At 66.1% G+C, this 41,037-nt stretch carries 44 protein-coding genes and 1 pseudogene (1 of these 45 only partly in view); 26 read left to right on the plus strand and 19 right to left on the minus strand.

All coding sequences use genetic code 11. The features are described 5' to 3' along the window. The 4 genes from metA to GBO37_RS00265 form a co-directional block, all read left to right on the plus strand. Window positions 1-367: the end of a homoserine O-succinyltransferase gene (gene metA / locus GBO37_RS00250; RefSeq protein WP_252926417.1), read on the plus strand. The gene continues 560 nt to the left of window position 1, outside the view; the window shows 367 of its 927 coding nt (coding positions 561-927); its start codon lies beyond the left edge, outside the window; its stop codon occupies window positions 365-367. Window positions 368-371: 4 nt separating this feature from the next. After that, a complete protein-coding gene (gene ppk2, locus GBO37_RS00255; RefSeq protein ID WP_252926419.1) occupies window positions 372-1,256 on the plus strand; it encodes a polyphosphate kinase 2 in 885 nt (294 codons plus the stop codon). A 58-nt stretch (window positions 1,257-1,314) separates the two neighbouring features. Continuing rightward, a complete protein-coding gene (locus tag GBO37_RS00260; protein WP_252926421.1) occupies window positions 1,315-2,058 on the plus strand; it encodes an SDR family oxidoreductase in 744 nt (247 codons plus the stop codon). A gap of 95 nt (window positions 2,059-2,153) precedes the next feature. Next, complete coding sequence (locus GBO37_RS00265) at window positions 2,154-3,191, plus strand: ABC transporter substrate-binding protein (protein WP_252926423.1); 1,038 nt, start codon at window positions 2,154-2,156, stop codon at window positions 3,189-3,191. A gap of 29 nt (window positions 3,192-3,220) precedes the next feature. On the opposite strand, the gene GBO37_RS00270 is transcribed toward GBO37_RS00265, so the two are convergent. Beyond that, window positions 3,221-3,574, minus strand: coding sequence for a Rieske 2Fe-2S domain-containing protein (locus tag GBO37_RS00270; RefSeq protein WP_252926425.1), 354 nt, complete (start codon window positions 3,572-3,574; stop codon window positions 3,221-3,223). A gap of 43 nt (window positions 3,575-3,617) precedes the next feature. Then, the gene (gene hppD, locus GBO37_RS00275) at window positions 3,618-4,730 is read right to left on the minus strand and encodes a 4-hydroxyphenylpyruvate dioxygenase (RefSeq protein WP_252926427.1); all 1,113 of its coding nucleotides are present in this window, start codon (window positions 4,728-4,730) and stop codon (window positions 3,618-3,620) included. On the opposite strand from hppD, the gene GBO37_RS00280 reads away from it, so the two are divergent. From GBO37_RS00280 to metH, 4 genes are all read left to right on the plus strand, one after another. Beyond that, window positions 4,729-4,875 (plus strand): hypothetical protein, encoded by a 147-nt coding sequence (locus GBO37_RS00280; protein WP_252926429.1) that lies wholly within the window; start codon window positions 4,729-4,731, stop codon window positions 4,873-4,875. The genes hppD and GBO37_RS00280 overlap by 2 nt on opposite strands. Next, window positions 4,859-5,311: an Lrp/AsnC family transcriptional regulator gene (locus GBO37_RS00285; RefSeq protein ID WP_252926431.1), complete on the plus strand. Its 453-nt coding sequence runs from the start codon at window positions 4,859-4,861 to the stop codon at window positions 5,309-5,311. The genes GBO37_RS00280 and GBO37_RS00285 overlap by 17 nt, the downstream gene beginning before the upstream one ends. 96 nt (window positions 5,312-5,407) lie before the next feature. After that, a complete protein-coding gene (locus tag GBO37_RS00290; protein ID WP_218062284.1) occupies window positions 5,408-6,445 on the plus strand; it encodes a homocysteine S-methyltransferase family protein in 1,038 nt (345 codons plus the stop codon). Next, on the plus strand, window positions 6,438-9,155 hold the full coding sequence (metH, locus tag GBO37_RS00295; protein WP_252926433.1) for a methionine synthase: 2,718 nt from the start codon (window positions 6,438-6,440) through the stop codon (window positions 9,153-9,155). Before GBO37_RS00290 ends, metH begins: the two co-directional genes overlap by 8 nt. Window positions 9,156-9,188: 33 nt before the next feature. On the opposite strand, the gene betA is transcribed toward metH, so the two are convergent. Genes betA through betI form a run of 3 tightly spaced genes read right to left on the minus strand, consistent with a single transcriptional unit; the run spans window position 9,189 to window position 12,812 of the window. Further along, window positions 9,189-10,817, minus strand: a complete 1,629-nt coding sequence (gene betA / locus GBO37_RS00300; protein WP_252926435.1) for a choline dehydrogenase — start codon at window positions 10,815-10,817, stop codon at window positions 9,189-9,191. Further along, on the minus strand, window positions 10,804-12,249 hold the full coding sequence (gene betB, locus GBO37_RS00305; protein ID WP_252926436.1) for a betaine-aldehyde dehydrogenase: 1,446 nt from the start codon (window positions 12,247-12,249) through the stop codon (window positions 10,804-10,806). The genes betA and betB overlap by 14 nt, the downstream gene beginning before the upstream one ends. After that, complete coding sequence (betI, locus tag GBO37_RS00310) at window positions 12,246-12,812, minus strand: transcriptional regulator BetI (protein ID WP_045981248.1); 567 nt, start codon at window positions 12,810-12,812, stop codon at window positions 12,246-12,248. Before betI ends, betB begins: the two co-directional genes overlap by 4 nt. Window positions 12,813-12,899: 87 nt before the next feature. Between betI and choX the strand changes: the two genes are divergently transcribed. From choX to choV, 3 genes are read left to right on the plus strand one after another with little or no spacing between them, the layout of a single operon-like run. Then, complete coding sequence (choX, locus tag GBO37_RS00315) at window positions 12,900-13,841, plus strand: choline ABC transporter substrate-binding protein (RefSeq protein ID WP_252926438.1); 942 nt, start codon at window positions 12,900-12,902, stop codon at window positions 13,839-13,841. 55 nt (window positions 13,842-13,896) lie between these two features. Further along, entirely contained in the window at window positions 13,897-14,745 is an 849-nt protein-coding gene (gene choW / locus GBO37_RS00320; protein ID WP_045999052.1) for a choline ABC transporter permease subunit, read from the plus strand. Continuing rightward, on the plus strand, window positions 14,742-15,746 hold the full coding sequence (choV, locus tag GBO37_RS00325; protein WP_252926440.1) for a choline ABC transporter ATP-binding protein: 1,005 nt from the start codon (window positions 14,742-14,744) through the stop codon (window positions 15,744-15,746). Before choW ends, choV begins: the two co-directional genes overlap by 4 nt. Here the strand turns inward: choV and GBO37_RS00330 are convergent. After that, window positions 15,743-16,612 (minus strand): ABC transporter permease, encoded by an 870-nt coding sequence (locus GBO37_RS00330; RefSeq protein WP_252926444.1) that lies wholly within the window; start codon window positions 16,610-16,612, stop codon window positions 15,743-15,745. The two genes, choV and GBO37_RS00330, sit on opposite strands and share 4 nt — an antisense overlap. 522 nt (window positions 16,613-17,134) lie before the next feature. Between GBO37_RS00330 and GBO37_RS00335 the strand changes: the two genes are divergently transcribed. The 3 genes from GBO37_RS00335 to GBO37_RS00345 all read left to right on the plus strand — a co-directional run bounded on the left by GBO37_RS00335 (window position 17,135) and on the right by GBO37_RS00345 (window position 20,111). Next, window positions 17,135-18,157 carry a sugar transporter gene (locus GBO37_RS00335; RefSeq protein WP_252926446.1) on the plus strand — a complete coding sequence of 341 codons (1,023 nt, stop codon included), beginning with the start codon at window positions 17,135-17,137 and terminating at the stop codon, window positions 18,155-18,157. Then, window positions 18,154-18,822 (plus strand): ABC transporter ATP-binding protein, encoded by a 669-nt coding sequence (locus GBO37_RS00340; protein ID WP_045981253.1) that lies wholly within the window; start codon window positions 18,154-18,156, stop codon window positions 18,820-18,822. The genes GBO37_RS00335 and GBO37_RS00340 overlap by 4 nt, the downstream gene beginning before the upstream one ends. Before the next feature lie 113 nt (window positions 18,823-18,935). Further along, window positions 18,936-20,111 (plus strand): NAD-dependent epimerase/dehydratase family protein, encoded by a 1,176-nt coding sequence (locus tag GBO37_RS00345; protein WP_252926448.1) that lies wholly within the window; start codon window positions 18,936-18,938, stop codon window positions 20,109-20,111. A gap of 36 nt (window positions 20,112-20,147) precedes the next feature. Here the strand turns inward: GBO37_RS00345 and GBO37_RS00350 are convergent, their stop codons facing one another. Then, window positions 20,148-20,963 (minus strand): alpha/beta fold hydrolase, encoded by an 816-nt coding sequence (locus tag GBO37_RS00350; RefSeq protein WP_252926450.1) that lies wholly within the window; start codon window positions 20,961-20,963, stop codon window positions 20,148-20,150. An 86-nt stretch (window positions 20,964-21,049) separates the two neighbouring features. Beyond that, window positions 21,050-21,433, minus strand: coding sequence for a DUF2147 domain-containing protein (locus tag GBO37_RS00355; RefSeq protein ID WP_045999046.1), 384 nt, complete (start codon window positions 21,431-21,433; stop codon window positions 21,050-21,052). Window positions 21,434-21,568: 135 nt separating this feature from the next. Here GBO37_RS00355 and hisA point away from each other — a divergent pair, with 135 nt between their 5' ends. The 6 genes from hisA to aat all read left to right on the plus strand — a co-directional run bounded on the left by hisA (window position 21,569) and on the right by aat (window position 26,047). Beyond that, a complete protein-coding gene (hisA, locus tag GBO37_RS00360) occupies window positions 21,569-22,285 on the plus strand; it encodes a 1-(5-phosphoribosyl)-5-[(5-phosphoribosylamino)methylideneamino]imidazole-4-carboxamide isomerase (protein ID WP_045981257.1) in 717 nt (238 codons plus the stop codon). An 84-nt stretch (window positions 22,286-22,369) separates the two neighbouring features. Continuing rightward, a complete protein-coding gene (gene hisF / locus GBO37_RS00365; protein WP_252926452.1) occupies window positions 22,370-23,131 on the plus strand; it encodes an imidazole glycerol phosphate synthase subunit HisF in 762 nt (253 codons plus the stop codon). Further along, window positions 23,128-23,445: a phosphoribosyl-ATP diphosphatase gene (locus tag GBO37_RS00370; protein WP_045981259.1), complete on the plus strand. Its 318-nt coding sequence runs from the start codon at window positions 23,128-23,130 to the stop codon at window positions 23,443-23,445. Before hisF ends, GBO37_RS00370 begins: the two co-directional genes overlap by 4 nt. Before the next feature lie 107 nt (window positions 23,446-23,552). Then, window positions 23,553-24,071, plus strand: a complete 519-nt coding sequence (accB, locus tag GBO37_RS00375; protein ID WP_045981260.1) for an acetyl-CoA carboxylase biotin carboxyl carrier protein — start codon at window positions 23,553-23,555, stop codon at window positions 24,069-24,071. 4 nt (window positions 24,072-24,075) lie between these two features. Further along, the gene (gene accC, locus GBO37_RS00380) at window positions 24,076-25,422 is read left to right on the plus strand and encodes an acetyl-CoA carboxylase biotin carboxylase subunit (protein WP_045981261.1); all 1,347 of its coding nucleotides are present in this window, start codon (window positions 24,076-24,078) and stop codon (window positions 25,420-25,422) included. Window positions 25,423-25,429: 7 nt separating this feature from the next. Next, window positions 25,430-26,047 carry a leucyl/phenylalanyl-tRNA--protein transferase gene (aat, locus tag GBO37_RS00385; protein WP_127898660.1) on the plus strand — a complete coding sequence of 206 codons (618 nt, stop codon included), beginning with the start codon at window positions 25,430-25,432 and terminating at the stop codon, window positions 26,045-26,047. Here the strand turns inward: aat and GBO37_RS00390 are convergent. The 5 genes from GBO37_RS00390 to GBO37_RS00410 all read right to left on the minus strand — a co-directional run bounded on the left by GBO37_RS00390 (window position 26,038) and on the right by GBO37_RS00410 (window position 29,380). Further along, window positions 26,038-26,388 carry a DUF2155 domain-containing protein gene (locus GBO37_RS00390; protein ID WP_045981263.1) on the minus strand — a complete coding sequence of 117 codons (351 nt, stop codon included), beginning with the start codon at window positions 26,386-26,388 and terminating at the stop codon, window positions 26,038-26,040. The two genes, aat and GBO37_RS00390, sit on opposite strands and share 10 nt — an antisense overlap. Then, a complete protein-coding gene (locus tag GBO37_RS00395; protein WP_252926454.1) occupies window positions 26,385-26,861 on the minus strand; it encodes an outer membrane lipid asymmetry maintenance protein MlaD in 477 nt (158 codons plus the stop codon). The genes GBO37_RS00390 and GBO37_RS00395 overlap by 4 nt, the downstream gene beginning before the upstream one ends. 1 nt (window position 26,862) lies before the next feature. After that, entirely contained in the window at window positions 26,863-27,237 is a 375-nt protein-coding gene (locus GBO37_RS00400; RefSeq protein ID WP_045981265.1) for an NADH:ubiquinone oxidoreductase subunit NDUFA12, read from the minus strand. An 83-nt stretch (window positions 27,238-27,320) separates the two neighbouring features. Next, window positions 27,321-28,586, minus strand: coding sequence for an ATP-dependent Clp protease ATP-binding subunit ClpX (gene clpX, locus GBO37_RS00405; protein WP_045981266.1), 1,266 nt, complete (start codon window positions 28,584-28,586; stop codon window positions 27,321-27,323). Between the two features lie 161 nt (window positions 28,587-28,747). Further along, a complete protein-coding gene (locus GBO37_RS00410; RefSeq protein WP_252926456.1) occupies window positions 28,748-29,380 on the minus strand; it encodes an ATP-dependent Clp protease proteolytic subunit in 633 nt (210 codons plus the stop codon). A 155-nt stretch (window positions 29,381-29,535) separates the two neighbouring features. Between GBO37_RS00410 and pth the strand changes: the two genes are divergently transcribed. The 4 genes from pth to GBO37_RS00430 are packed head-to-tail and all read left to right on the plus strand — an operon-like array spanning window position 29,536 to window position 32,238. Beyond that, window positions 29,536-30,231, plus strand: coding sequence for an aminoacyl-tRNA hydrolase (pth, locus tag GBO37_RS00415; protein WP_252926472.1), 696 nt, complete (start codon window positions 29,536-29,538; stop codon window positions 30,229-30,231). Next, complete coding sequence (locus GBO37_RS00420) at window positions 30,228-31,226, plus strand: DUF2332 family protein (protein ID WP_252926458.1); 999 nt, start codon at window positions 30,228-30,230, stop codon at window positions 31,224-31,226. The genes pth and GBO37_RS00420 overlap by 4 nt, the downstream gene beginning before the upstream one ends. 48 nt (window positions 31,227-31,274) lie before the next feature. Further along, window positions 31,275-31,649 carry a DUF2237 family protein gene (locus GBO37_RS00425; protein ID WP_045999036.1) on the plus strand — a complete coding sequence of 125 codons (375 nt, stop codon included), beginning with the start codon at window positions 31,275-31,277 and terminating at the stop codon, window positions 31,647-31,649. Beyond that, complete coding sequence (locus GBO37_RS00430) at window positions 31,639-32,238, plus strand: DUF4893 domain-containing protein (protein ID WP_252926460.1); 600 nt, start codon at window positions 31,639-31,641, stop codon at window positions 32,236-32,238. Before GBO37_RS00425 ends, GBO37_RS00430 begins: the two co-directional genes overlap by 11 nt. Here GBO37_RS00430 and trpB read toward each other — a convergent pair whose 3' ends face one another. Further along, the gene (gene trpB, locus GBO37_RS00435; protein ID WP_252926462.1) at window positions 32,239-33,465 is read right to left on the minus strand and encodes a tryptophan synthase subunit beta; all 1,227 of its coding nucleotides are present in this window, start codon (window positions 33,463-33,465) and stop codon (window positions 32,239-32,241) included. It lies immediately after the preceding gene. A 212-nt stretch (window positions 33,466-33,677) separates the two neighbouring features. On the opposite strand from trpB, the gene GBO37_RS00440 reads away from it, so the two are divergent. Then, the gene (locus GBO37_RS00440; protein WP_252926464.1) at window positions 33,678-34,385 is read left to right on the plus strand and encodes a gamma-glutamylcyclotransferase; all 708 of its coding nucleotides are present in this window, start codon (window positions 33,678-33,680) and stop codon (window positions 34,383-34,385) included. A gap of 42 nt (window positions 34,386-34,427) precedes the next feature. On the opposite strand, the gene GBO37_RS00445 is transcribed toward GBO37_RS00440, so the two are convergent. The 5 genes from GBO37_RS00445 to GBO37_RS00465 form a co-directional block, all read right to left on the minus strand. Beyond that, window positions 34,428-35,189 (minus strand): SDR family NAD(P)-dependent oxidoreductase, encoded by a 762-nt coding sequence (locus GBO37_RS00445; protein WP_252926465.1) that lies wholly within the window; start codon window positions 35,187-35,189, stop codon window positions 34,428-34,430. After that, the gene (locus tag GBO37_RS00450) at window positions 35,186-35,467 is read right to left on the minus strand and encodes a hypothetical protein (protein ID WP_252926466.1); all 282 of its coding nucleotides are present in this window, start codon (window positions 35,465-35,467) and stop codon (window positions 35,186-35,188) included. Before GBO37_RS00450 ends, GBO37_RS00445 begins: the two co-directional genes overlap by 4 nt. After that, the gene (locus GBO37_RS00455) at window positions 35,464-36,471 is read right to left on the minus strand and encodes a phosphotransferase family protein (RefSeq protein WP_252926467.1); all 1,008 of its coding nucleotides are present in this window, start codon (window positions 36,469-36,471) and stop codon (window positions 35,464-35,466) included. The genes GBO37_RS00450 and GBO37_RS00455 overlap by 4 nt, the downstream gene beginning before the upstream one ends. Continuing rightward, window positions 36,468-37,679, minus strand: a complete 1,212-nt coding sequence (locus GBO37_RS00460) for an acyl-CoA dehydrogenase family protein (RefSeq protein ID WP_252926468.1) — start codon at window positions 37,677-37,679, stop codon at window positions 36,468-36,470. The genes GBO37_RS00455 and GBO37_RS00460 overlap by 4 nt, the downstream gene beginning before the upstream one ends. 98 nt (window positions 37,680-37,777) lie before the next feature. Beyond that, on the minus strand, window positions 37,778-39,721 hold the full coding sequence (locus GBO37_RS00465; protein ID WP_252926469.1) for a potassium transporter Kup: 1,944 nt from the start codon (window positions 39,719-39,721) through the stop codon (window positions 37,778-37,780). A 1,135-nt stretch (window positions 39,722-40,856) separates the two neighbouring features. Between GBO37_RS00465 and GBO37_RS00470 the strand changes: the two are divergent. Beyond that, window positions 40,857-41,037, plus strand: a pseudogene (locus GBO37_RS00470) (transposase); the annotation flags it as partial.

Genomic DNA, 41,037 nt, shown 5'->3' on the forward strand with positions numbered 1-41,037 from the left:
CGAGGTGCTGGTCCCGGTCAGCCGCTGGACCGAGGTGCGTCAGGACGACGTGGACGCCCGCCCGGCGCTGACCACCCTGCTGGCCAGCGCCGATGTCGGGCCCTGCCTGCTGGCCGATCCGGGGCACCGCGCCCTCTATGTCTTCAACCATTTCGAATATGACAGCACCACGCTCAAGGAGGAATACGACCGGGACGTGGCGGCGGGGAAACCGGTGAACGTGCCCGCCAACTATTATCCCGGCGACGACCCGACGCGGGCGCCCGCGAACCGCTGGCGCAGCCATGCACACCTGCTCTACGGTAACTGGATCAACGAGATCTATCAGACGACATGGTACGACATGTCGCGCATCGGAGAGGGCTGAGCACATGGGCGCCGAACTGCCGGACCTGCCGCTGGTGGGCAAGATCACCGCCTATCTGCAGGACGAGGCCCCGGCGCCGATCCGCAAGGCGGTTCAGAAGGCCTCGTCCAAGGACATCCTGGACCCGGACTTCCCCTACAGCGCAGAGATGCCCAAGGCCGAATACGAACCGCAGATGGCTGCATTGCAGATGCAGCTGGTTCGCATGATGCATGATGTGATCGACAGCGGAAAGCGGCTGGTGGTCCTGTTCGAGGGGCGCGACGCCGCCGGCAAGGGCGGCACGATCGAGCGCGTGCGCGAAAACCTGAACCCCCGGTCGGCCAGCATCGTGGCCCTGCCCAAGCCGAACGAGCGCGAGGCGGGCCAGTGGTATTTCCAGCGCTATGTCGACTGGCTGCCCGGCGCCGGAGAGATCGCCCTGTTCGACCGCAGCTGGTACAACCGCGGCGTGGTCGAACGGGTCTTCGGGTTTTCGACCGACACGCAGCGCGCGGCGTTCTTTCGCCAGCTGCCGGGGTTCGAACAGATGCTGGTCGACGACGGGATCATCTTGGTCAAGCTGTGGCTGAACGTGGGCCGCGCCGAACAGCTGCGTCGCTTTCTGGACCGCGAAAAGGACCCGCTGAAGCAGTGGAAGCTGAGCGGCATCGACGTGGACGGTCTGGCCCGGTGGGACGACTATACCGTGGCGATCCGCGACACGCTGGCGGCGTCCCATTCGCCGATCGCGCCCTGGACCGTGATCCGGTCGGACGACAAGCGCCGCGCCCGGATCGCCGCGATCCAGACCATTCTGGGCGCGGTCGATTACGCGGGCAAGGATCAGGCCGCCATCGGAACGCGCGACCCCCTGATCGCCGGCGGGCCGGAACTGCTGCGCGACTGATCTTGGCGCGCGCGCGCCCACGTGCCAGAACCCGACCGGAACATCCTGGGAGGGGATCATGGATCTGTTGAACTGCCGCGCCGTCGTGACCGGGGGCGCATCGGGCCTGGGCGCCGCCACCGCGGCGCATTTCCGCGACATGGGGGCGCAGGTCACCGTGCTGGACCGCGACCCGGCGGGCGCCGAAGCCGCATCCGCCATCGGCGCGCATTATGCCGTGACCGACGTCACCGACGAGGCCAGCGTGACGGCGGCGCTGGATCATGCCGTGGCGCGGATGGGGGGCATCGATGTGTGCGTGAACTGCGCGGGCGTGGTGGTGGGCGAAAAGACCCTGGGCCGCGACGGTCCACACCGTCTGGACAGCTTTCGCCGCACGATCGAGGTCAACCTAATCGGCAGCTTCAACGTGCTGCGCCTGGCCGCCGAACGCATGGCCGCGAACGGGCGTACTCAGAACGGCGTGATCGTGAACACGGCGTCCATCGCCGCCTTTGACGGGCAGAAGGGCCAGGCCGCCTATGCCGCCTCCAAGGCCGGGATCGCGGGCATGACGCTGCCGCTGGCGCGCGATCTGGCGGGACAGGGCATCCGCGTCTGCGCCATCGCACCCGGCATCTTTGGCACGCCCATGCTCAAGGGCCTGCCCGCGGACGTGCAGGACAGCCTGGCGGCCGAGGTGACCTATCCCAAGCGGCTTGGCGATCCGACCGAGTTCGCGCGGACCTGCGTCTTCATCGTCCAGAACGACTATCTGAACGGAGAGACGATCCGCGTCGACGGCGCGTTGCGGATGCGCTAGGCACACAGGCCCATCACGGGCGCCCGAAACCCTTGCGCGCGCCCGCAGCCCGCCTTAGCGTTGTCGCAAATCCGACAACAGAGAGGCCAGTTTTCATGCGCTTGCTGACCACCACCATCCTGGCCGCGGCGGCCCTGCCCGCCTATGCCGCCGACCGCGAACTGACGGTTTTCGATTGGGCCGGGTTCGAGGAGCCCTCGATCTTCCAGGCCTATGTGGACAAGCACGGCGACAGCCCGACCTATGCCTTCTACGGCGATGACGACGAAGCGTTCCAGAAGGTCGCGTCGGGTTTCAAGGCGGACGTGATCCATCCCTGCAGCCAGATGGTCGGCAAGTACCGCGATGCCGGTTTGATCGAGCCTTGGGACACGTCGCGCATCCCGAACTTCGAGCAGATCGAGGAGCGGTTCCTGGACAGCGAGGTCTTCCGCGACGACCAGGGCGTGTGGTTCATCCCGACCGACTGGGGCGCGACCGCCATCGCCTACAACACCGAGACCGTCCCGGCCGAGGACGTGGCCAGCCTGAGCGTGTTCACCAACCCGAAATATCAGGGTCGCACCTCGCTGCCCGACAGTTCGGATGATGTCTGGGCGCTGGCCTATCTGGCGACCGGCGTGACCGACTGGTCCGAGGTGACCGACGAACAGTTCCAGGCCGCCGCCGCCTGGCTGCGCGAGGCGCATGTCAATGTCGCAGCCTACTGGGCCGACCCGTCCGAACAGGCGCAGCTGATGGCGTCGGGTGCGGTGGACGTGGCCTGGTCGTGGAACGACGGTGTCGTCTATCTGCAGGCCGACAACTATCCGGTGGGCTTTCAGCGTGAGCCGGCCGAAGGGTCGTCGACCTTCTTCTGCGGCTACGTGAACGTCAAGGACGGTCCGGGCAGCGAAGACAAGGCCTATGACTTCATCAACGCCTGGCTGGAGCCGTCGGCCGCCAAGGCGCTGCTGGACACGATCGGTTATGGCCATACCTCGGCCGCGGCCATGGCGACCATCGCCGACGAACCCGCCGTCGCCGAAGGTCTGGCCGAGATCGACGCACCCGTCCTGGCCCAGACCCCGAATGACCCCGAACTGCGTCAGCGCCAGTTGGCAGAGTTCGAGAAGATCAAGGCCGGCTTCTGATCCCGGTCAGGGACTGCGCATGAAACCTGTCAGGGGGCGATCATGATGTGGTCGCCCTGCTGCATGATAGGGACCGCATCCAGCCCGCATTCCGCACCGGCCACGACGCTGCCGGTCGACTTGTCGAAGCTTGCGCCATGTGCGGTGCACAGCAGCCGCAATCCATCCGCCGAAAGCAGCGTATCGCCGCGGTAATCCAGCGGCAGGTACTGATGGGGACAGGCGTTCACATAGGCACGCAGCACGTCGCCGTCGCGCAGCACGATCATCGGGAACGACCCGCGGTCGGTCGTGACGGTCAGCGGATGGACGTCGGTGATCCGGGTCGCCGCGCAGACGCGCGTTCCGGGCGCCGGGGCGCTGCTGTAATCGGTCCAGGCCATGATGATCGGCGCGGCGGCCTCCCCGCCGCCGCGCCGCTCCTCCCTACTGGGCCGGGGTGGCGTCGAGAACGCCGCGCCGGATCTGGTCTTCCTCGATGGACTCGAACAGGGCGCGGAAATTGCCCTCTCCGAACCCGTCGTCGCCTTTGCGCTGGATGAACTCGAAGAAGATCGGCCCGATCACCGTCTTCGAGAAGATCTGCAGCAGGATGCGTGTCTCTCCGCCACCCACGACGCCTTCGCCGTCGATCAGGATGCCGCGCGCCTTCATGCGGTCCAGCGGTTCGTCATGATCCTTCACGCGACGGTGCGACATCTCGTAATAGGTGTCGGGGGGGCCGGGCATGAACTCCATCCCGGCCTCGGCAATGCGGTCGGTCCCCGCATAGATGTCGTTCGAGGCGATGGCGATGTGCTGGATGCCCTCGCCCTTGTATTCGCGCAGGTACTCCTCGATCTGGCTGTGATCGTCGGTGCTCTCGTTGATCGGGATGCGGACCTTGCCGCAGGGCGATGTCAGGGCGCGGCTGACCAGCCCGGTCTGCTTGCCTTTGATGTCGAAGAAGCGGATCTCGCGGAAGTTGAACGTGTCGTGATAGAACTTGTACCACGTGTCCATGTTGCCGCGGATCACGTTGTGGGTCAGGTGATCCAAATAGAAGAAGCCGAACCCTTCGGGGCGCGGGTCGGCCTCGCCGATCCAGTCGTAATCCGTGTCATAGGCACTGCCCGCGTCCCCATAGCGATCGATGAAATACAAAAGCGACCCGCCGATCCCTAGGACAGCCGGTGCCTCGATCGACTTGCCAGGGCCGGTATATTCGGTGGCGCCAAGCTCCAGCGCGCGCTTCAGGGCGACCTGCGCGTCCACTACCCGCCACGCCATGGCCGGAGCGCAGGGGCCGTGTTCCGCGACAAAGCCGGCTGCATGGCTGTCCGCCTCGGCATTCAGCAGATAGTTGATGTCGCCCTGACGATAGAGCGTGATCGCCTTGGTCTTGTGGGTCGCCACGGGGGTGAACCCCATCTGCCGGAAGATGCGGTCCAGCACGGCCGGGTCCGGATGGGCGTATTCGACAAACTCGAACCCATCCGTTCCCGCGGGATTGGCAACACTGATCGTCGCCTTGGGGGCATCGTGGGGAAAGGGTCCCATGGCATTCCTCCTGCTTGTTGCCACCATGATGCGCGCGGGCCGCTGCAATGTGCTTGCAAAGAGGCTCGCCCTGCGGCCAGAATTGCACGAAACGCGCATCGATCGCGAAAATGACGCATGGGTGATGCATGGACCGGTTCGATAGTGCAATCCTGGCTGCCCTGCAGCGCGACGGGGCCTTCAGCAACGCCGCATTGGCACAGGTCGTGGGGCTGTCCGCCAGCCAGATCTCGCGCAGGCGCGCGGCCCTCGAGGAGGCCGGCGTGATCGAAGGCTATGCCACGCGGCTGTCGGCGGCCAAGCTGGGGCACGGGTTCAGGGCGGTGATCCGCGTCAACCTGCGCGGCCATGGCCAAGGGCGCGAGGACGAATTCGCCCGCTTCGTGGCGGCACAGCCGATGATCCGGCAGGCGTTCTCGGTATCCGGCGATGCCGATTACGTTCTGGACGTGCGCGCCCGCGACCTGGAGGCCTTTGCCGATTTCGTCCATCGCCACCTGCTGCCGCACCCGCAAGTGGCGCAGGTCCGCTCCGAGATCGTTCTGAAGACGCTCAAGGACGAGGGCGGCGTTCCGGTCTGACCATGCGCCGCGCTCATGATCTTGTCGAATACTATGAATTTGCCGATGGGACGCGGAACGCCTATATCACGGGCTGAAACCGAAAGGCCTGATCCCATGTCCCTGCCCCCATCCCCCGCCTTCGCGGCCCTGAACAAGGCCGCATCCGAACGCATCCTGATCCTGGATGGCGCGATGGGCACGCAGATCCAGGCCCTTGGCCTGGGAGAGGACGACTATACCGGCCACGGGTCCGGTCATGTCTGCCGTCATCACACCGACCACCCCCAGCAGGGCAACAACGACCTGCTGATCCTGACCCAGCCCGAGGCGGTCGAGGAGATCCATTACCGCTATGCGATGGCCGGCGCCGACATCGTCGAGACCAATACCTTTTCCGCGACCACCATCGCGCAGGCCGATTATGGTCTGGGCGAGGCGGTCCACGACCTGAACGTCGAGGGTGCCCGCGTCGTCCGCCGTGCACTGGACCGCGCGACGGCCCAGGACGGGCGTGCCCGTTTCGTCGCAGGCGCCATCGGGCCGACGAACCGCACAGCCTCGATGAGCCCGGACGTCAACGACCCCGGATACCGCGCCGTGACGTTCGAGGACCTGCGCGCCGCCTATCTGCAGCAGGCCAAGGGTCTGATCGCCGGCGGTGCCGACATCCTGCTGATCGAGACGATCTTCGACACGCTGAACGCCAAGGCCGCGATCTTTGCCTGCATCCAGGCGATGGAGGAACACGGCCAGCGTCTTCCGATGATGATCTCGGGCACGATCACCGACGCGTCGGGGCGCACCCTGTCGGGCCAGACGCCGACCGCCTTCTGGCATTCGGTCCGCCATGCGAACCCCTGGACCATCGGGCTGAACTGCGCGCTTGGTGCCTCGGCCATGCGGCCGCATCTGGTCGAGCTGTCGGGCGTGGCCGACACGCTGATCTGTGCCTATCCAAATGCCGGCCTGCCCAACGCCTTCGGCCAGTATGACGAAGGCCCCCATGACACCGCCCCGCAGGTCGCCGAATTTGCGCGCGCGGGGCTGGTCAATGTGGTGGGCGGCTGCTGTGGCACCACGCCCGACCATATCCGTGCCATTGCCGATGCCGTGGCCCCCTTCGCCCCCAGAAAGGTGCCTGCCTATGCCTGATCGTTACCTGCGCCTGTCGGGGCTGGAGCCCTTTGTCCTGACGCCCGACATCCCCTTCGTGAACGTGGGCGAACGCACCAACGTCACCGGCTCCGCCCGTTTCCGAAAGCTGATCAAGGAGCGCGACTACGCCACCGCCCTGGAGGTCGCTCGCGATCAGGTCGAGAACGGCGCCCAGATCATCGACATCAACATGGACGAGGGCCTGATCGATTCAAAGGCCGCGATGGTCGAATACCTGAACCTGCTGGCGGCCGAACCCGACATCGCGCGCGTGCCGATCATGGTCGACAGCTCCAAATGGGAGGTGATCGAGGCCGGCCTGCAATGCGTGCAGGGCAAGCCGGTCGTCAACTCGATCAGCATGAAGGAGGGCGAGGAGCAGTTCCGCCATCAGGCGCGACTGTGCCTGGCCTATGGCGCGGCGGTCGTGGTCATGGCCTTCGACGAGCAGGGCCAGGCCGACACCGCCGCCCGCAAGATCGAGATCTGCCAGCGCGCCTACGACATCCTGGTGAACGAGGTCGGCTTTCCACCCGAGGACATCATCTTTGACCCCAACATCTTCGCCGTGGCCACGGGGATCGAGGAGCACAACAATTACGGCGTCGACTTCATCGAGGCGACGCGATGGATCCGCCAGAACCTGCCCCATGCGCATGTGTCGGGCGGCGTATCGAACCTGTCCTTCAGCTTCCGCGGCAACGAACCGGTGCGCGAGGCGATGCATGCCGTGTTCCTGTACCATGCCATCAAGGCGGGGATGGACATGGGCATCGTCAATGCGGGCCAGCTGGCCGTCTATGACCAGATCGACCCCGATCTGCGCGAGGCCTGCGAGGATGTCGTCCTGAACCGCCGCCCCGACGGCACCGAACGCCTGCTGGAGATCGCCGAGCGGTTCCGCGGCGACGGTCAGGGGGCCAAGCGCGAAAAGGATCTGTCTTGGCGCGAATGGCCGCTGGACAAGCGGCTGGAACATGCCCTGGTCAACGGCATCACCGAATATATCGAGGCCGATACCGAAGAGGCCCGGCAGGCCGCCGAACGTCCGCTGCACGTGATTGAAGGCCCGCTGATGGCGGGGATGAACGTGGTGGGCGACCTGTTCGGCGCGGGCAAGATGTTCCTGCCGCAGGTGGTGAAATCCGCCCGCGTGATGAAGCAGGCCGTGGCCGTCCTTCTGCCCTACATGGAGGAGGAAAAGCGCCTGTCCGGCGGGACAGAGCGCGAGACCGCGGGCAAAATCCTGATGGCCACCGTCAAGGGCGACGTTCATGACATCGGCAAGAACATCGTCGGCGTCGTGCTGGCCTGCAACAACTTCGAGGTCATCGACCTGGGCGTGATGGTCCCGGCACAGAAGATCCTGCAGGTCGCCCGCGACGAGAACGTGGACATCATCGGCCTGTCCGGCCTGATCACCCCGTCCCTGGACGAGATGGTGCACCTGGCCTCCGAGATGGAGCGCGAGGGAATGGACATTCCCCTGCTGATCGGTGGCGCCACGACATCCAAGATCCACACGGCGGTCAAGATCTCGCCCCGCTACACGCGCGGTCAGGCGGTCTATGTGACCGATGCCAGCCGGGCCGTGGGCGTCGCCTCCAACCTGCTGTCTACCGACCGCAAAGCCGCCTATGTCGACGAGATCCGGGCCGACTATGCCGCCGTCGCCGAGCGGCACGAGCGGTCCGAGGCATCGAAATCACGCCTTCCGCTGGCCAAGGCGCGCGACAATGCGCTGAAGATCGACTGGAGCGGCTATGTGCCCACCGCACCGACCTTCACCGGCGCGCGGGTGATCGAGGATTGGGACCTTGCCCAGATCGCGCGCTATATCGACTGGACGCCGTTCTTCCAGACCTGGGAGCTGAAGGGCGTCTATCCGCGCATCCTTGACGACGAAAAGCAGGGCGAGGCCGCCCGCCAGCTGTTCGCCGAGGCGCAGGAGATGCTGGCCCGGATCATCGACGGCCAATGGTTCAAGCCGCGCGCCGTGGTCGGTTTCTGGCCCGCGAACGCGGTCGGCGACGACATCCGCCTGTTCACCGGCGACGATCGGTCGGAGACGCAGGCCATGCTTCACACGCTGCGCCAGCAGGTCACCAAGCGTGGCGACCGGCCCAACGTGGCCCTGTCAGATTTCGTGGCACCCGAAGGCATCCCCGACCATGTCGGCGGTTTCGTCGTCACGGCAGGCCCCGAGGAGGCAGAGATCGCCGCACGCTATGAACGCGCCAACGACGACTACGGCGCGATCATGGTCAAGGCGCTGGCCGACCGCATCGCCGAGGCGATGGCCGAGATGCTGCACGAACGCGTGCGGCGCGACTATTGGGGCTATGCCAAGGAAGAGGGCTTTGCGCCGGAGGACCTGGCGGCCGAACCCTATACCGGCATCCGTCCCGCGCCAGGCTATCCGGCCCAACCCGACCACACCGAAAAGCTGACGCTTTTCAAGTTGCTGGACGCGGAAGCTGCGACCGGCGTGACACTGACGGAAAGCATGGCGATGTGGCCGGGATCGTCGGTTTCGGGCCTATATATCAGCCATCCCGACAGCTATTACTTTGGCGTCGCCAAGATCGAGGAGGATCAGGCCCGCGATTACGCCGCGCGCAAGGGCTGGACGCTGGACGAGGCCGAACGTTGGCTGGCCCCGGTCCTCAACTACACCAAGCGTCAGGCAGAGGCCGACGCGGCATAGGGAAAGGCCCGCATCGCTGCGGGCCTTTCTTTGTCAGGCGCGCAGCATCTGGCGGCCCAGGATGTGATCGGCGGCTTTTTCGCCGGTCATGATCGACGGGCCGTTCAGGTTGCCGTTGGTGATGCGCGGAAAGATCGAGCTGTCCGCGACGCGCAAGCCCTCGAGCCCGATCACGCGCAGGTCGGGGTCCACGACCGCGTCGGGATCGCTGGCCGCACCCATGCGGGCGGTGCCGCAGGGATGATAGGCCGATTCCGCATGTTCGCGGATGAACGCGTCGATCTGTTCATCGGTCTGCACGGCATCGCCGGGCTGGATCTCGTCGCCGCGGTATTCCTTGAACGCGGGGGCGTCAAAGATGCGGCGCGTATGGCGGACGCATGCCCGGAACTCCTCCCAATCCTCGGGTTGGGACATGTAGTTGAAGCGGATCTCCGGGGCCACGGACGGGTCACCCGATGCCAGCCGGATCGTGCCGCGCGATTTCGACCGCATCGGCCCCACATGGGCCTGGAACCCGTGACCCTTGGCCGCCGATTTCCCGTCATAACGGACCGCCAGCGGCAGGAAGTGATACTGGATGTCGGGATAGTCCTTGGCATCCGACGACCGGATGAAACCGCAGCTTTCGAACTGGTTCGATGCGCCAAGGCCGGTCTTCTGCAGCAGCCATTCGACACCCACGCGGCCTTTGCCCAGCAGGTTGTAATAGGTATACAGCGTCACCGGCTTCAGCGACTTGTACTGCATGTAGATCTCAAGATGGTCCTGCAGGTTGCCCCCGACGCCGGGACGATCCGCAAGCGGCGTGATGCCATGCTGGCGCAGGTGATCCGCAGGCCCGATGCCCGACAGCATCAGCAGTTTGGGCGTGTTGATGGTGCTGGCCGAGATGATGACCTCGCGGTTCGCCAGAACGGCCTCGACCTTGCCGTTGCGTTCGATTTCAACGCCATAGGCGCGTTTACCTTGAAACAGGATGCGGTTCGCCAGACCGCGCACGACGGTCAGCAGGCCGGTCTTTTTCGCGGGACGCAGATAGGCATTGGCGGCGGACCAGCGGCGGCCCTTCCAGATGGTGGCCTCCATCGGGCCGAAACCCTCCTGCTGGGTGCCGTTGTAATCGTCCGTGCGTGGCCATCCTGCCTGGTGACCCGCCTCGATAAAGGTGTTGAACAACGGGTTCTTGCGCTTGCCGCGAGTGATGTGCAGCGGGCCGCTGGTGCCACGCACCGGCGACGTGCCGCCGTGCCAGGTCTCCATTCGCTTGAAATACGGCAGGACGCCCGCATAGTCCCAGCCCGCGGCGCCGCTGTCGGCCCAATGCTGGAAATCCTTGGGGTTGCCGCGCACGAAGACCATGCCGTTGATCGACGACGATCCGCCGATGACCTTGCCGCGCGGGGTCGCCAGCTTGCGCCCGCCCAGATGCGGTTCCGGTTGGCTGGCAAAGCCCCAGTCATAGCGGCTCATGTTCATCGGATAGGACAGCGCGCCCGGCATCTGGATGAAGGGGCCGACATCGCTGCCGCCGAACTCGATCAGCGTGACGGTGCGTCCCGCCTCGGTCAGGCGATAGGCCAGGGCACAGCCGGCGCTGCCCGCGCCGATGATGACGTAATCCGCGTCCTTGGCGGCTTTTGGAAGATCAGTAGGGTGCATCGACGCCTCCCATGCCCACATAGACAGATTTCAGCTGACTATAATGCTCGATCGCGGCGGCGGAGTTCTCGCGGCCCAGACCGGACAGCTTGACGCCGCCAAAGGGCATCTCGACCGGCGTCAGGTTGTAGGTGTTGATCCAGCAGGTGCCGGCCTCCAGCGCGGCGACCACGCGATGGGCGCGGGACAGGTCCTGGGTAAAGACCCCCGCGGCCAGGCCAAAGCCGGTGCCGTTGGCACGGGCGATCACCTCGTCCTCGTCGGCAAAGCTGAGAGCAGTCAGGACGGGCCCGAAGATCTCGTCCGTCGCGATGGTCATGTCGTCGGTGGCATCGGCAAAGACCGTGGGCGGGATGAACGGCCCCTCGCCCTCTCCGCCACAGACCAGCCGGGCCCCGGCGTCGCGCCCGGCGCGGATGGCGGCGCGGATCTTGTCGGCCTGGGCCGCATTGATGATCGGACCGTGATTGGTGTCCGGGTCCAGCGGATCGCCCATGCGGACGGCCTTCACACGTTCCGCCAAACGGGCCAGGAAGTCCTCCTTGATACCCTCCTGCAGGAAGACGCGCGTCCCGTTGGAGCAGATCTGCCCCGAGCTGTAGAAGTTCGCCAGGATCGCGGCACTGACCGCGTCCTCAAGGTTCGCGTCGTCAAAGACGATCAGGGGCGACTTGCCGCCAAGCTCCATCGTGACATGGCGCATTCCTTCGGCGGCGGCCGCATAGACGCGGCGGCCGGTGGGCACCGAACCGGTCAGGGACACCTTGGCCACGTTGGGGTCGGTGACCAGCGCGGCACCGACATCGCCCCGGCCCTGCACCACGTTGAACACGCCCGGAGGCATCCCTGCCTCGATGAAAATCTCCGCCAATTTCAAGGCCCCTAGCGGCGTTTCTTCGGACGGTTTGAAGACCATAGTGTTGCCCATGACCAAGGCCGGCGCGGCCTTCCAGCAGGCGATCTGGCTGGGATAGTTCCAGGCCCCGATGCCTGCACAGACACCCAGGGCCTCGCGGCGGGTATAGGCCCAGTCCGCCCCCAGGGGGATCATCTGGCCCGTCAGCGTCGCCGCCAGACCCGCGAAATATTCCAGTGCCGCGGCACCCGACGGCCAGTCCGCCACCAACGTCTCCTGGATCGGCTTGCCGGTATCCAGGGTCTCAAGGCGCGCCAGTTCGTCGTTGCGCTCAAGGATGATCGCGGCCGCGCGGCCGAGAATGCGGCCCCGCTCGACGGGCGCCATCGCGGCCCATGCGGGCTGGGCGGCCTTGGCGGCGGCGCAGGCCTGGGCCACCTGGTCGGTCGATGCCTCCTTCAGCGTCGCGATGGTCTCGCCGGTCAACGCATAGCGGACGGGCAGGTCGGCACCCTGCCCTTCGACCGGCTTGCCGCCGATGAACAGGGATGCGGTGGGTTGTGCGGAAAGGCTCATGCAAGGGCCTCCTTCAGATAGGTCATGATGGTGTTCAGCGCCACATCGGCATCGGTCGGACCGGGGGTCAGGACCGCGCGCAGATAGACGCCGTCGATCAGCGCACCCAACGTCTCGGCGGTGCGCTCGGGGTGGTCGGTCAGGCCGCGCAGCGCCACGATCAGGTTCGAATGCAGCCGGCGGTGATAGACCCGCAACAGGCGCGCAGCCTCGGGAGAGTTCAGCGCAAGTGCATAAAAATTGAGCCACGCACTGACCGTCTCGCGCTGAAAGTTCTGGGGCGCAAAGCTGGCGTGGATGATCGCATCCAACCGCCCCCGCGCACCCCGCCCCGGCAGGCGGTCATGGACCGATTGCCCATAACTGCGCAGGATATACCGCATCGCCGCTAGGAAGATCTGGTCCTTGGATCCGAAGTAATGGTGGGCCAGCGCCGGCGACATGCCGGCACGCTTGGCGATCTGCGCGACGGTGACGTCCAGCGACCCCGCGCGCCCCACCTCGAAGATCGCGGCATTGATCAGCGCTGCTTTTCGGATAGGCTCGGCCCCGAGTTTCGGCATGATTGCACCTGCGGCGGAAGATTTCTGTTGCGTTGCCGTTTCCATGTAACGTTAATTGACTGAACAATCAAGAACAGGGAGCCCATCATGACCCTTTCCCGCATCCTCGCGGTCCTTGCGATGACGCCCGCGCTGGCGCTGCCCGCCGCCGCACAGGAACCCGACAGCTGCCGAGAGGTGGTGTTTTCCGACGTGGGCTGGTCCGACATCACCGCGACCACGGCCATCGCGTCGACGGTCCTGCAGGCCCTGGGATACGAGACCGAGACACGCATCCTCTCGGTCCCGGTGACCTATACGGCGCTGTCCACGGACGACGTGGACGTGTTCCTGGGCAACTGGATGCCCACGATGGAGGCCGACATCGCCCCCTATCGCGATGCGGGCACGGTCGACACGGTGCGCACCAATCTGACCGGTGCGAAATACACGCTGGCCACAAACAAGGCCGGTGCCGACCTGGGGATCGCCGATTTCCCAGACATCGCCGCGCAGAGCGAGGCGCTGGACGGCAAGATCTATGGCATCGAGCCGGGCAACGACGGCAACCGCCTGCTGCTTGAGATGGTGGCGATGGACAAGTTCGACCTGGGCACTTTCGAGGTCGTCGAATCCAGCGAACAGGGCATGCTGGCCCAGGTCCAGCGCGCGACCAACAGCGATCAGCCCGTGATCTTCCTGGGATGGGAGCCCCACCCCATGAACGCCCAGTTCGAGATGACCTATCTGACCGGCGGCGATGAGATCTTCGGCCCCGATCTTGGCGGCGCCGAGGTTCGCACCAACACCCGCGCGGGATATGTCGCGGAATGCCCCAACGTGGGCAAGTTCCTGACCAACCTGGAATTCACCCTGACCATGGAGAACGAGGTCATGGGCGCGATCCTGAACGACGGTCAGGATCCGATGGACGCCGCCCGCGACTGGCTGGCGGCCAACCCGGACGCGGCCACCCCCTGGCTGGTCGACGTGACCACCGCCGACGGCAACGACCCCCAGACCGCGCTGACCGAGGCGCTGGCGCAATGACCCCCCGCCCCGGCGCTGTGCCGCCGGGGCCCCCAACGTCATAGAGGGTGCAGGCATGGAACAGCTGACCGATTGGGTCACCGACACCAAGATCCCCGTGGGACGGACCGCAAAGACGGTCTTTGACTGGCTGAACGCCAATGCGGCCGGGCTGTTCGATGCGATCTCGACCGGGATGGAGGCGCTGATCGACGCCATCCTGACGGGGCTGGAGGCACCGAACCCGTTCCTGTTCATCGCGCTGGCCGTGGCGCTGACTTGGGCGCTGCAGCGGCGGTTGGGCACCTGCCTGCTGGTGATGTTCGGGCTGCTGTTCGTGCTGAACCAGGGCTACTGGTCCGAAATGCTGCAGTCGCTGACGCTGGTCCTGTCGGCCTGCATCGTCTGCATGGCMGTGGGCGTGCCCATCGGCATCGCCTGCGCGCACCGGCCGCGGCTTTATGCCTGGATGCGCCCGGTCCTGGACCTGATGCAGACGCTGCCGACCTTCGTGTATCTGATCCCGGCGATCGTGTTCTTCGGCATCGGCATGGTGCCGGGCCTGCTGGCCACCGTGATCTTCGTGCTGCCCGCGCCGATCAGGCTGACGCAGCTGGGCATCGCCTCGACCCCGCCTGCACTGGTCGAGGCCGCGACCGCGTTCGGTGCCACCCCCCGCCAGCTGCTGTGGAAGGTGGAACTGCCAAGCGCCCTGCCCCAGATCATGGCCGGGCTGAACCAGACCATCATGCTGTCGCTGTCGATGGTCGTCATCGCCGCGCTGGTCGGTGCATCGGGCCTGGGGGTGCCGGTCGTGCGGGCACTGAACAGTGTCAACACCGCACTGGGCTTCGAATCGGGCATGGTGATCGTCGTCGTCGCCATCCTGCTGGACCGGATGCTGCGCATGGAGGGCCGCAAATGAACGCCGTCGAATTCGACCGGGTGTGCATCGTCTTCGGCGATCACCCCGACCGCGCCCTGCCCCTGATGGACGAGGGTCTGGACCGCGGCCCCATCAAGACCGAAACCGGGCAGGTGCTGGGCGTCCACGATTGCAGCCTGTCTGTCGCCGATGGAGAGATCCTGGTCCTGATGGGCCTGTCGGGATCGGGCAAATCCACGCTGCTGCGGGCGGTGAACGCGTTGAACCCCGTCTGCCGCGGAGAGGTCCGCATCAAGCGCGGCGGTCAGATGGTCAGCGTGACCGCAGCCGGCAGCCGGGCGCTGCGCGACATCCGCCTGCGCGACGTGGCGATGGTGTTTCAGGCCTTCGGCCTGCTGCCATGGCGCACGGTTCGCGACAATGTCGGCCTTGGGCTGGAACTGGCGGGCATGTCGCAGGCCGAACGGCGGAGCAAGATTGAGGGCCATCTGGCGACCGTGGGCCTGTCCGAATGGGCCGACCGCAAGGTCGGAGAGCTGTCCGGCGGCATGCAGCAGCGCGTGGGCCTGGCCCGCGCCTTTGCGACCGAGGCACCGATCCTGCTGATGGACGAACCGTTCAGCGCGCTGGACCCGCTGATCCGCGCCAGGCTGCAGGACGAACTGCTGGAGCTGCAGGCCAAGACCGGGAGGACCATCATCTTCGTCAGCCATGACCTGGACGAGGCCTTCAAGCTTGGCAACCGCATCGCGTTGATGGAGGGCGGACGCATCGTGCAGATCGGAACGGCCAGAGAGATAATCGCCAACCCGATCAACGACTATGTCGCCGATTTCGTGGCGCACATGAACCCGCTTGGCGTGCTGACCGCCGAGGACGTCGCCGAACCCGGCACCGCCGAGGGAGAGCCCGTGCCCCGCGACATGCCGGTGCGCGCGGTCATGGGCCTCTTGGCGAATCGCACAGCCCTGCCCGTGCAGGGCGGCGGGCGCATCACGCAGGCCGCGGTCCTGGCCCGGCTGATCGACCCGCGGGGCTAGCTGTTCTGCAGGTCGCGGTGGTACCGGACCAGCAGCGCCAGCCCCAGGGCGAACACACCCAACCCCATCCCGAAAATGTAGACGTAGCTGACATAGTCGCCGATGTACTGAGGAAAGAACGCCCTGCGCATCTGTCCGATTACGTGGATCAGCGGATTCCACCACAGCCAGTCCTGATAAGGCGGGGGAACATCATCGAACATGAAGAAGATACAGGACAGCAGAAAGAACGGCTTCATCAAGATGCCCCATAGAGGCTGCCACCACGTCACTGCCTCGAACAGAAAGCAGTTCATGACGCCAACCGCAGACGCGACAAGCACCATCATTGCTAAAGCAATAGCAATCTGATCGACCTGCGGGTCCGTCCTGGTTTCGTTCATCAGGTAGATGCTGGTGAAGATCACCGTGGCCACCATGATCTGCGTGATTGCGTTAAAGATAATGCGCGCCAGAAGCGCGTCCATAAAGGTTACGGCGGGATAGGACAAAAGCGCAGTCGAATAGCGCACGGAGGACGCAACCTTGCCGGACATGTCTAGGTATCCTAAGAAAGGCACCATTCCGGTCGCATAGAACATCGCAAAACTGGTGCCGATTGGCGGTTGATTAAACGTTACCGAAAAGATCAGCGTCAACAGGATGATTCCACCTGCAGGCTCGGCGATGGCCCAGAAATATCCGCCGGACGCACGCCCCTTACTGGTCTGCATCTCGCGCAGGACAAGGGCGACGATGGCGCGCAGGCTGGCGAAACTGCGGTGCTTGCGCACCTCCTTAAGGACGCGTGGGCCCTGCGCAACGGCCCTTTGCTGTGGCAAGGGGGCGGCGGGCGGACCATGTTGGGGCGTGGTGGTCTTGGACATGCGGATCACGGATGGCGCCAGAAGGCGCGTTTGCACTGCTCACGATCCTGGCAACGGATCGGTGCTGGAACTGTTCTGCGCGCTTATGTATGACGGCGCCAGCAAGATCAACAAGGCAGGCGGGGTAAACGCATGTCCGCCCAGGACCCTAACTCCGGACGCCACGCCAACGTGTCGTCTGATCCAGGCGCAGCGCAGTCAGACAAGACGCCCGCTGCTCAGGACAATTTCCGCGCTCAGGAACATAGTGAGCCCGTGGCCCCACGATCGGCGGAAGGCGGTATGGGACAGACACGCCAGACAGAACAGAACGTCGGGCAGGTCGCCAAACGGCCCGGTAAGGGGACTGGCCAGCAGATCATCCGTCCCAAGGCGCGCAATCCACAGATGCAGGCGCGCATACAAGCCGCGATGCAACAAACTGTCTTGCCGCCCGCCAGCCCGGCACGCCTGCACCGACGCCACTATGGCATGGTCATTAGCTTTGTTGTTCTGGTTATCATTCCGATCATACTGAGCGCGATGTACATCTATACCCGCGCATCGGATCAGTACGCGTCCTATGTCGGCTTCTCGGTCCGCAGCGAATCCGCGCCCAGCCCGACGGACGTTCTGGGCGGGCTGGGGTCGCTGGTGGGGGTCACGTCCAGTTCGACCAGCGACACCGACATCCTGTACAAGTTCATCCAGAGCCGTGACCTGGTCGAACGGGTCAATGCCCGCATCGACCTGCGTGAGGTCTGGTCCAAGGCCCCGGATGATCCGATCTTTGGGTTCCGCGGCGGCTCTGCCTTGGAAGATTTGGTTGACGAGTGGGAGCGGAAGGTTCGCATTCATTACGATTCCGGGATGATCGACCTGCGCATCTTGGCCTTCGATCCTGTCGATGCCCAGACCATCGCCAATGCGATCCTGGAAGAGGGCGGCATCCTGATCAACCAGCTGAATGACATCGCCCGCGAGGATGCACTGCGCTATGCCCGCGACGAGCTGGATCGGGCGCAGGATCGCCTGCGCGAGGCCCGCCAGGAGGTGACCGAGTTCCGCAATCGCTATCAGCTGGTGGACCCGGTGGCCGACGTGCAGGGTCAGATCGGCGTCGTCACATCGCTGCAGCAGCAACTGGCCGAACAGCTGGTCGGCCTGGGCCTGCTGCAGGCGAACGCGCAGCCCGAGGACCCGCGGATCGGCCAGGCCGAACTGCGCATCCAGGTCATCCGCGACCAGATCGAGGCCGAGCGCCAGAAGTTCGGGTCGACCGGCGGCGAGGAGGCCTTGTCCGATGTCGTGGGCCAGTTCGAGATTCTGACCGTCGACCGGCAGTTCGCCGAGGCCACCTATACCGCGGCCCTTGCCGGCTTCGAGACCGCGCGGGCCGAGGCCGTGCGCCAGTCGCGCTATCTGGCACCGTACATCCGCCCGACGCTTGCACAGGAGGCCGAGTTCCCCGAACGCGCAAAGCTGCTGCTGATGATCGCCGGGTTCCTGACGGTGCTGTGGGTGATCGGCAGCCTGATCTTCTACAGCCTGCGCGACCGGCGATGATCTATCTGCAGAACCTCTGCAAGACCTACACGCTGAACGGCAAGCACAAGGTGGTGGCCGACGACATCACCGCGATCTTTCCGTCCGGCGTGTCGGTCGCGCTGCTGGGGCGCAACGGCGCGGGCAAGTCGTCGCTGCTGCGGATGATCTCGGGGGCCATGCTGCCGTCGTCGGGCAAGGTGCTGTCCACCGGGACGATCAGCTGGCCGGTGGGCTTTGCCGGTTCGTTCAGCGGAGAGCTGACGGGAGAGCAGAACTGCCGCTTTGTCGCGCGCATCTATGGCGTGGACACCGAGGAGCTGCTGTACTTCGTCCAGGATTTTGCCGAACTGGGCGATCACTTCAAGCTGCCGATCCGCACCTATTCCTCGGGGATGCGGTCCCGCCTGGCCTTCGGCCTGTCGATGGCGGTTCCCTTTGACACCTACCTGGTGGACGAGGTCTCGGCCGTGGGCGACGCGGCCTTCCGCACCAAGTCCAACCGCGTCTTCAATGAACGCATGTCGAATGCCGGGGCCATCGTGGTCGCGCATTCGATGGGAATGCTGCGCGAGACCTGTCACGCAGGGGCGGTCCTGGAACAGGGCAAGCTGACCTTCTATCCCGACCTGGAAGACGCCATCGCGGCGCATATGGTCAACATGCAGCAGGCCCAGACAGGCTGATTGCCGCCGGTTTCATGACATCCGGATGACGCAACCCCTGCGGGGGTGGCGCTTGCATGCGCGCATGGATATTGATTTGAATGAATTCAGCGCATCATTCGGCAAGGCATATCATGAAGATCATCGTTCTGGGCGGAGACGGTTTCTGCGGCTGGCCCACGGCCCTGCACCTGTCCGCCCGCGGTCACGACGTCGTGATCGTCGACAACCTCTCGCGCCGCAAGATCGATGTAGAGCTTGAGGTCGCCTCCCTGACGCCGATCCGCCCCCTGGGCGAGCGCGTCCGTGCCTGGGCCGAGGTGACCGGCAACCACATCCGGACCGAGGATCTGACCGTCGGTCACGATTACGACCGGCTGCTGGCGCTGTTGGAGCGTGAACGGCCCGATGCGATCGTGCATTTCGCCGAACAGCGTGCGGCGCCCTATTCCATGAAATCGGCCCGCCACAAGCGCTACACCGTCAACAACAACCTGAATGCGACGCATGACGTGCTGGCCGCGATCGTCGAATCGGGTCAGGACATCCATCTGGTGCACCTTGGCACGATGGGCGTCTATGGCTACGGCACCGCCGGCATGAAGATCCCTGAAGGCTATCTGGACGTGACCGTGCAGACCGCGCAGGGACCCCATGACCAGCAGATTCTGTACCCGGCCAATCCGGGCAGCATCTATCACATGACCAAGACCCAGGATGCGCTGTTCTTCTTCTACTACAACAAGAACGACGGCCTGAGGATCACCGACCTGCATCAGGGCATCGTCTGGGGCACGCAGACGGCCGAAACGCAAATGGACGAACGGTTGATCAACCGCTTCGATTACGATGGCGACTATGGGACGGTGCTGAACCGGTTCCTGATGCAGGCGGCCATCGGCTATCCGATGACCGTGCACGGAACGGGCGGCCAGACGCGCGCCTTCATCCACATTCAAGACACCTGCCGCTGCATCGAACTGGCCATCGCGAACCCGCCCAAACGCGGCGACCGGGTGCAGATCCTGAACCAGATGACCGAGACGCACCGCGTCCGCGACCTGGCGCAGATGATCTCGGACCGCACGGGGACCGAGGTCGCGTTCCAGAAGAACCCTCGCAACGAGGCTGACGAGAACGACCTGCATGTCGTCAACGACAGCTTTCTGGGGTTGGGCCTGCAGCCGATTACCCTGGCCGAGGGTCTGCTGTCAGAGGTCCGTGACATCGCCCGCAAATACTCTGACCGCTGCGACCGCGACAAGATCCCCTGCGTGTCTCAGTGGCGCGCGGCGCAGGCGGCAGAATAGGCGACAGGGGGCGGACGGTCCGCCCCCTGCCCCCGATCAGGCCAGAAACGCCTTGAGGTCGTCCAGCAGCCGCTCGCCATGCGTGGCGGCCAGTCCGTGCGGGGCGTTGTCGTATTCGATCAGTTTTGCGCTCGGGACCATCTTGGCCATCCGATGCGCGGTGGCGGCGATGGGCACGATCTTGTCTGCCGTGCCATGCACGACCAGCGTGGGCAGATTGATCTGCGCCACGTCCGCGGTGAAATCGGTCATCCCGAACGCTGTCACGCATTCGATCGTGGCGCGCGGGCTGGCCATCATCGCCATGCCCTGTGTCCAGTCCAGAACGGCCTGACTGACGCCGCCCAGAAGGCCCTGGCCATAGAACTGCTTGGCGAAATCCTGCAGGAAGGCCGGACGGTCTTTGCGCAGCCCGTCGCGCATCCCCTCGAACAGGTCGGCCGGGGCACCGTCGGGATTGGCGTCGGATTTCAGCAGCCCCGGCGCGACAGACGAGATGAACCCCAACCGGCTGGCCCCCTTTGCGCCGTGGCGCGAGACATAGCGGGCGACCTCTCCGCCGCCCATGGAAAATCCGATGATGGCCGCGTCGGTCAGTTCCAGCTCGTCGATCACCGCGGCCAGATCGTCCGACAGCGTGTCGTAATCATAGCCGTTCCAAGGCTGTTCGGACCGGCCGAATCCGCGGCGGTCATAGCTGACGACGCGATAGCCCGCCTCGGCCAGGCCCAGGGCCTGCGTCTCCCAGCTGTCTGCGGTCAGCGGCCAGCCATGGATCAGGACGACCGGGCGGCCCTGCCCCCAGTCCTTGACGTAAAGCTGCGTGCCATCTTTCGCGGAAATCATCGGCATGGTGCGTTCCTTGGTTGCTGTTTCGCCCAGGGAACGCGTCGGGGCCGCGGCAGGTTCGCCCGGCCCCGATCACTGTTCTGTCGGTGCTACTGCACCCGCACCCAGGTCTGGCTGCTGCACAGCAGGCCACCGGCGATGCAGCCCGACAGGCTCATCCGGTCGCCCGCGACCGAGGCCTTGCCGGCATAGATCTTGTCGTTGGACGGCCGCCAGACGCGACCCGCATAGTTGCCGCCGCCCTGGGGCGCCATGTCGATGACGATCTGGCGGCCCAGGTTGGGCGACTGGTATTCGGCCGTGTCGCGATAGGTCCGGGTGATCGTGCCGCAGAACGCGCCGCCGCAGGGCGCGACGGTGACATGGGCGAACGCGCCCTCGTCGGGCTGGGTCTGCCAGACCCCTTCGATCGGGTCGGCGCTGGCCGCCCCTGCAGCCAGCGCGAACGTGGCGGCCAGAATGATGTGACGCATGGGTCCCTCCTCCTCAGGGTGCGACCAGATTGCGCGGGCCGCCCCCGTCCGGGCAAGCATGACGTCAGGTCCCTTGCCGTTCCCGCCCGCCCCGTGGCAAAGGGGGCGCAACCCTTGAGACCGGAGCGTGCCGCCATGATCCTCTATCCCGCCATCGACCTGAAGGACGGCAACTGCGTGCGCCTGCTGCGCGGCGACATGGAGGCCGCGACCGTCTTCGGCACCGATCCCGCGGCCCAGGCCCGTGCGTTCCAGGATGCGGGTGCCGAATGGCTGCACCTGGTCGACCTGAACGGCGCCTTCGAGGGCAAGCCCGTGAATGCCGCGGCGGTCGAGGCGATCCTGGCGGCTACCGACATTCCGACCCAGCTGGGCGGCGGCATCCGTGACATGGCGACGATCGAATCCTGGCTGGAGCGCGGCCTGACCCGCGTGATCCTGGGCACCGTCGCGGTCGAGAATCCCGACCTGGTACGCGAGGCCGCCGACGCCTTTCCCGGCCGCATCGCGGTCGGTATCGACGCCCGCGCAGGCAAGGTCGCGACGCGGGGCTGGGCCACGGAAACCGACGTGAACGCCACCGACTTGGCCCGCCGGTTCCAGGACGTGGGCGTCGCCGCAATCATCTATACCGACATCGACCGCGATGGCGCGATGGGCGGCCCCAACATCCACGCGACCGAGGCGCTGGCCCGCGCCGTCACGATTCCCGTGATCGCATCCGGCGGGGTCTCGTCGCTGGCCGACCTTAAGGCGCTTGACGACACCAAGGTGATCGCGGGCGCGATCTCGGGGCGGGCGCTTTACGACGGCGCGCTGGACCTGCGCCAGGCGCTGGCCGCGCTGGCCTGACACGGGCGGGCGCGGACCACTGGTCCCGCCCCCACCGTTGCGCTAGAACCCAGGGCTGAACAGCCCCAGCCAAAGGCCCCGACGATGCTCAAGACCCGGATCATTCCCTGCCTGGACGTCGCCGACGGGCGCGTGGTCAAGGGCGTGAACTTCGTCGACCTGGTCGATGCCGGCGACCCGGTCGAGGCCGCACGCGCCTATGACGCCGCCGGCGCGGACGAGATCTGTTTTCTGGACATTCATGCCACCCATGAAAATCGCGGCACCATGTTCGATCTGGTGACCCGGACGGCGGAACAATGCTTTGTCCCGCTGACCGTGGGCGGTGGCGTGCGCACGCACAACGACGTGCGGGCGCTGCTTCTGGCTGGGGCCGACAAGGTCAGCTTCAACTCCGCGGCCGTGGCCGACCCGGATGTGGTGGCCGCCGCCGCCGACCGGTTCGGCAGCCAGTGCATCGTCGTGGCAATCGACGCAAAGACCGTGGAAGACGGCCGGTGGGAGATCTTCACCCATGGCGGCCGCAAGCCCACCGGCATCGACGCGGTGGCGTTCGCGCGACTGGTCGAAGCCAAGGGCGCAGGAGAGATCCTGCTGACCTCGATGGACCGGGACGGGACGCGGTCGGGGTTCAACCTGCCGCTGACGCGGGCCATCGCCGATGCGGTGACCGTTCCGGTCATCGCATCCGGCGGCGTCGGCACGCTGGACCACCTGGTCGAGGGCGTGACCGAAGGTCATGCCAGCGCCGTTCTGGCCGCCAGCATCTTCCATTTCGGTATGCATACCATCGCCGAGGCCAAGGCCCACATGGCCGCCGCCGGCATTCCCATGAGGCTGACATGACCGCCCTGCACCGCCTGGCCGCGACCGTCCAGGACCGCAAGACCGCCGACCCCGACAGCAGCTGGACCGCCAGACTGCTGGCCAAGGGCCCCGAGAAATGCGCCGAGAAGTTCGGCGAGGAGGCCGTCGAGGCGATCATCGAGGCGGTCAAGGGCGACCGCGCCCGCCTGACCGCCGAGGCCGCCGACGTGATGTTCCACCTGCTGGTCATGCTGGCCGCGCGCGACATCACGCTGGAGGACGTCGAGGCGGAGCTGACGCGGCGCGAAGGCACCTCTGGCCTGGCAGAAAAGGCCGCGCGCCCCGGCGCCTGAGCGCGCAAAGCGCGACGGGACCCTTCCCCTTGGGCAGGCACAGGGGCTATAAGCCCTGCAATCGCCGCGCGTGGACGCGGCCCGACCAGAACACGTCAGAGGATGGCATGAGCAACGATTCCCACCACGACAAGCATCACGAGGGCGACGTGGCCTTCATCCGCTCGCTGGCCGAGCTGCTGAACTCCAGCGAGCTGAACGAGATCCAGGTCAAGCGCGAATATGGCGAGCATGACCGCCTGACGGTCAGCCTGACCAAGCAGGGCAAGCAGGTCGTCTATGCCCAGAGCCCAGCGGCGCCTTCCGCCCCGGCACCGCAGGCATCCGCCCCGGCGCCCGCCGCGGCCACTGCGCCCGCCTCTGCCGCGGCCAGCGCCGATCCGGCCAGCCTGCCCGGCGCCGTGACCTCGCCCATGGTGGGCACCGCCTATCTGTCGGCTGAGCCCGGCGCCGCGGCCTTCGTCACCGTCGGTCAGACCGTGGCCGAGGGCGACACGCTGATGATCGTCGAGGCCATGAAGACGATGAACCACATTCCCGCGCCCCGTGCGGGCACGGTGCGCCGCATCCTGGTCGATGACGGCAACCCGGTCGAATTCGGCACCCCCCTGATGATCGTCGAGTAAGCCCATGTTCGACAAGATCCTCATCGCCAACCGGGGCGAGATCGCGCTGCGCGTGATCCGCGCCTGCCGCGAGATGGGCATCGCATCGGTCGCGGTCCATTCGACCGCCGACGCCGACGCGATGCATGTCCGCATGGCAGACGAATCGGTCTGCATCGGTCCGCCGTCTTCGGCGCAATCCTATCTGTCGATGCCGGCGCTGATTTCGGCCTGCGAGATCACGGGCGCGCAGGCGATCCACCCGGGCTACGGCTTCCTGTCCGAGAATGCGGGTTTCGTGCAGATGCTGGAAGATCACGGCATCACCTTCATCGGTCCGCGTGCCGAACACATCCGCATCATGGGCGACAAGATCACCGCAAAGGACACGATGAAGGCGCTTGGCGTGCCCTGCGTGCCCGGCAGCGACGGTGGCGTGAACGACGTGGAACAGGCCAAGGCGGTCGCGGCCCAGATCGGCTATCCGGTCATCATCAAGGCCACGGCGGGCGGCGGCGGTCGCGGCATGAAGGTCGCCGAGAATGAGGCGGGCCTTGAGGTCGCCTTCCGCACCGCGCGGTCCGAGGCCAAGGCAGCCTTCGGCAATCCCGACGTCTATCTGGAGAAATACCTCCAGCGGCCGCGCCATATCGAGATCCAGGTCTTCGGCGACGGCAAGGGCCGCGCCGTGCATCTGGGCGAACGCGACTGCTCGCTGCAGCGCCGCCACCAGAAGGTGCTGGAGGAGGCCCCCGGCCCCGCCATCACCGCCGAACAGCGCGCCCGGATCGGAAAGGTCTGCGCCGATGCCGTCGCCAAGATCGGCTATTCCGGCGCCGGCACGATCGAATTCCTGTTCGAGGACGGAGAGTTCTACTTCATCGAGATGAACACCCGCCTGCAAGTGGAACATCCGGTGACCGAGGCGATCTTCGGGGTCGATCTGGTGCGCCAGCAGATCCGCGTCGCTGCCGGCCTGCCGATGGAGTTCCACCAGGAGGACCTGGTGATCAACGGCCATTCGATCGAGGTGCGGATCAATGCCGAGAAGGTGCCCAGCTTCTCTCCCTGCCCCGGCAAGATCACCCAGTATCACGCCCCGGGCGGTCTGGGCGTGCGGATGGATTCGGCGCTGTATCAGGGCTATTCGATCCCGCCCTATTACGACAGCCTGATCGGCAAGCTGATCGTTCACGGTCGGGACCGGGACGAGGCGCTGGCCCGTCTGTCGCGCGCCTTGGGCGAACTGATCGTGGACGGGGTCGACACGACCGTGCCGCTGTTCCGTGATCTGCTGGCGGAACCTGACATCCAGTCGGGGAACTACTCGATCCACTGGCTGGAACGCTGGCTGGCCCGGCATTACGCGTAAGGGCCCGATGCTGACGCCTGCGCAGTTGCTGACCGGTTATGCGCGCGGCGTCTTTCCGATGGCCGAAAGCGCGGATGACGACCGCCTGTACTGGTTCGACCCCCCGATGCGGGGGGTCCTGCCGGTGGGGGGCGTCCATGTCGCGCGCTCTCTGCGGCGAGACCTGCGGCGTGGTGGATGGTCCGCGCATCTGGACGGCGATTTCGCAACCGTGGTCGCCGCCTGTGCCGACCGCGAAACGACGTGGATCAACGCTCCGCTGGCGGACCTGTACCAGGCGCTGCACGGCGCGGGCCATGCGCACGCCATCGAGATCCGCCATGACGGGGCCTTCGCGGGCGGTCTGTTCGGCGTGACCCTTGGGGGGGCGTTCTTCGGCGAATCCATGGTTTCGGCCCGCGAGAACGGATCGCGGATGGCGCTGTGGTGGCTGTCGACGCACCTGAAGCGATGCGGCTTCACCTTGTTCGACACGCAGTTCCTGACGCCGCATCTGGCCCGGATGGGTGGGATCGAAATTCCGCGCAAGACCTATCACACGCGGCTGACCGCGGCTCTCCGCCGCAAGGCCGACATCCGTGCGGCGCCACTGCTCTCAGCAGAGATGCTGGCCGCTCAGCCCTGACAGGACATGACCCAGACATCGTAGCGCGCGTCATCCAGCGCCGACAGCGCGGGCGAGCTGGCGATCATCCAGCCGCTAAAGACCGTCGCGTTCTGCCGCAGGTCGGTGATGGTCAGCTGCGCGAAGGCGTCAGAGCTGGGATCGCCTGCAGGATAGCGGCATTCGCCCAGCCTAATCTCCAACCGCCCGTAACGGACGGCCTGACCGATCTGAAGCGGCAGGTCCGTCGTCCGCCCCGACACCTTGTCCAGACCCCGCAGCATCGCGCCCTGTGCGCGCACGGTGTCCTGCGCGGCCAAGGGTGTTGCCATCAGCATCAGGCAAAGCGCGGCGCGAATCATGGCACGGACTCATCGGCCGATTGGCTGTCGACGAATTTCAGCATCAGCTGCAGCAAACTGACCGCACCCTGCACATCCTCGATCTCGTCCCCGGGGGCAAGATTGTCCATCGCGCCGCCGGGCTGCAGCTGAATGTACGCGCCGCCCAGAAGGCCGTCGGACTGAATGAGCGCGGCGCTGTCCGTAGGCAGCACAATGTCGTCTGGGATCGTCATGACCGCATCGGCCAGATAGGTCTGCGGGTTCAACCGAACCTCACTGACGCGGCCGATACGAACACCGGCCAAACGGACCTCTGTCCCGACCGCGACCCCGTCGACATCCGGAAAAGATGCGATCAGCGGATAACCCGATCCGCCGCCCCACTGCCCCTGCGCCGCCCAAGCAAGAAAACCCGCGGCGACCGCAAGGACGACGCCACCCGCGATCAGTTCGGCACGCGCCTCGGTCCCATGGGCGATGTCGGCGGACATGCTATTCCGGGCGCCACGCGTCATAATCACTGCGCACCGCAGGTGCCGCGCGATACAGCGACCCGGCCGGCACATAGGCGCCCGGCGTGCCGGTCAGGTTGGCCTGGTGCGGCTGTTCCCACGCCTTGCGCGGGACGGCCAGTTCGGTCGGCGCCTCGTTCCAGGTGTGGTGCAGCCAGCCGTGCCATTCGGGCGAAATCTGACTGGCCTCGGATTCGGATTTATAGATGACCCAACGGCGCTTGCCGTCCTTGGTCTTGTAGAAGATGTTTCCGGCCGCGTCCTCGCCGACCTTCACGCCGTTGCGCCAGGTCCAGAACTGAGTGTTCAGCGTCTGGCTGTTCCACCAGGTCAGAAAGCGCAGCAGGAACGACATCGGCAGGACCCTCAACGATCAGTTTTGCCCTTGGGATATGCCCCAGTTTCCGCGCAAGGTCCAGCCTTGCGCGGATGCCCCGATCACCCGGCCGAGGCGGTTTCCTTCTTGGGATCGACATGGATCAGCAGGGGCTTGGCAGTGGGGTTGTCCACGGCCTCGTCGTTGACCACGACCTCCTGAACGCTGTCCAGTCCGGGCAGTTCGAACATGGTGTCCAGCAGGATCTCCTCCATGATCGACCGCAGACCGCGAGCACCGGTCTTGCGCTTGATCGCGCGCTTGGCGATGGCGGTCAACGCGTCGTCGGTGAAGGTCAGCTGAACGCCCTCCAGGTCGAACAGGCGCTGGTACTGCTTAACCAGGGCGTTCTTCGGCTTGGTCAGGATGATGATCAGCGCCTCTTCGTCCAGGTCGGTCAGGGTCGCGATGACCGGCAGACGTCCGACGAATTCCGGGATCAGGCCGAACTTCAGCAGATCCTCGGGCTCCAGTTCCTTGAACAGCTCGCCAACGCCCTGATCACCCGTTTCCTTGACCGAGGCGCCAAAGCCCATCGCCGTGCCCTTGTTGCGCTGTGCGATGATGCGGTCCAGACCGGCAAAGGCGCCGCCGCAGATGAACAGGATGTTGGTCGTGTCGACCTGCAGGAACTCCTGCTGGGGATGCTTGCGCCCGCCCTGCGGGGGAACCGAGGCGACCGTACCCTCCATGATCTTCAGCAAGGCCTGCTGCACGCCCTCGCCGGACACGTCACGAGTGATGGACGGGTTGTCCGACTTGCGGGTGATCTTGTCGACCTCGTCGATATAGACGATGCCGCGCTGTGCCCGTTCGACGTTGTATTCGGACGACTGCAGCAGCTTCAGGATGATGTTCTCGACATCCTCGCCGACATAGCCCGCCTCGGTCAGCGTGGTCGCGTCCGCCATCGTAAAGGGCACGTCCAGAATGCGCGCCAAGGTCTGCGCCAGCAGCGTCTTGCCGCAGCCGGTCGGCCCGATCAGCAGGATGTTCGACTTGGCCAGTTCGATGTCGGTCTTGGAGCCGTGGTTCAGACGCTTGTAATGGTTGTGCACGGCCACGGACAGCACGCGCTTGGCATGCTCCTGCCCGATGACGTAATCATCCAGCACACCGCAGATTTCCCGCGGGGTGGGCACGCCGTCGCCGGACTTCAGACCGCTGGTCTTGGTCTCTTCGCGGATGATGTCCATGCACAGTTCGACGCATTCGTCGCAGATGAACACGGTCGGTCCCGCAATCAGCTTGCGGACCTCGTGCTGGCTCTTGCCGCAGAAGCTGCAATAGAGCGTGTTCTTGCTGTCGCTGCCGGACTGGTTCGCCATCGTCCATTTCCTTGACTGCCGTCCCGCAAGGACGCGGGGCGGGCGACGGCGGGATCGGGTTTCCGCGCGCCGCATCTTCGGGTTTCCGCGGCGGATCGGCCGCCGCGGGTCATTCACGCCATGTTACGGGCCAGTCCGGCCCGTCACAATCCCCATCAAAGCTATTTCTTCTCCGGTATGGCCTTGCCGCGCGGAGCCACGACCTCGTCGATCAGGCCCCAGTCCTTCGCCTCGTCCGCGGTCATGAAACGATCGCGCTCCAGCGCCGCCTCGACCTCGGTCAGAGATTTGCCGGTGTGATGGACATAGATCTCGTTCAGGCGACGCTTCAGCTTTTCGGTTTCGCGCGCGTGGATCAGGATGTCGGTGGCCTGGCCCTGGTATCCGCCCGATGGCTGGTGGACCATCACCCGGCTGTTCGGCAGCGAATAGCGCAGACCCGGCTCTCCGGCCGCCAGAAGCAGCGAACCCATGCTGGCCGCCTGCCCCACCACCAGCGTCGAAACGCGCGGCTTGATGTACTGCATGGTGTCATAGATCGACAGACCCGAGGTCACGACACCGCCGGGACTGTTGATATACATGCTGATATCCTTGGACGGGTTCTCCGCCTCAAGGAACAGCAACTGCGCGCAGATCAGCGTCGACATCCCGTCGTGAACGGGACCCGAGACGAAGATGATGCGCTCCTTCAGCAGACGCGAGAAGATGTCATAGGCCCGTTCCCCGCGCGAGGTCTGTTCGACCACCATCGGCACCAGGGTGTTCATGTAGAATTCTGCCGGATCGCTCATCTTCTGTCCTTGCCTGTTCGCCCCTGTCCCCGCGATTCGACCGGGCACTTGTCCCTGTCTTACCCGCGAAGTGTTGACAGAGTCTTAGTAACGGGCAAGGACAGCCGCAAGGGATGGAACGCAAATCGCCCCCGGCGGGCGGACAGGAGGCAGCCGTGAAGCTGATCGTGGGGCTGGGCAATCCCGGCGCGAAATATGCGGCCAATCGTCACAACATCGGGTTTCTGGCCTTGGACCGGATCGCCGCGGACCACGATTTCACCCCTTGGCGCGCCCGGTTTCAGGGCATGGCCGCCGATGGCCGCCTTGGCGAGATGCGCGTCACGCTGCTCAAGCCTCAGACCTTCATGAACCTGTCCGGCCAGTCCGTCGGAGAGGCCGCGCGATATCTGAAGCTGGCGCCCGCCGACGTCATCGTGCTGCACGACGAACTGGACCTGGCGCCCGGCAAGTGCCGCGTCAAGCAGGGCGGCGGGCATGCAGGCCACAACGGGCTGCGCTCGATCCACCAGCATATCGGCGCGGAATACGGACGGGTGCGGCTTGGCATCGGGCATCCGGGGCACAAGGACAAGGTCGCGTCCTATGTGCTGTCCGACTTTGCCAAGGCAGAGCAGGACTGGCTGGACGACCTGTTGCGCGGCATCTCGGACGGCGCCCCGGCGCTCGCGACCGGCGATGGCGGCCGGTTCCAGAACGCGGTGGCGAACCGCACCGCACCGGCGCGCAACAGCGGGACCGAGGCCCCGACCCCGAAACCCGCACCCCCACCGGCGCCGAAACCGGACCCCGCGCCCCAGCCCGTCACCCTGACCGACCGCCTGCGCGCGCTGAGCGACCGGTTCAAGTGACGGTCGCCGCGGCCTTTGCCCATCAGGCCCGCGCCTGTGCCGCGCTTGGATCACCGCTGACGGCACAGCTGTGCCGGACCCTGCCCCAGGTTCTGGCCGACGGACCGGTCGCGGACCGCGTGCTGGGCTGGACGGGCGATCCGTCCACCGCGGCGGATTCGCTGCCCCTGCGCCTGTGCGGGGCGCTGCATGCGCTGGTGTTGACCGGGCAGGCCTCTGACCTTGCACGCGCCTATGACGGCGGCGTTGTGGACCCGGCCCTGCTGCGCCGCGTGCTGGACGATCATGCGGAAACCATCCTGTCATGGCTGGACAGCCCCCCGCAGACGAACGAGGTCGCCCGGTCCGCGGCCCTGATCGGCGCGGCACGGTTCCTCAGCGCGCTGTCACCCCTGCCGCTGCGGCTGCTGGAGCTGGGGGCGTCGGCCGGATTGAACCTGAATTTCGACCGCTATTACCTGGGTACGGGGGAAACCGGCGTGGTGCTGACACCCGAATGGCGGGGCGCGATGCCGCAGGGGTCGGTGACGGTTGCCAGCCGTCGCGGGGTCGACCTGAACCCGCTGGACCCGGATCGCGACGGGCTGCGACTGATGGCCTATTGCTGGGCCGATCAGCATGACCGCATGGCGCGCCTGCGGGCGGCGCTGGACCTGGCCCGGCGGGACCCGCCGCAGATCAACCGTGGCGATGCGGGCGCCTGGCTGGCCGACCGCTTGGCCAAGCCGGTGCCGGACCGGCTGACGCTGGTCTATCACACCGTCGCAGCCCAGTATTTTCCACCCGCGACGGTGCAGGCCTGCACTGACGCCCTGTCCCACGCAGGCCGGACCGCGACCCCGTCGGCCCCCGTGGCCCATCTGCGGATGGAGGCCGATGGCGGCGAGGGCGCGGCGCTGGACCTGACGCTGTGGGACGGCACCCGGCGCGACTGGTCGCTTGGCCGCGCGGATTTTCACGGGCGCTGGATCGACTGGCAGCCGAAGCAGTTGTGACTTTCCCCGGCGCCCGGCTGCGCCTAGGCTGGGCGAAAAGGAGACTCCATGGACGCTTCGATCAATGTGCTGGGCGGCGTCTTGCAGCCCTGTTCGACCAAGCCGATGACCGGATTCTTTCGCAACGGCTGCTGCGACACCGGGCCCGAGGACCGGGGCAGCCACACGGTCTGCGTGATCCTGACCGACGAATTCCTGGCAATGTCGCGCTATCTGGGCAACGACCTGACGACCCCGCGGCCGGAATACGGCTTTGCGGGGCTGAAGGCCGGCCAGCGCTGGTGCCTGTGCGCCAGCCGCTTTCTGCAGGCGGCACAAGAATTCGCCGCGCCGACCGTGGTGCTGGAATCCACGCACAAACGCGCGCTGGAGATCGTGCCGCTGGAGCTGTTGAAGCGCCATGCCGGGACCGATGCGGACTAGGACGGCGATCCTGATCGCGGCGCTGGCCGCGACACCCGCCGCGGCCTTCGGCCCCGACCTTGCACCCATCATCCGCGCCGAAGACCGCATCCGGCTAGAGCAGGTCGATACGGTGGCCGGACGCACGCTGAGGGGCGCCCTTGCGCAGGGAACCCCGGACGATCTGGCCGTGCTGATGCAGGGTCTGGCAGGCCGCCCCCTGCCCGCCGATCAGGCCGCGGCCCTGCTGCCCGGCGACTGGTCGTGCCGGATGCTGAAGCTGGGCGGCGGGTTGCCTCTGGTCGTCTATCAGCCGTTCCGCTGTCGCATCGACACCGACGGCGGGTTCGTGAAACTGACCGGCTCACAGCGGATGCAGGGCATGATCGGCGATCTGGACGGGGCACAGGCCTATCTGGGCACAGGCTACATCGCCGGCGATACCGCCCCGCCCTATGCCGACCTGCCCGACAGCATCGACCCCGCCGCCACGCCGCAGCGCGTCCCCGAGGTCGGCATGGTCGAGGTCGTCAGCCCGACGCAGGCGCGCATCCTGATGCCCCTGCCGATGCTGGAAGCGGACCTGAACATCCTGCTGCTGACGCGCTGATCAGGTCTTCAGGTCCTGGCCCAGGTGCTTGGCGACGGTGAAGATGTCCTTGTCGCCACGACCGCACATGTTCATCACGATGATGTGGTCGGCGGGCAGGTCCGGCGCGATCTTGATCACATGGGCCAGCGCGTGGCTGGGCTCCAGCGCGGGAATGATGCCTTCCAGCGCACAGCACAGCTGGAACGCGCCAAGCGCTTCATCATCCGTGATGCTGACATATTCTGCGCGGCCGATATCCTTCAGCCAGGCATGTTCCGGCCCGATGCCGGGATAGTCCAGGCCCGCGCTGATCGAATGACCCTCCAGGATCTGGCCGTCATCGTCCTGCAGCAGATAGGTGCGGTTGCCGTGCAGGACGCCCGCGCGGCCGCCCGACAGGCTGGCGCAATGCTCCATCCGGTCGTCGACGCCCTTGCCCCCGGCCTCGACGCCGATGATGCGGACGTCCTTGTCGTTCAGGAACGGATAGAACAGGCCCATCGCGTTCGACCCGCCGCCGATGGCCGCGATGATCGTGTCGGGGAAACGCCCTTCGCGCGGCATGATCTGTTCGCGGACCTCCTTGCCGATGATCGACTGGAAGTCCCGGACCATCGCCGGATAGGGGTGCGGCCCCGCGACCGTGCCGATGCAGTAGAACGTGTCGCGCACATTGGTCACCCAATCGCGCAGCGCATCGTTCATCGCATCTTTCAGCGTGCCGCGGCCGCTGGTCACCGGGATCACCTCGGCCCCCAGCAGGCGCATGCGGAAGACGTTGGGCGACTGACGTTCCACGTCATGCGCGCCCATGTAGACCACGCATTTCAGCCCGAACCGCGCGCAGACGGTGGCGGTCGCCACGCCATGCTGGCCCGCGCCGGTTTCAGCGATGATGCGCGTCTTGCCCATGCGGATCGCCAGCAGGATCTGGCCCAGCACGTTGTTGATCTTGTGCGCGCCGGTGTGGTTCAGTTCGTCCCGCTTCATGTAGATCTTGGCGCCGCCCAGATGCTGGGTCATGCGTTCCGCGAAATAGAGCGGGCTGGGACGGCCCACGTAGTGCGTCCACAGGTCGTCCATCTGCGCCCAAAAGGACGGGTCGGTCTTGGCGCGTTCGTATTCCGCCTCCAGGTCCAGGATCAGCGGCATCAGCGTCTCGGACACGAAGCGGCCGCCATAGATGCCAAAGCGCCCCTGATCGTCGGGGCCGGAGGTAAAGCTGTTCAGCAGATCGTCGGCCATGGGATGCGCCTTTGGGTTATTTGCGTGTCTGGGCAACCGGAATGCCCCTTGCCCCCGTTCTAGCCGCCATCGCGCGCAGGGTGAAGCCCGTGCAGGCAGGCGGCCCGCGAAACCGCCCGATTTGCGCGCGACGTCGTGACGCGGACAGGTTTGGCGGTTGACGCCCGGCGGATGACGGTCAAAACCTGCGCCCGACACGCCACACCGGAGGGATGATGCCCAAGGCCCGCACCCTGTCGCTGAGCGATCACCACGTCGCCAGCGTCGCCCCCGCCGAGAGGCTGCTCTACAACCCCGCCTGGCGGATTCTGGAGGATGGCGACCTGGACGCGCTGGCCCTGCGGCTGACGCAGGGGCGGACGGGCCCGATACCGATCTTCGCCTATGGGTCGCTGATCTGGAATCCGGGCTTTGCGGTTCAGGACCGCCGCCGCGCCACGGCGATCGGCTGGCACCGTGATTTTTCGCTGACGTTGGACCATTTCCGCGGCACGCCGGAACGGCCCGGCCTGATGCTGGCGCTGGCATCGGGCGGCACCTGCGAGGGGCTGGTGCTGGACATCGCCGAAGGGACCGAGGTCGAATCCATGCGCGCCATCCTGCGCCGCGAACTGGTCGCGCACGAGCTGGCCGCGAATGCCTGCTGGATCCAGGTGCGCACCGATCGCGGGGTCGAATCCGCGCTGACCTTCTATGCCGATCCGGTCGACGCCCCCGTCGCGCGCCTTCCGGTCGAGGAGCAGGCGCGGCTGCTGGCGACCGCTGCAGGCGCTGCAGGATCGGGCGCCGAATATCTGCTGCGCACCGCGCGCGGACTGGCCGAATGGGGCATCGAGGACGATTACATCTGGACGTTGCAGCACCTAGTCGCCGAACGGATCGAGGCCGAGGCGGGCTTTGTGCCCCCGACTGGCCGCTAGCCCATCCCGCGCCCCTTGCGCCAGTGGCCGTGGGGATCGCGTCTACAGCGGCGACAGCAGGTGGCCGCCATCGGCCACTAGGACCGATCCGGTCATGAACGCCCCCGCGTCAGAGGCAAGCAGCAGCAGCGGCCCGGCCAGATCGCCGGCCTGCCCCAATCGCCGCTGTGGAATGCGGCGGATCTGGGCCTGGCCATGGTCGGTGGCAAAGAAATCGCGGTTGATGTCGGTCTCGACATAGCCGGGGGCCAATGCGTTCACGCGGATGCCGTTGCGCGCCCATTCCAGGGCGTGCTGTTTGGTCAGCTGGATCAGTGCGGCCTTGGACGTGGCATAGGCAGACACCCCCGCCCCCTGCCGCAGCCCCAGGATCGAGGCGACATTGACGATGGCCCCGGGCCGCCCCGCCTCGACCAGCCTTGCGGCCACCGCCACCGACATCCGCCGTGCCCCGTCCAGATTGACGCCCATCACTCGCGCCCAGTCCTGGTCGGACTGCTCCAGCGACGCACCGGGAATGGCAATGCCGCTGTTGTTGACCAGCAGGTCTACCGGAGCGCCGGCCCAGGCCTCGGCATCGGCCACGGCGCGGGCGACGCTGCCCGGGTCGGTTACGTCCAGCGCGATGGAATGGGCGTCAGACAGGCTGTCGGCCAGGGCCCGCATCGCATCGACGCGCCGCGCGGCCAGCACGACGCGCGCCCCCGCACCGGCCAGCGTTCGCGCGAATTCCGCGCCAAGCGCGCCCGATGCCCCGGTCACCAGCGCCACGCGCCCGTCCAGGCGGAAACGATCCATGCTCATGCGGGCTCCTCGGCGGTGGTGGGGTCGGCGATCCAGGCGCGCAATCGGGCAACTGCCAGCAGGCGGGCATGCAGATCGGCGTCATGGTCATGCGCACCCGTCCGGATCGCGGCCACATCGACGGTCACGTCCTGCGACGGGCGGGCCAGCTCTCGCTGCGCCATGGCCAGCGCATTGGCGGCCAGCAGTGCGTGGTATCGGGCATCCGGCCCGCCAGGGGCGATGTCCCGGCGCAGGGTCGCCTCGGCCTCTGCGATCAGGTCCAGTGCGTCGCTCATGCGGCCTCCGGCGCGGTCATCTGCAGCAGGCGGTATTCCAGCGTGTCGGCGATGCGCCCCGTCAGTGCCAAGTGCAGCGAGCGTTCGGCCCCGCTGTCGTGGCGGTCGCCCTGCTGGAGGGCGATCACGGCCCATCGGATATGGGCCATGACCTCCCACCACCGCACGCGGCCGGGGGTGGGGACAACGCCCCCGGCCGCGGCATAGCCCGACAGGACGGCCGCGCGGCTGGCGATGCCGCCACCCTCCAGATCGGGGCGCGAAAACCGCCAGCATTCCGCGCAGAACCACCCCAGATCGCAGGCCGGGTCCGACCAGGCGGCGAATTCCCAGTCCAGAACGGCCGTCAGCCCATCGGCATCGACCAGGAAATTGCCGGTGCGGAAATCCTGATGTGTCAGGGTCACCCTGTCGGGCGCCGGCGCGTGGCGTTCGGCCCAACGCAGCGCCCATTCCAGGCCTGGTCGCGGCGCGGGCCGCGCATCCAGCCAGCCGCGCAGCCCCGCCACCGCCTGCAGGGCCGGATCGGCGGGGCGCGGCCCCAGGACCCTTGCCAGCGCCTGGTCCGGATCGATCCTGTGGATCAGCGCCAGCTGGCGGCCCAGGTCGCGGCCCAAGGCCTCGCGGTCGCCGCCAAGCGTCGTGTCGCGCACGACCTTGGGGCCATAGCCGGTGCCGCCCACCCAGGCCATCGCCGCGAAGGGCGCGCCGATGACCGAGGCGTCGTCGCAGAAGCCCAGGGGTTCGGGCACGCGCACACCCGCGCGGTGGGCTGCGGCGATGATCGCATATTCCTCTGCCCGAGACCGGCTGGCGGCGATGGTGGCCGGGGCGTCGCGACGGATCACCAGGCGGCGCGACATCCCGTCCGCCGTGACCGTCACCGCCCAATTCTCCTGGATCGCGCCGCCAGACAGCTTGTCCGCGGCGGTGACCCGCGCGCCGGGCAGGTCCAGCGTCGTCGCCAGCCAGGCGTCAAGTGCGGCGTTATCCGTCAGGCTCATGCGCCCCAGCCCCAGAAGTCGTCCCCCTCGCGTGCATAGGCATCGGCCAGCACCATCCGGTGCACCTCGGAGGCGCCATCGACCAGCCGCGCCTGCCGGGCATAGCGATAGATCCATTCCAGCACCGTGTCGCGGCTGTATCCCCGCGCGCCGTTCAGCTGGATCGCCACGTCGGCGGCCTGATGCAGCGTGTCGGCGACATGCAGCTTGGCCATCGACACCTCCTTGCGGGCATGGCTGCCCTGGTCCAGCGCCCAGGCCGCATTCATCGTCAGCAGCCGCCCGATCTGAATGTTCAGCGCCACGCTGCCCAGCATCAGCCGCACCGATTCTCGGTCGGCCAGCCGGATGCCGAAGCCCTCGCGCGCATCGACATAGGCCTGCGCCTCGGCCACGCAGCGCTTGGCCAGACCCAGCCAGCGCATGCAGTGGGTCAGCCGCGCGGTGCCAAGCCGGATCTGCGTGACCTTCAGCCCGTCGCCCACACCCATTAGGCGGTTCTCGTCGGGGATCTCCAGCCCGTCGAATTCCAGCTCGCAATGGCCGCCATGCTCCTCGGGGCCCATGATGGCGATGCGGCGCAGGATCTTCCAGCCGGGCTGGTCGCGGTGGAACAGGAACGCCGTCAGATGGCGGCGCTTCTCGTCGGGATTGGGGTCGGTGCGCGCGATTAGGATGAAATGCGCCGCCCCCTCGGCCCCGGTGATGAACCACTTGCGGCCCGTCACGCGCCAGACATCGCCATGCCGCACGGCGGTCGTGCTGATCATGCCGGGGTCGGACCCGCCACCCGGCGCGGGTTCGGTCATCACGAAGCTGGACCGCACCTCACCCGCGACCAGCGGCGCCAGCCAGCGCGCCTGCTGATCGGGGGTGCCCACGCGGGCCAGGATATCCATGTTCCCGTCATCGGGGGCCGCACAGTTGAAGACCGCGGGCCCGAAGATCGAGCGGTTCGCCTCCTCGTACATCACCGCGCGGCCGGTGACGGGCAGGCCCATGCCGCCCAGGGCCTGCGGCACCTGCGGGCACCACAGCCCCGCCGCCCGCGCGCGCGCGCGCAGCGCCTGCAGGGGCGCATCGGCGATGTTGTCATGATCGTCCCAGTTGGCGCGGTCAGCCTCGACCGGCAGGATATGGGTGTCGACGAAATCACGGGTACGGCGGCGGATGTCCTCCAACCGGGGGTCCAGGGTGAAATCGATCATGTCAGTCCTCTCCTCGCGCCATCCGCGTCCTGCCGGGGCCCACCATCCACCAGCCTCCGCGCGATGTCGATGCCGGGCGATCCAGACCCGGCGCCGCGTCAGATCAGCAGTTGCTGACCCAGGACGATCACGCGGCTGCTGGGCAGATGATAGAAGTCGGTGGCGTTCGCAGCGGATTTGGACAGGGACACGAACAGCGTCTCCTGCCAGGCGGGCAGTTCGCGCGTCTTGCCGGGGCGGAACGTGCGGCGGCTGAGGAAGAAGGACGTCGACATGATGTCGAAGCGCACGCCTTCCTTGCGGGCCAGGGTCAGCGCCTTGGGCAGGTTCGTCTCCTCCATGTAGCCGAAACACATGTCGATCCGGATGAAGCGGTCGGACAGGCGCGTCACCGTCAGGCGGTCGTTGTCGGCGACATAGGGGCGCGTCGCCACGGTCACACAGACGATGATGTTCGTCTCGTGCAGGACATGGTTGTGCTTGAGGTTGTGCAGCAGCGCGGCCGGCGCGATGTCGGGTTCGGCGGTCAGGAAGACGGCGGTGCCGGGCACCTCGACCAGCCGGTCAGACCTGGCCAGCATCTCGATCAGCGCGGCCATCGGGGTGGCGCTGCGCCGGGCCTGGGCCTGGACGTGACGGGTGCCGCGGATCCAGGTCCACATCAGCACGATCATCACGGCGGCCATCATGATCGGCACCCAGCCCCCGTTCGGGATCTTGATCGCGTTCGATCCCAGGAACAGCAGTTCCAGCGCCAGCAGCGGCGTGACCACCACGGCGACCACCATCAGGGGCCAGCGCCAGACCCGCAGGAACACGACCGAGGCCAGGATGGTGGTGATGACCATGTCCCCCGTCACCGCGATGCCGTAGGCCGCGGCCAGGTCCGAGGACGATCCGAACACCACCACCAGCACGACCACGCCGATGGCCAGGATCGCGTTGATCTTGGGCAGGTAGATCTGCCCCTCCTGGGTCTCGGAGGTGTGCAGGATCTCCAGCCGGGGCAGCAGGTTCATGCGCACCGCCTGCTTGATCATCGAAAACGCGCCCGAGATGACCGCCTGGCTGGCGATGACCGTGGCCATCGTCGCCAGGATCACCAGGGGCAGCAGCGCCCAGGGCGGCGCCATCAGGAAGAACGGGTTCGTCACCCGGTCGGGATGGGCCAGGATCATCGCCCCCTGCCCCAGATAGCTGAGCGTCAGGGCGGGCCAGACCAGCAGCACCCAGGCCATGCGGATCGGGCGACGCCCGAAATGGCCCATGTCGGCATAAAGCGCCTCTCCTCCGGTGACGGCCAGGAAGACCGATCCCAAGACGATCAGCGAGGCCAGCTTGTTCGTGACCAGGAACGCCCCGGCATGCACGGGGCTGAGCGCGCGCAGGATCGACCAGTCGTCGCCGATATGGGACAGCCCCATCACCGCCATGACGACGAACCAGCTGACCATGATCGGCCCGAACAGGATCGACACCGCCCCCGTGCCCCACCGCTGGACGATGAACAGCCCGGTGATGATGGCCAGCGTGACGGGCACCACGTAGGGGCCGAAGGCGGGCGCCACGATGGTCAGCCCCTCGACCGCGGACAGGACCGACATGGCCGGCGTGATGATCGCGTCCCCGAAGAACAGCGATATGCCGATCATTCCCAGCACCATCAGCCAGACGGGCCGCTTGCCCAGTGCCTGCTGGATCAGGGTCACCAGGCTCAGCGTGCCGCCCTCGCCCCGGTTGTCGGCGCGCATGATCAGGGCGACGTACTTGAAGCTGACGATCGAGATCAGCGTCCAGATCAGCAGCGAGATCACCCCCACCACGTCATCGGGCGACAGCCCGTCGCGCGACGCGGCATGCAGCGATTCGCGCATCGCATAGATCGGAGAGGTCCCGATGTCGCCATAGACGACCCCGATCGCCCCCAGGACCAGCCCGCCCAGGTTGCTGGAACCATGCTGCCCCGCGGTGGGAAGATCGGACAGGTGCGCCGATGCGGCGGCAGGTTGCGCCGGACCGTCGGGGGTGACGTGATCGCTCATGTGTCGACAACTCTCTTGGCAGCGCCGTGGCCTGCAGGCGCTGCCGCCTCTAGCAGGCACGCGTCGCATTGAGAAGAACGGCCCGCGTTCATCTGACATCCACGAAGGCGATCACGTCAAACCCTAGCCCGGCAAGACCGGCACCATGCGTGCCGCCTGCCCATCGTTCAATCAGAACGGCACGATTCTGCCAAGCCGGATCGGGTGGCAGGTTCGATCTGTCGTTGGGTCACATCGTTAGGGGCCGAATCACGCCTGTCCCCGGCGCGACGCGTGCAGGCATAGCCGGACGTCGTCCGACTGCCAAAGATGCCAAGGAAAGGTAAAGCCTGTGCAGGACCTGCGAACAACTGATTCTAGGAATTGAGACGTACGGCGATTCAATAGGTTCAAAGCGATCTTATTGACCGCAAAACTGAATAGACTGTTCAGAAAAGGAATAATGCGCGCAGCATGCAATGCTTCGCAATTGAATGGTTTTTATAGGGCACTGAACTGGTAGCTACTCTCTGATTCCGCAGTTCGATCGCAGTTGCGGGTGTTAGCATGTTCTCCCGCAAAATAAGCGGATGACAACCCACTCACCGCCAAAGCTCAAACCACGAAGAACAGCGATGCTACGCTGCAGCATTGCATCCGTCGCGAGCCACTGCTTGCCCTAGGACTGGTCCTAAAACTGCGTGGGCCCAGGCTACAACACTGGAAGAAGGCGGCTGCCCTGGGGGCCTCGCGTCATGCCGAAACTCCCGCGTCGGTCTGTTCCCGCTTCCCATAGAACACCACCTAGTCCCTTGGTTGGTGCTCTGTACTTTTCTCGGGCAAGTCCCAGCATGGTGACGGCGATCGAAATGGCGGCGCTCACTTCTGCGGTACAGGCCGCTGGCGGTGACCAGCGGTCGGACGCGGCCGGAGATAGCGCGAGATCTGGGCATTGAGCTATCGCCGCTGACGCGCTGGCTGAGCCAAAAGCGCGATGAAATTGAACCAGGTGAGGCACCATTCGATCTGCATGCCGAGTTAAAACGTCTGCGGCAGGAGAATGCGGTCCTGAAGTATTTGAGCCGGATTGACCTGCCCCCCCGGAACGTCCCTCGGTTTAATGTAGAGTTTGCTTCATCACGAAGGAGCAGACGACATGAGAAAAAGCCGCTTCACCGAGGCGCAGATCATTGGGATGATCAAGGAGCAGGGTCGACGTACTGCGTCGACGGAATGGCGACGGCGGATGTCTGTCGTCGGCATGGTCTCAGCCGGGCGACGTTCTACAAGCTCAAGGCCAAGTATGGCGGCATGGACGTGTCCGATGCCCAAAGGCT

The sequence above is a fragment of the Paracoccus sp. 08 genome (assembly GCF_024105395.1).
Taxonomy (GTDB): domain Bacteria; phylum Pseudomonadota; class Alphaproteobacteria; order Rhodobacterales; family Rhodobacteraceae; genus Paracoccus; species Paracoccus marcusii.

Bases quoted from the DNA above. Each gene is read 5' to 3' on its own strand.
- GBO37_RS00290 (WP_218062284.1), top strand. From the start codon at position 5,408: ATGTCCCTGCCCCCATCCCCCGCCTTCGCGGCCCTGAACAAGGCCGCA.
- GBO37_RS00410 (WP_252926456.1), bottom strand. From the start codon at position 29,380: ATGAGCGATCCGGCAGAATTCTACATGAACACCCTGGTGCCGATGGTG.
- betB (WP_252926436.1), bottom strand. From the start codon at position 12,249: ATGAGCCTTTCCGCACAACCCACCGCATCCCTGTTCATCGGCGGCAAG.
- GBO37_RS00350 (WP_252926450.1), bottom strand. From the start codon at position 20,963: ATGCCGATGATTTCCGCGAAAGATGGCACGCAGCTTTACGTCAAGGAC.
- GBO37_RS00450 (WP_252926466.1), bottom strand. From the start codon at position 35,467: ATGAGCGACGCACTGGACCTGATCGCAGAGGCCGAGGCGACCCTGCGC.
- GBO37_RS00370 (WP_045981259.1), top strand. From the start codon at position 23,128: ATGACCGCCCTGCACCGCCTGGCCGCGACCGTCCAGGACCGCAAGACC.
- metH (WP_252926433.1), top strand. From the start codon at position 6,438: ATGCCTGATCGTTACCTGCGCCTGTCGGGGCTGGAGCCCTTTGTCCTG.
- GBO37_RS00260 (WP_252926421.1), top strand. From the start codon at position 1,315: ATGGATCTGTTGAACTGCCGCGCCGTCGTGACCGGGGGCGCATCGGGC.
- GBO37_RS00390 (WP_045981263.1), bottom strand. From the start codon at position 26,388: ATGATTCGCGCCGCGCTTTGCCTGATGCTGATGGCAACACCCTTGGCC.
- GBO37_RS00465 (WP_252926469.1), bottom strand. From the start codon at position 39,721: ATGAGCGATCACGTCACCCCCGACGGTCCGGCGCAACCTGCCGCCGCA.
- aat (WP_127898660.1), top strand. From the start codon at position 25,430: ATGCTGACGCCTGCGCAGTTGCTGACCGGTTATGCGCGCGGCGTCTTT.
- GBO37_RS00285 (WP_252926431.1), top strand. From the start codon at position 4,859: ATGGACCGGTTCGATAGTGCAATCCTGGCTGCCCTGCAGCGCGACGGG.
- hisF (WP_252926452.1), top strand. From the start codon at position 22,370: ATGCTCAAGACCCGGATCATTCCCTGCCTGGACGTCGCCGACGGGCGC.
- GBO37_RS00460 (WP_252926468.1), bottom strand. From the start codon at position 37,679: ATGATCGATTTCACCCTGGACCCCCGGTTGGAGGACATCCGCCGCCGT.
- accC (WP_045981261.1), top strand. From the start codon at position 24,076: ATGTTCGACAAGATCCTCATCGCCAACCGGGGCGAGATCGCGCTGCGC.
- GBO37_RS00455 (WP_252926467.1), bottom strand. From the start codon at position 36,471: ATGAGCCTGACGGATAACGCCGCACTTGACGCCTGGCTGGCGACGACG.
- hisA (WP_045981257.1), top strand. From the start codon at position 21,569: ATGATCCTCTATCCCGCCATCGACCTGAAGGACGGCAACTGCGTGCGC.
- GBO37_RS00270 (WP_252926425.1), bottom strand. From the start codon at position 3,574: ATGGCCTGGACCGATTACAGCAGCGCCCCGGCGCCCGGAACGCGCGTC.
- GBO37_RS00265 (WP_252926423.1), top strand. From the start codon at position 2,154: ATGCGCTTGCTGACCACCACCATCCTGGCCGCGGCGGCCCTGCCCGCC.
- trpB (WP_252926462.1), bottom strand. From the start codon at position 33,465: ATGGCCGACGATCTGCTGAACAGCTTTACCTCCGGCCCCGACGATCAG.
- choX (WP_252926438.1), top strand. From the start codon at position 12,900: ATGACCCTTTCCCGCATCCTCGCGGTCCTTGCGATGACGCCCGCGCTG.
- GBO37_RS00445 (WP_252926465.1), bottom strand. From the start codon at position 35,189: ATGAGCATGGATCGTTTCCGCCTGGACGGGCGCGTGGCGCTGGTGACC.
- clpX (WP_045981266.1), bottom strand. From the start codon at position 28,586: ATGGCGAACCAGTCCGGCAGCGACAGCAAGAACACGCTCTATTGCAGC.
- ppk2 (WP_252926419.1), top strand. From the start codon at position 372: ATGGGCGCCGAACTGCCGGACCTGCCGCTGGTGGGCAAGATCACCGCC.
- accB (WP_045981260.1), top strand. From the start codon at position 23,553: ATGAGCAACGATTCCCACCACGACAAGCATCACGAGGGCGACGTGGCC.
- GBO37_RS00340 (WP_045981253.1), top strand. From the start codon at position 18,154: ATGATCTATCTGCAGAACCTCTGCAAGACCTACACGCTGAACGGCAAG.
- GBO37_RS00395 (WP_252926454.1), bottom strand. From the start codon at position 26,861: ATGTCCGCCGACATCGCCCATGGGACCGAGGCGCGTGCCGAACTGATC.
- GBO37_RS00280 (WP_252926429.1), top strand. From the start codon at position 4,729: ATGGCATTCCTCCTGCTTGTTGCCACCATGATGCGCGCGGGCCGCTGC.
- hppD (WP_252926427.1), bottom strand. From the start codon at position 4,730: ATGGGACCCTTTCCCCACGATGCCCCCAAGGCGACGATCAGTGTTGCC.
- choV (WP_252926440.1), top strand. From the start codon at position 14,742: ATGAACGCCGTCGAATTCGACCGGGTGTGCATCGTCTTCGGCGATCAC.
- GBO37_RS00335 (WP_252926446.1), top strand. From the start codon at position 17,135: ATGTACATCTATACCCGCGCATCGGATCAGTACGCGTCCTATGTCGGC.
- GBO37_RS00430 (WP_252926460.1), top strand. From the start codon at position 31,639: ATGCGGACTAGGACGGCGATCCTGATCGCGGCGCTGGCCGCGACACCC.
- GBO37_RS00425 (WP_045999036.1), top strand. From the start codon at position 31,275: ATGGACGCTTCGATCAATGTGCTGGGCGGCGTCTTGCAGCCCTGTTCG.
- betA (WP_252926435.1), bottom strand. From the start codon at position 10,817: ATGCACCCTACTGATCTTCCAAAAGCCGCCAAGGACGCGGATTACGTC.
- GBO37_RS00330 (WP_252926444.1), bottom strand. From the start codon at position 16,612: ATGTCCAAGACCACCACGCCCCAACATGGTCCGCCCGCCGCCCCCTTG.
- GBO37_RS00355 (WP_045999046.1), bottom strand. From the start codon at position 21,433: ATGCGTCACATCATTCTGGCCGCCACGTTCGCGCTGGCTGCAGGGGCG.
- GBO37_RS00345 (WP_252926448.1), top strand. From the start codon at position 18,936: ATGAAGATCATCGTTCTGGGCGGAGACGGTTTCTGCGGCTGGCCCACG.
- GBO37_RS00400 (WP_045981265.1), bottom strand. From the start codon at position 27,237: ATGTCGTTCCTGCTGCGCTTTCTGACCTGGTGGAACAGCCAGACGCTG.
- betI (WP_045981248.1), bottom strand. From the start codon at position 12,812: ATGCCGAAACTCGGGGCCGAGCCTATCCGAAAAGCAGCGCTGATCAAT.
- GBO37_RS00440 (WP_252926464.1), top strand. From the start codon at position 33,678: ATGATGCCCAAGGCCCGCACCCTGTCGCTGAGCGATCACCACGTCGCC.